52 protein-coding genes and 3 tRNA genes (1 of these 55 only partly in view) are annotated in these 55,683 nt (G+C 64.2%); 15 read left to right on the top strand and 40 right to left on the bottom strand.

The window, feature by feature from the left end; genetic code table 11:
* Positions 1 to 700: the 3' portion of a GGDEF domain-containing protein gene (locus tag IP89_RS16365; RefSeq protein ID WP_043310675.1), read on the top strand. The gene continues 515 nt to the left of window position 1, outside the view; 700 of the gene's 1,215 nt are visible here — the last part of the coding sequence; its start codon lies off the left edge, out of view; it ends in the stop codon at positions 698 to 700.
* Between the two features lie 170 nt (positions 701 to 870).
* On the opposite strand, the gene IP89_RS16360 is transcribed toward IP89_RS16365, so the two are convergent.
* The 4 genes from IP89_RS16360 to IP89_RS16345 form a co-directional block, all read right to left on the bottom strand.
* Positions 871 to 1,236, bottom strand: coding sequence for a response regulator (locus IP89_RS16360; RefSeq protein WP_043310674.1), 366 nt, complete (start codon positions 1,234 to 1,236; stop codon positions 871 to 873).
* An 82-nt stretch (positions 1,237 to 1,318) separates the two neighbouring features.
* The gene (locus IP89_RS16355) at positions 1,319 to 2,713 is read right to left on the bottom strand and encodes an ATPase domain-containing protein (RefSeq protein ID WP_052081119.1); all 1,395 of its coding nucleotides are present in this window, start codon (positions 2,711 to 2,713) and stop codon (positions 1,319 to 1,321) included.
* Positions 2,714 to 3,003: 290 nt separating this feature from the next.
* Positions 3,004 to 4,431, bottom strand: coding sequence for a mechanosensitive ion channel family protein (locus IP89_RS16350; protein ID WP_043310673.1), 1,428 nt, complete (start codon positions 4,429 to 4,431; stop codon positions 3,004 to 3,006).
* Positions 4,432 to 4,618: 187 nt separating this feature from the next.
* Positions 4,619 to 5,530, bottom strand: coding sequence for a LysR family transcriptional regulator (locus IP89_RS16345; RefSeq protein WP_043310672.1), 912 nt, complete (start codon positions 5,528 to 5,530; stop codon positions 4,619 to 4,621).
* Between the two features lie 128 nt (positions 5,531 to 5,658).
* Between IP89_RS16345 and IP89_RS16340 the strand changes: the two genes are divergently transcribed.
* Positions 5,659 to 6,048, top strand: a complete 390-nt coding sequence (locus tag IP89_RS16340) for a RidA family protein (protein WP_043310671.1) — start codon at positions 5,659 to 5,661, stop codon at positions 6,046 to 6,048.
* Between the two features lie 47 nt (positions 6,049 to 6,095).
* Here IP89_RS16340 and epsC read toward each other — a convergent pair whose 3' ends face one another.
* The 11 genes from epsC to IP89_RS16285 all read right to left on the bottom strand — a co-directional run bounded on the left by epsC (position 6,096) and on the right by IP89_RS16285 (position 16,995).
* Positions 6,096 to 7,082, bottom strand: coding sequence for a serine O-acetyltransferase EpsC (epsC, locus tag IP89_RS16335; RefSeq protein WP_081963278.1), 987 nt, complete (start codon positions 7,080 to 7,082; stop codon positions 6,096 to 6,098).
* Between the two features lie 60 nt (positions 7,083 to 7,142).
* On the bottom strand, positions 7,143 to 7,652 hold the full coding sequence (locus tag IP89_RS16330; protein WP_043310670.1) for a rhodanese-like domain-containing protein: 510 nt from the start codon (positions 7,650 to 7,652) through the stop codon (positions 7,143 to 7,145).
* Positions 7,653 to 7,782: 130 nt separating this feature from the next.
* On the bottom strand, positions 7,783 to 8,061 hold the full coding sequence (locus IP89_RS16325) for a gamma-butyrobetaine hydroxylase-like domain-containing protein (RefSeq protein ID WP_043310669.1): 279 nt from the start codon (positions 8,059 to 8,061) through the stop codon (positions 7,783 to 7,785).
* Positions 8,058 to 9,026, bottom strand: a complete 969-nt coding sequence (locus tag IP89_RS16320) for a HEAT repeat domain-containing protein (protein ID WP_043310668.1) — start codon at positions 9,024 to 9,026, stop codon at positions 8,058 to 8,060. The genes IP89_RS16325 and IP89_RS16320 overlap by 4 nt, the downstream gene beginning before the upstream one ends.
* Positions 9,023 to 9,880, bottom strand: coding sequence for an ABC transporter ATP-binding protein (locus IP89_RS16315; protein WP_043310667.1), 858 nt, complete (start codon positions 9,878 to 9,880; stop codon positions 9,023 to 9,025). Before IP89_RS16315 ends, IP89_RS16320 begins: the two co-directional genes overlap by 4 nt.
* Positions 9,877 to 10,656 (bottom strand): ABC transporter permease, encoded by a 780-nt coding sequence (locus IP89_RS16310; protein WP_043310666.1) that lies wholly within the window; start codon positions 10,654 to 10,656, stop codon positions 9,877 to 9,879. Before IP89_RS16310 ends, IP89_RS16315 begins: the two co-directional genes overlap by 4 nt.
* 135 nt (positions 10,657 to 10,791) lie before the next feature.
* A complete protein-coding gene (locus IP89_RS16305; RefSeq protein WP_043310665.1) occupies positions 10,792 to 12,198 on the bottom strand; it encodes an ABC transporter substrate-binding protein in 1,407 nt (468 codons plus the stop codon).
* 123 nt (positions 12,199 to 12,321) lie between these two features.
* Positions 12,322 to 12,567: a ferredoxin family protein gene (locus IP89_RS16300; RefSeq protein ID WP_043310664.1), complete on the bottom strand. Its 246-nt coding sequence runs from the start codon at positions 12,565 to 12,567 to the stop codon at positions 12,322 to 12,324.
* A 74-nt stretch (positions 12,568 to 12,641) separates the two neighbouring features.
* Positions 12,642 to 14,366 carry a fumarate reductase/succinate dehydrogenase flavoprotein subunit gene (locus IP89_RS16295; protein ID WP_043310663.1) on the bottom strand — a complete coding sequence of 575 codons (1,725 nt, stop codon included), beginning with the start codon at positions 14,364 to 14,366 and terminating at the stop codon, positions 12,642 to 12,644.
* Positions 14,363 to 15,112, bottom strand: a complete 750-nt coding sequence (locus IP89_RS16290) for a GntR family transcriptional regulator (protein WP_043310662.1) — start codon at positions 15,110 to 15,112, stop codon at positions 14,363 to 14,365. The genes IP89_RS16295 and IP89_RS16290 overlap by 4 nt, the downstream gene beginning before the upstream one ends.
* Before the next feature lie 110 nt (positions 15,113 to 15,222).
* A complete protein-coding gene (locus IP89_RS16285) occupies positions 15,223 to 16,995 on the bottom strand; it encodes a response regulator (RefSeq protein WP_043310661.1) in 1,773 nt (590 codons plus the stop codon).
* Between the two features lie 189 nt (positions 16,996 to 17,184).
* Between IP89_RS16285 and IP89_RS16280 the strand changes: the two genes are divergently transcribed.
* Positions 17,185 to 20,148, top strand: a complete 2,964-nt coding sequence (locus IP89_RS16280; RefSeq protein WP_156115071.1) for an autotransporter outer membrane beta-barrel domain-containing protein — start codon at positions 17,185 to 17,187, stop codon at positions 20,146 to 20,148.
* A gap of 57 nt (positions 20,149 to 20,205) precedes the next feature.
* Here the strand turns inward: IP89_RS16280 and IP89_RS16275 are convergent.
* The 10 genes from IP89_RS16275 to IP89_RS16230 all read right to left on the bottom strand — a co-directional run bounded on the left by IP89_RS16275 (position 20,206) and on the right by IP89_RS16230 (position 27,958).
* Positions 20,206 to 20,282, bottom strand: a tRNA-Pro gene (locus tag IP89_RS16275).
* 82 nt (positions 20,283 to 20,364) lie between these two features.
* On the bottom strand, positions 20,365 to 20,721 hold the full coding sequence (locus IP89_RS16270) for a MerR family transcriptional regulator (protein ID WP_043310659.1): 357 nt from the start codon (positions 20,719 to 20,721) through the stop codon (positions 20,365 to 20,367).
* Entirely contained in the window at positions 20,702 to 21,004 is a 303-nt protein-coding gene (ihfA, locus tag IP89_RS16265; protein WP_002553164.1) for an integration host factor subunit alpha, read from the bottom strand. The genes IP89_RS16270 and ihfA overlap by 20 nt, the downstream gene beginning before the upstream one ends.
* Positions 21,005 to 21,007: 3 nt before the next feature.
* Complete coding sequence (gene pheT / locus IP89_RS16260; protein WP_043310658.1) at positions 21,008 to 23,386, bottom strand: phenylalanine--tRNA ligase subunit beta; 2,379 nt, start codon at positions 23,384 to 23,386, stop codon at positions 21,008 to 21,010.
* A gap of 42 nt (positions 23,387 to 23,428) precedes the next feature.
* Positions 23,429 to 24,445: a phenylalanine--tRNA ligase subunit alpha gene (pheS, locus tag IP89_RS16255; protein WP_043310657.1), complete on the bottom strand. Its 1,017-nt coding sequence runs from the start codon at positions 24,443 to 24,445 to the stop codon at positions 23,429 to 23,431.
* A 95-nt stretch (positions 24,446 to 24,540) separates the two neighbouring features.
* Positions 24,541 to 24,897: a 50S ribosomal protein L20 gene (gene rplT, locus IP89_RS16250; RefSeq protein ID WP_003243409.1), complete on the bottom strand. Its 357-nt coding sequence runs from the start codon at positions 24,895 to 24,897 to the stop codon at positions 24,541 to 24,543.
* A gap of 31 nt (positions 24,898 to 24,928) precedes the next feature.
* Positions 24,929 to 25,123, bottom strand: a complete 195-nt coding sequence (gene rpmI, locus IP89_RS16245; protein ID WP_021701550.1) for a 50S ribosomal protein L35 — start codon at positions 25,121 to 25,123, stop codon at positions 24,929 to 24,931.
* 60 nt (positions 25,124 to 25,183) lie between these two features.
* Positions 25,184 to 25,735, bottom strand: coding sequence for a translation initiation factor IF-3 (gene infC, locus IP89_RS16240; protein WP_177326891.1), 552 nt, complete (start codon positions 25,733 to 25,735; stop codon positions 25,184 to 25,186).
* Positions 25,735 to 27,657 carry a threonine--tRNA ligase gene (gene thrS, locus IP89_RS16235; RefSeq protein WP_043310655.1) on the bottom strand — a complete coding sequence of 641 codons (1,923 nt, stop codon included), beginning with the start codon at positions 27,655 to 27,657 and terminating at the stop codon, positions 25,735 to 25,737. Before thrS ends, infC begins: the two co-directional genes overlap by 1 nt.
* A 224-nt stretch (positions 27,658 to 27,881) precedes the next feature.
* A tRNA-Val gene (locus IP89_RS16230) sits at positions 27,882 to 27,958 on the bottom strand.
* A 185-nt stretch (positions 27,959 to 28,143) separates the two neighbouring features.
* Here IP89_RS16230 and IP89_RS16225 point away from each other — a divergent pair.
* The gene (locus IP89_RS16225; protein WP_043310654.1) at positions 28,144 to 29,427 is read left to right on the top strand and encodes an FAD-binding oxidoreductase; all 1,284 of its coding nucleotides are present in this window, start codon (positions 28,144 to 28,146) and stop codon (positions 29,425 to 29,427) included.
* A 56-nt stretch (positions 29,428 to 29,483) separates the two neighbouring features.
* Here the strand turns inward: IP89_RS16225 and IP89_RS16220 are convergent, their stop codons facing one another.
* Positions 29,484 to 29,789 (bottom strand): DUF2388 domain-containing protein, encoded by a 306-nt coding sequence (locus IP89_RS16220; protein WP_043310653.1) that lies wholly within the window; start codon positions 29,787 to 29,789, stop codon positions 29,484 to 29,486.
* Between the two features lie 145 nt (positions 29,790 to 29,934).
* Between IP89_RS16220 and dusA the strand changes: the two genes are divergently transcribed.
* Together dusA and tal are read left to right on the top strand one after the other, a co-directional pair.
* Entirely contained in the window at positions 29,935 to 30,915 is a 981-nt protein-coding gene (gene dusA, locus IP89_RS16215; RefSeq protein WP_081963277.1) for a tRNA dihydrouridine(20/20a) synthase DusA, read from the top strand.
* Between the two features lie 74 nt (positions 30,916 to 30,989).
* Positions 30,990 to 31,913 (top strand): transaldolase, encoded by a 924-nt coding sequence (gene tal, locus IP89_RS16210; RefSeq protein WP_043310651.1) that lies wholly within the window; start codon positions 30,990 to 30,992, stop codon positions 31,911 to 31,913.
* Positions 31,914 to 31,979: 66 nt separating this feature from the next.
* On the opposite strand, the gene rssC is transcribed toward tal, so the two are convergent.
* Positions 31,980 to 32,474, bottom strand: coding sequence for an anti-sigma factor antagonist RssC (gene rssC, locus IP89_RS16205; RefSeq protein WP_043310650.1), 495 nt, complete (start codon positions 32,472 to 32,474; stop codon positions 31,980 to 31,982).
* Positions 32,471 to 33,655: a two-component system response regulator RssB gene (rssB, locus tag IP89_RS16200; protein WP_043310649.1), complete on the bottom strand. Its 1,185-nt coding sequence runs from the start codon at positions 33,653 to 33,655 to the stop codon at positions 32,471 to 32,473. Before rssB ends, rssC begins: the two co-directional genes overlap by 4 nt.
* 215 nt (positions 33,656 to 33,870) lie before the next feature.
* Between rssB and IP89_RS16195 the strand changes: the two genes are divergently transcribed.
* Positions 33,871 to 34,170, top strand: coding sequence for a PilZ domain-containing protein (locus IP89_RS16195; RefSeq protein ID WP_043310648.1), 300 nt, complete (start codon positions 33,871 to 33,873; stop codon positions 34,168 to 34,170).
* A gap of 50 nt (positions 34,171 to 34,220) precedes the next feature.
* Here the strand turns inward: IP89_RS16195 and IP89_RS16190 are convergent, their stop codons facing one another.
* Positions 34,221 to 34,889 carry a VacJ family lipoprotein gene (locus tag IP89_RS16190; RefSeq protein ID WP_371261959.1) on the bottom strand — a complete coding sequence of 223 codons (669 nt, stop codon included), beginning with the start codon at positions 34,887 to 34,889 and terminating at the stop codon, positions 34,221 to 34,223.
* A gap of 149 nt (positions 34,890 to 35,038) precedes the next feature.
* Here IP89_RS16190 and IP89_RS16185 point away from each other — a divergent pair, with 149 nt between their 5' ends.
* The 3 genes from IP89_RS16185 (at position 35,039) to IP89_RS16175 (ending at position 36,547) form a co-directional block, all read left to right on the top strand.
* Positions 35,039 to 35,449 carry a thioesterase family protein gene (locus IP89_RS16185; RefSeq protein ID WP_043310646.1) on the top strand — a complete coding sequence of 137 codons (411 nt, stop codon included), beginning with the start codon at positions 35,039 to 35,041 and terminating at the stop codon, positions 35,447 to 35,449.
* Positions 35,450 to 35,513: 64 nt separating this feature from the next.
* Positions 35,514 to 36,164: a phosphatase gene (locus IP89_RS16180; protein WP_043310645.1), complete on the top strand. Its 651-nt coding sequence runs from the start codon at positions 35,514 to 35,516 to the stop codon at positions 36,162 to 36,164.
* A gap of 119 nt (positions 36,165 to 36,283) precedes the next feature.
* Positions 36,284 to 36,547, top strand: a complete 264-nt coding sequence (locus IP89_RS16175; RefSeq protein WP_043310644.1) for a DUF4404 family protein — start codon at positions 36,284 to 36,286, stop codon at positions 36,545 to 36,547.
* 42 nt (positions 36,548 to 36,589) lie between these two features.
* On the opposite strand, the gene queF is transcribed toward IP89_RS16175, so the two are convergent.
* From queF to IP89_RS16155, 4 genes are read right to left on the bottom strand one after another with little or no spacing between them, the layout of a single operon-like run.
* Positions 36,590 to 37,417 carry an NADPH-dependent 7-cyano-7-deazaguanine reductase QueF gene (queF, locus tag IP89_RS16170; protein ID WP_043310710.1) on the bottom strand — a complete coding sequence of 276 codons (828 nt, stop codon included), beginning with the start codon at positions 37,415 to 37,417 and terminating at the stop codon, positions 36,590 to 36,592.
* Between the two features lie 58 nt (positions 37,418 to 37,475).
* Entirely contained in the window at positions 37,476 to 38,180 is a 705-nt protein-coding gene (locus IP89_RS16165; protein ID WP_043310643.1) for a copper resistance protein B, read from the bottom strand.
* Positions 38,167 to 39,831: a copper resistance system multicopper oxidase gene (locus IP89_RS16160; protein ID WP_052081114.1), complete on the bottom strand. Its 1,665-nt coding sequence runs from the start codon at positions 39,829 to 39,831 to the stop codon at positions 38,167 to 38,169. Before IP89_RS16160 ends, IP89_RS16165 begins: the two co-directional genes overlap by 14 nt.
* Positions 39,828 to 40,352 (bottom strand): plastocyanin/azurin family copper-binding protein, encoded by a 525-nt coding sequence (locus IP89_RS16155; protein ID WP_043310642.1) that lies wholly within the window; start codon positions 40,350 to 40,352, stop codon positions 39,828 to 39,830. The genes IP89_RS16160 and IP89_RS16155 overlap by 4 nt, the downstream gene beginning before the upstream one ends.
* 143 nt (positions 40,353 to 40,495) lie before the next feature.
* On the opposite strand from IP89_RS16155, the gene IP89_RS16150 reads away from it, so the two are divergent.
* Both IP89_RS16150 and IP89_RS16145 read left to right on the top strand, forming a co-directional pair.
* Entirely contained in the window at positions 40,496 to 41,173 is a 678-nt protein-coding gene (locus tag IP89_RS16150; protein WP_043310641.1) for a heavy metal response regulator transcription factor, read from the top strand.
* Positions 41,173 to 42,495, top strand: a complete 1,323-nt coding sequence (locus IP89_RS16145) for a heavy metal sensor histidine kinase (RefSeq protein ID WP_043310640.1) — start codon at positions 41,173 to 41,175, stop codon at positions 42,493 to 42,495. Before IP89_RS16150 ends, IP89_RS16145 begins: the two co-directional genes overlap by 1 nt.
* Positions 42,496 to 42,498: 3 nt before the next feature.
* Here the strand turns inward: IP89_RS16145 and IP89_RS16140 are convergent, their stop codons facing one another.
* The 6 genes from IP89_RS16140 to IP89_RS16115 form a co-directional block, all read right to left on the bottom strand.
* Positions 42,499 to 43,422 carry a hypothetical protein gene (locus tag IP89_RS16140; protein WP_043310639.1) on the bottom strand — a complete coding sequence of 308 codons (924 nt, stop codon included), beginning with the start codon at positions 43,420 to 43,422 and terminating at the stop codon, positions 42,499 to 42,501.
* 83 nt (positions 43,423 to 43,505) lie between these two features.
* The gene (locus IP89_RS16135; protein ID WP_043310638.1) at positions 43,506 to 46,574 is read right to left on the bottom strand and encodes an efflux RND transporter permease subunit; all 3,069 of its coding nucleotides are present in this window, start codon (positions 46,572 to 46,574) and stop codon (positions 43,506 to 43,508) included.
* On the bottom strand, positions 46,571 to 47,593 hold the full coding sequence (locus tag IP89_RS16130; protein ID WP_043310637.1) for an efflux RND transporter periplasmic adaptor subunit: 1,023 nt from the start codon (positions 47,591 to 47,593) through the stop codon (positions 46,571 to 46,573). The genes IP89_RS16135 and IP89_RS16130 overlap by 4 nt, the downstream gene beginning before the upstream one ends.
* 122 nt (positions 47,594 to 47,715) lie before the next feature.
* On the bottom strand, positions 47,716 to 48,495 hold the full coding sequence (locus IP89_RS16125; protein WP_043310636.1) for an ABC transporter permease: 780 nt from the start codon (positions 48,493 to 48,495) through the stop codon (positions 47,716 to 47,718).
* Positions 48,492 to 49,424, bottom strand: coding sequence for an ABC transporter ATP-binding protein (locus tag IP89_RS16120; RefSeq protein ID WP_043310635.1), 933 nt, complete (start codon positions 49,422 to 49,424; stop codon positions 48,492 to 48,494). Before IP89_RS16120 ends, IP89_RS16125 begins: the two co-directional genes overlap by 4 nt.
* A 70-nt stretch (positions 49,425 to 49,494) precedes the next feature.
* Positions 49,495 to 50,115, bottom strand: a complete 621-nt coding sequence (locus IP89_RS16115; RefSeq protein WP_043310634.1) for a glutathione S-transferase — start codon at positions 50,113 to 50,115, stop codon at positions 49,495 to 49,497.
* Positions 50,116 to 50,607: 492 nt separating this feature from the next.
* Between IP89_RS16115 and IP89_RS16110 the strand changes: the two genes are divergently transcribed.
* From IP89_RS16110 to IP89_RS16100, 3 genes are all read left to right on the top strand, one after another.
* Positions 50,608 to 52,284, top strand: a complete 1,677-nt coding sequence (locus IP89_RS16110) for an OmpP1/FadL family transporter (protein WP_043310633.1) — start codon at positions 50,608 to 50,610, stop codon at positions 52,282 to 52,284.
* 216 nt (positions 52,285 to 52,500) lie between these two features.
* Positions 52,501 to 54,945, top strand: coding sequence for an acyl-CoA dehydrogenase (locus IP89_RS16105; RefSeq protein WP_043310632.1), 2,445 nt, complete (start codon positions 52,501 to 52,503; stop codon positions 54,943 to 54,945).
* A gap of 72 nt (positions 54,946 to 55,017) precedes the next feature.
* Positions 55,018 to 55,428, top strand: coding sequence for a PA2817 family protein (locus tag IP89_RS16100; RefSeq protein WP_043310630.1), 411 nt, complete (start codon positions 55,018 to 55,020; stop codon positions 55,426 to 55,428).
* A 108-nt stretch (positions 55,429 to 55,536) separates the two neighbouring features.
* Here the strand turns inward: IP89_RS16100 and IP89_RS16095 are convergent.
* Positions 55,537 to 55,612, bottom strand: a tRNA-Gly gene (locus IP89_RS16095).
* Positions 55,613 to 55,683: the final 71 nt, after the last annotated feature.

Below are 55,683 nucleotides of genomic sequence, written 5' to 3'. Positions count from 1 at the left end.
TATCTGCCTGCTTACCGCCATTAGCGGATGGCTGTTGCTACAAGGCGAGGAGCTGGACGCCCAATTGGCGCTGAGCAGGATGCAGGTTCTCGCGACCGTGGTCGGAGCCGTTGGCGGGTATATCCGCGAGCACGCACAGCGTGAGCAGTTCCTGCTGCAGCAACTGCTGCGCTGGCAGGCCAATCACGACCCGCTCACCCAACTGCACAACCGCCGCAGCTTCGACAACCACCTGGATATGCTGCTGCACCAGGCCCAGCGTGACGGCACCACGCTGACTCTGGTGATCCTCGATATCGATTACTTCAAGCTTTATAACGACCGCTATGGCCACCAGGCTGGCGACGCGGCCTTGCAAGCAGTAGGTCAGGTGCTATCGAGCTTTCAGCGCAGACCATTGGACATGGCGGTGCGCTTGGGAGGGGAAGAGTTTGCCCTTCTGCTCTACTCGGCTACCCCGAGCTATGTCGCCGAACAAACCGAGGCCTTGTTGGCCGCTGTTGTCGCACTCAACATCGAGCATGCTGCATCCCCCGTAGCAACCCATCTGACCCTCAGCGTGGGCGCCACGATAAGCACGCCGACCGACACCAGCGAAAGCATTTATCAGCGTGCTGACGCGCTGCTTTATCAAGCCAAGCAAGCAGGCCGCAATCGGGTGGTACTGGGCATCGGTGATACTGAGGTCTCTTGCGCTTAGCAGGGCTACCCAACGCTTACCGCCCAGTTTCCCCTTCAGGTAGGGGCTGTTCTGTGCCGCAGCCTCAACCTGGAAGAACGCTGTTCCTCGAAGTAGGCGATGCAGTGGAGATTACGAGAGGAGCAAGAGCCACTGGGCTCAGTCACTCAAACTGTACAGCGCCGTCGCCGTTAGTTTTCGAGCTTGAGCAGTGCTTTGACTTTCTCGATCACGGTCTCGATACGAAATGGCTTATCGAGCACTTCGGCGAACAAGTCGGGACGAGTTGCACCCAGATGTGCTTGCGCGCCGCTCATCAGAATCATGGGGGTGTTCTTGTGATCGGGATGCGCTCTCACCGCCTCCGCGAACTCTATCCCCGTCATGCCCGGCATCATGAAGTCGGTGATGATCAGGTCCGGATGCTCTCTGTCCAGAATCTCCAAAGCCCGCTTGCCGCTACCCGCGGTAACGGTGAGAAGGCCTTCATCTTCCAGGGCGAAGCTCAGAATATTGGCGATCAGGTACTCGTCATCGAGTATCAGCACCGTCGTCATAAGCGATCCACGTCACGGACTGCTCTAGCGACAGTTACCTGCTGCATAGACTCTGGCTTCGAATGCTGCGCCCAGAACATCGTTAGACCTTCTTCACGGAGATTCCAGGGCCGCCCATGACCACCTCGAGCAAAGAGGGGTCATAAGCGCTGTCCCTGACTTTAAGGATTGAAAGCCGTCGTTGAAGTTCAGCTCCTGCGTCGCCGAACCGCATGAGCAACAGGTTATCCGCAATGCTGGAAATATCTGGCACGGGGGCATCAACTTGATGGCTGATCAGGCTCTGGATTTCCCACGTCGCCACCACGGTCACGCCCTGTGCGCGCAGCTCTCCCATCAGCGCAGAGAAAATATCCAGCACCCGGGTCTTGTCCGCCGCCACGCGAGCCATGCCGCCCAGGCTGTCCAGGAAGACGCGCTTAATGCTTTTGCGCTCGACGATCTCCAGCAGCTCATACCCCAACCGATCAATCAGCCCCTCGGTTGGAGAGTGCCAGGCGATAGTCAGTGCACCATCGTTCTCCATGGCTCGGAAATCGAAGCCCAACGCCGCCGCTTTCATGCGCAAGCGCTGTGGTGCTTCGTAGAAGCCGAAGAACAGGCCGGGCTCTTCTGGAGTGCATTCGCCGATGAACTGGATGCCGATAGATGTTTTGCCAGCACCGGAGGGGCCGGCGATCAAGGTCGTCGAGGTACGCGCCAGACCGCCGCCAATAACTGCATCCAGCGTCGGTATGCCACTGCTCAGGCGAGTGAGCTGTTCCTGGTCATCACTGGAGAGAGGGCTTAACAGGCTCTCTAGGCGCGGATAGACCACAATCCCGTTTTCGTTGATTTCGAACTCGTGCACACCCGAAATCGCCCCGCTGCCCCGGGTCTTACGCAGTTTGATCCGGCGTACGGTTTGCGGGCCGATGGCCTCTTCGCCCATCTCGATCACACCATCGACCATGGTGTGTTCCGGGCTTCCATCCTCGAGCTGCGAGCTGGTCAGGAACAGCACCGTGCAACCGGCAAAAGCGGCGTGGCCTTGCAGTTCGGAAATGAATTTTTTCGTGTCGATCGGCGACTCGGCCTTGGAGCGCGCATTGAGCAGGCCGTCCAGAATCATGACCGTCGCTTTCTGCCGGCTGATCTCGCGGCGCAGCAGCTTCACAACTTCGTCTAGCCCGTCATTTTCCAGGGTGTCGAACGCACTGACGAACTGGATCTTTTCGCCGATCTGCTCCTTGTCGAAGAAGCTCAGCGTCGAAAGAAACTGGAACAGCCGGTCATGGGGTTCAGCCAGCAGGGTGGCGAAAAGTACACGCCCGCCATTGCCGACATGGTTGAAGCCGAGCTGGTTGGCAAGGATGGTTTTCCCAGACCCTGGCCGACCTTGAATGATGTAGGAGGCGCCGGCAACAAAGCCGCCCTTCAATAGCGTATCCAGCCCTTTGATGCCGCTTTTAAGGCGCGCTAATTGATACAAATCCATGCCCTCCACTGACCGAGCCAGCATCTTAATAAATGCGCGCTACTGCTTCCGCGATGCCGAGCATTGTCACCTGATTTGCTCAAAGCTCCTACTGTCCGCCTGGTTTTCCTGAGACACGCCCATCGTTGGCGAGCCCACATGAACGAAACGCGATACGGAAGCCAGGTGTGAAAACCGAGCAGCCAATCCGGAATTACCTGTAGACCGCTGAAACCCTGCCGGTTTCAAGGAAAAGATGCCTGGACCGCAAAACGCCTGAGAGCCCGCTGAGCGGTATGCCGCAAATCAACTCAAGAGCGCTGCAGCCAGCCGAGGAATTTGCCCTTCTTGATCGTCACCGGCTTCTGCTCCAGCAGCGAGGCGCTGGCCTGCTGGCGGAAGCGTTGCAGCTTGGCCAGCGCGCTGCCGACTTCGCTGCGTTGCTCCAGGCAGGCCTGCAGCGACTCCTTGTCGAGACGGTAGAGCACCCCTGAACTGAGCGCGGTGAAGCGCGCCTCGGACGGTGTGCCGAAAGTGACGCCCTGCTCCCCCATGACCTCGCCAGGGCCCATGCGCCCGGCCTCGACGACTTCGCTGCCATTGGGCACTGATGCCGATATCACGCCGGTACCGATCAACAGCAGCTGCTCGCTGACTTCGCCGACCTCAAGAACCACCTGGCCGCTGCTGAAGGTCTGCGCCACGAGCAGCTCGGCCAGCCGGTCTTTCTCCTCGTCATTCAGCGTACGGAAGATCTTCACGTCATCGAGCAGGGCACGCTGGCGGCTGCGCTGAACATCGTGAAGCGCTGCGCCCCCCAGGATGCCAGCGGCTTGCAGGTGCCGGTAGGCGAGATCGAAAAGCAGATTGCTCACCTCGTTCGAGCTGCTGCCGGCGGCAATGAATGCACTCATCTCGTACTCCACCGCATTCAGGTCGGAGCTTTTTACCGACACCTTCGGCTTGGGCGTCTGCAGCAGCGAGCTCACCCCTTGCAGGGTGCGGTTGAGAGCGTCGAGCACCAGGCGTGGGCGTACCTGCGCCGGCACGCTGATGCTCAGCTTGAGGCTCTGCATATCGGTGGAGCGATTGAGGTTGAGCACCTTGGTCTTGGCGGCCACCGAGTTGGGAATCACCACGGTGCTGCCCTGGCTGGTGCGCAGATGCGTGGCGCGCCAGTCGATCTCGACCACCTTGCCTTCAATGCCGTCGATCGATACCCAGTCATCCAGGCGATAGGGCTTGGTGGTGTTCAGCACGATGCCGGAAAACACGTCGCCCAGGGTGTTCTGCAGGGCCAGACCGATAACGATGGCGACCACCCCGGAGGTGGCCAGCAGGCCCTTGACCGGCAGCTGCATGATGTACGCCGCCGCCGCGACTATGGCCGCGAGGAAAATCACCGCCCCCAGTACGTCCTGCAACAGGCGGCCCGTGTGGCCGCTGCGCGGAATCAGCAGCACGCCGAGCACCACCGTCAGGGTGCGGGCGCAGAGCAACCACCAGGCGATCCCCAGCACACAGCCAAGCATGTTCTGCGCAGGTTCGCTCCACGGCGGTGGCTGCAGCGGACTCATCCCGGCACTGATGATCACCAGGCTATAGGCAATGAAGATCCCAAGACGCAGCAACACCCGCAAGACCTTGGCCTCGGCGGGCAACAGGCGCCAGCACGCAAGGTCGGCGAGCAGCAGGCCGGTGCCGATGGTTAGAGGGTGCTGGGCTATCAGTGCAAGCATGGGCGGCTCTACGACAGAGAAGTACGGCAAGCATGACTGGATTGCCGGCAAAGATGAATGGATTGCATGGCATATGGTTCATGCTCTGGCATGCCATGCGCCAGAGTGAAGGCGCGCAACTCGTGGCGAGACGATGGAAGTCTTCAGCTCGGCTTTCGCTTAACAGCCAATAACTGCCTCTTACGGGCTACCTCGCCAACCGCGGCGCATGCTCGCTCAGCAACTCCGCCACCCACTCGATAAACACCCGCAGCTTGGCACTCACATGCCGATTGGGCGGGTACGCCAGGTAGAGCGGCATGCTGTCCAGCTGCCAGTCCTCGAAAAGTGGCAGCAGCGCCCCGCTCGCCCGGTGAGTCTTGGCCATGTATTCCGGTAACCAGAGGATGCCGAGGCCGACCAGGCCGGCCGTGAGGTAGGCGTTGCCATCGTCCACCGCCAGCGCCGGGCGGCCTTGCAGGGCGATGCGCTCATCACCGCGCTGCATCACCCCGCTGAAGGCCTTGCGCGAACGGGCGCCGAGGAAGCTGACGATCTGGTGCTCGGCCAGCTCGCCCGGATGCTTGGGCACGCCGGCGCGCGCCAGGTAGCCGGGCGCGGCGTAGATGCCGATGCGCAGGTCGCCCACGTGGCGGGCCACCAGCGACTGGTCGGTGATCTCGCCGCCGCGCACCACGCAATCCACGTTGTCGCCGATCAGGTCGACGTAACGGTCGCTGACGCCCAGGTCGAGCTGGATCTCCGGGTAGCGCGCATGGAAGGCCGGCAGTGCCGGGATCAGGATCATGCTGGCGAAGGGGCTGGGCACGTCCACCCGCAGGCGCCCGCGCGGCGAGGTGGAGGCATCGGACAGGCTGGTCTCGGCGTCGTCCATGTCGGCCAGCAGGCGAATCACCCGCTCGTAGTAGGCGGCGCCATCGGCAGTGACGTTGACCTTGCGCGTGGTGCGGTTGAGCAGCCGCACGCGCAGGCGCGCCTCCAGTTGCTGCACCAGTTGGGTGACGCTGGTCTTGCTCATGTGCAGAGTGTCGGCGGCCTTGGTGAAGCTGCCGGTTTCCACCACGCGGGCGAATGCCTGCATCGCATCGAAACGGTCCATCACGACTCCGGATTGGGCGGGATTGTTTGGATTCTACAAACAGTGATGGACAGTGTTGCTCGTTTATCGCCCCGGCGCCCGCGCCTAGAGTCACCTCCATCGCTAACCCACCAATGGAGGTGACCCCGATGACAACCCGCGACGTGATTTTCCCGCCTGACCGCCATGACCTCTACGAGCTGCACCGCTACTCGCCGGCGATTCGTTCCAATGGCTTTCTGTTCGTCTCCGGCCAGGTCGGCAGCCGCAAGGATGGCTCGGCCGAGCCGGACCTGGCAGCGCAGGTACGCCTGGCCTTCGCCAACCTCAATGCGATCCTGGCCGAGGCCGGCAGCAGCTTCGCCGATGTGGTCGACACCACCATCTTCATGGTCGACCCCGACTCGAAATTCGAGACCATCTGGGAGGTGGCAGCCGAATTCTGGGGCGAAGCCCCCTACCCGACGGCCACCGCTATCGGCGTCACCTGGCTGTCCGGCTTCGACTTCGAGATCAAGGTGATCGCCAAGCTGCCGTAACGGCGCCCTGCAAAAGCCCCGCCCCTGCGAGCGGGGTTTTTCTTTGATTACTCCGGGCTGCCGGCCTGGTGCTGCAAGCTCGCCTGGGTGACGTTGCTGCCGGGCGGCACGCTGCGGGTCAGCCAGACGTTGCCGCCGATGGTGGAGCCCTTGCCGATGGTGATGCGGCCGAGAATGGTGGCCCCGGCGTAGATCACCACATCGTCCTCGACGATGGGATGGCGGGCCTGGCCCTTGTGCAGCTGGCCCGTCTCGTCGGCGGTGAAGCGCTTGGCGCCGAGGGTCACCGCCTGATAGATGCGCACGCGGTTGCCGATCACCGCCGTCTCGCCGATCACCACGCCGGTGCCGTGGTCGATGAAGAAGCTGTGGCCGATCCGCGCGCCTGGATGGATGTCGATGCCGGTGGCGGAATGGGCGATCTCCGCGCCGATGCGCGCCAGCAGCGGCAGGCCGGCGCGGTACAGGTGATGGGCCAGACGGTGGTGGATCACGGCTAGGATGCCGGGATAACACAGCAGCACCTCGTCGACGCTGCGCGCGGCCGGGTCGCCGGCATAGGCGGCGATCACGTCGCTATCGAGCAGGCGACGCAGGCCCGGTAGTGCGTTGGCGAAGCCGCGGACAATCGGTACCGCGTCGGCATCGCTGCCCTCCTCCGACTCGCCGCGCTGGCGGGCGGCGTGGCGCAGCTCCAGGCGCACCTGGCCGAGCAGGCTGTTGAGCGCGCTGTCCAGGGTGTGGCCGACGTAGAAGTCCTCGCTCTCCTGGCGCAGGTCGCTGGGGCCGAGGCGCATGGGGAACAGCGCGCCGCAAAGGTCGGCGAAGATACCTTCCAGGGCCTGGCGCGACGGCAGCTCGCGGCTGCCCAGTTCGCGCGCACGGCCGGTGCTGCTGCGCCACTCGGCGCGGGCGGCACGCAGCTGTTCGACGATCTGATCAAGCTGCCAGTTGGCCGAGCGCGCCACGGCATCGCTCGGCGCCTGGGTCAGCGCGTCAGGGTTGGTGATATCAGCGGAAAGCTTGTTGGACATAGGCAATCCCGGCCGACCGCCAGCGCGGCCGGCCCGTGGGTCAAAGGGAGGTGGTCGAACTCAGTCCTGCTGCCATGGCAGGCCCCAGTGGCGCCAGCCGCCGGAGTCGCCACGCTGGCGCTGGGTATCCAGGTCGCCCTCGAAGCCTTCCAGCACGTTGAACACCTGGGTGAAGCCAGCCTCGGTGGCAGCCTTGGCGGCGGCCGCCGAGCGCTTGCCGCTGCGGCACAGCAGCACTAGCACCTGATCGCGGTTGGTGCGGTTCTCCAGCTCGCGCAGGAAGCGCGGGTTCTTGATCATCGCCGGGCCGGTCTGCCAGGCCACGTGAGCGCTGCCGGGCACCCGGCCGACGTACTTGAGCTCCTCGGAAGTGCGCACGTCCACCAGGGTCACCGCGCCAGCTTCGACCAGGGCCCAGGCCTCCGGCGGATACAGGCTGCCGGCATAGGCATTGCCCTGCTCCACGCCGCGGGCGCGGCCGCGCGCCAGCAGCTCGCCGCTGGAGACTTCCAGCACGCTGCGCAGGCCTTTGGGGCGGAGGGTATTGGGCGTTATCTCAACGGCCGGCATGGGCGAGTCCTCTAGTGAACTAGTCGGGGCGGGCAGAAGCTCTGCCCCGCCGCGTTGAGGGCTACTCTATGCCGGCACGCATATAACTAAAAAATAATTAATTATTTTATTTACCGAACATTATCGAATATCAGTGTTGCGCCAGCTCCTGCAGATAACTCCAGGGATAGATGCCCTTGTCGTGGCCATCGCTAAATACCAACTGCACACCGTAGCCCTGCTGGCTGATGGCGCGCAGGCGCACCTCGCTCGGCGCCGTATCGATGCGCCCGTGCAGGCGCGCCGCGCGGCACTGCGAGCAGGGACAGGCGGCGCGCAGGCGGGCGTGGCTGAGCTGGCTGACCTGGCCGTCCGGCCACTCCAGGCGCAGCTGGCCGGCAGCGCTGCGCAGGGCGCTGGGCGCGCTCATCGCGCCGCGCCCTGCAACTGGCCGAGGGCAATGCGCACAGCCTTGCGTACTTCGGGGTCGCCGTCGTTCTCCGCCGCCAGCAGGGCCGGCAGCGCGGCCGGGTCGGCCAGCTCGCCGAGGGCCAGGGCGGCCTCCTTGCGCAGGTTGCTGATGCTGTGGCCGAGCAGCTCGACCAGCGCATTCAGCGCACTGGCGAAACGCAGTTTGCCGAGGGCGCGGGCGGCGCGCAGGCGCACCTGCCAGTAGCCGTCGGCCAGGGCCTCGACCAGCGCCGGGCCGGCGTCGCTCTGGCCGACCTTGCCCAGGGTGGTGGCGGCCTCTTCACGCACCTGCCATTCGCGGTCGCGCAGGGCCGCGCGCAGGGCCGGCAACACGCTGGCGTCGCTGGCCAGGCCGAGGGCGCCGGTGGCGGCGCGGCGCACTTCGGTATCCGGGTCACGGCTGGCCAGGTTGGCCAGGGCCGGCAGCGCATCGGGCTGCTTCAGCCAACCGAGGATGCCGACCGCCTCGCGACGGACGAAGGCGTCGCTGTCGTGCAGCGCACCCAGGGCCAGCGGCGCGGCCTCGGCCAGGCGCAGCTCGCGCAGGGCACGCAGGGCGCTGGCACGGACGAAGGCATCGCCATGGGCGGCCCAGGGCAGGATCACCCTGCCCGCCTCGGCGCTCTTCAGCTCGGAGAGGCTCTGCGCGGCGGCAGCGCGCACTTCCTCGTCGGCATCGGCCAGCGCGGCGCACAGGGCAGCGACCACCTCGGGCTCCTCCCAGGCCTCCAGCAGGCGCGCGGCCTCGGCACGCACCTCGGCGGCGGGGTCATCGCCCAGGGCCTGGGTCAGCCAGGGCAAGGCGTCGGGGTCTTCCAGGTCGGCCAGCTCGATCAGGGCGATGCGGCGCACGCCGGCATCGACATCGGCCAGGCGCGGCTGCAGGTCGAGGATGTCCGGGTTGTCGGTAATAAGAGCAGTCATAGGGCGATTCGCAGTGGCGGATGTTCGGTGGTGGGCAGGCCCAGCGGAGTGAGGCGCGGCAGTTCGCGGCCGTCCTCGTGGCGCAGCAGTTCCAGGCAGTGGCGTTTGAGGTGGACGAAGCCGGGGCTGGTCAGCAGGCTGGCGTTGCGCGGCCGCGGGAAGTCCAGGCGCAGGTCTTCGATAAAGCGGCCCGGGCGCGGGCTCATCACCAGGATGCGGTCGGCGAGGAACAGCGCCTCGTCGATGTCGTGAGTGACGAATACGACTGTGGTGCGGATGCGCGTCCAGATATCCAGCAGCAGCTCTTGCATGCGCGCACGGGTCTGCGCATCCAGCGCGCCGAAGGGCTCGTCCATCAGCAGCAGGCGTGGGCGGTTGATCAGCACGCGGGCGATCTCGGCGCGCTGTTGCATGCCGCCGGACAGCTGGTTGGGCCAGCGCGTGGCGAAGTCCTGCAGGCCAACCAGACGCAGCATCTCGGCGGCCTGGCGACGGCGCTCGGCCTTGCCGATGCCCTGCATCTTCAGGCCGAAGGCGACGTTGTCCAGCACGCTGCGCCAGGGCAGCAGGGTGTGGTGCTGAAACACCATACCGCGCTCCGGCGACGGGCCGTCCACCGGCGCGTTATCCACCAGCAGGCTGCCGCCAGCCGGACGCAGGTGGCCGGCAAGGGCGCCGAGCAGGGTCGACTTGCCGCAGCCGGACGGGCCGAGGATGCAGACGAACTCGCCGGGCTCGACAGTGAAGTCCAGCGCCTGCACCGCCTCGAAGGCCTCGCGACCCTGGCCGAGACGGATGGACAGCTGGCGGCCGTCGATGCGGCCGGGCTCCGGGGCTTTCTGATAGACGCTCATCGCTGTGCTCCGCTGCGGTACCAGGGCGTGGCCAGGCCGCCGAGGCGCTTGACCAGGCCACTGCTGGCCATGCCGAGCAGACCGATCAGCAGCATGCCGACGACGATGTCCGGGTAGTTCTGGATGGTGTAGGACTCCCAGGTGTAGTAACCGATGCCGAACTGGCCGGAGATCATCTCAGCGGTGACCAGGCAGAACCACGAGGTGCCCATGCCGATGGCCAGGCCGGTGACGATGCTCGGTGCAGCGCCCGGCAGGATCACCTCGCGCAGGATGGCCAGGCGCCCTGCCCCGAGGCTGCACGCCGAGGCGATCAGGCGCGGATCGACGCCCTCCACGCCGTGGATGGTGTTGAGCAGGATGGGGAACAGCGCGCCGGTGAAGGTGATGAACACCATCGACAGCTCCGACGAGGGGAACATGAGGATGGCCAGGGGAATCCAGGCCACCGCGGGAATCGGCCGCAGCACTTCCAGTGGCGGCAGCAGGCTGTCCTCGGCCCATTTCGAGCGGCCAATGGCCAGGCCGAGCAGCACGCCGATCACGGCGGCGCTGAGGTAACCGGCGAACACCCGGCCCAGGCTGCTGCCGAGGTGCGCCAGCAACTGGCTGGAGTGCAACAGCTGCCAGGCCGCGCCAAGCACGGCGCTAGGCGTGGGCACATAGGTGAAGGTGAGCAGGCCCAGGTCCAGGCGCGTGGTGGCGGCCAGCTGCCAGAACAGCAGGCAGGCGGCCAGCGAGGCGAGGCGCAGGGGCCAGCGGTATAGATGATTCATGGGACTCTCCAGGTCATGGACCTCCCCTCTCCCCACGGGAGAGGGGCCGGGCGGGCCGCGTAGGCGTGAGGGTTTAGCTGGCAACACCGGCCCTCACCCCAACCCTCTCCCGGAGGGAGAGGGAGTCAATCAGCATCAAAGGCTGGCGACGGCCTGCTGGTTGGCGCTGACGAAGTCCAGCGCGGTGCCGCCGTGCTGCTGGGCGTAGGCCTCGGCCTGGTCCTTGAGCAGGAAGGCGGAGAGTTCACCCTTGCCGTTGCGCACGAACCAGGCCTGGTTGGCCAGCAGCTTGATGCCGCTGTCGGTGGCCTGGGCATAGATGGCGCGGATGTCCTTGCCCTCCTGTTCCAGCGCGGCCAGGGCCTTGAGCGCGGCTTCCGGCGAGCTGTAGTGGCGCACCTTGTCCTCGCCACGCACCCAGATCTGCGCCAGGCGCGAGACGTCGGTGATCGGTTTGCCGGTCAGCGCGTCATTGGCCTTGAGCGGCAGCGGCTGGTAGTCGGCCAGGGCCTTGTCGTAGTCGCGACCGGCCTGCTTGAAGGCGGCGCGGATGTACTGGTCGTCGACGAACTGGTCCACGTCCAGGCCGCGGTCGGTCTTCTTCAGCAGCTTGAGGGTGTCGATGGAGGTGGCCAGCGCCTTGCGGTACTCCGGCTTCCAGGTCAGGTCGCGGGTCTGCAGGCCGAGCGGACCGTGGAACAGGTAGTTCACCTCAGCCTCGATGCCGGTGACCTTCTCGATCAGCTCGCTGTACTTCTCCGGCGACTCGGCGAACAGGCGGTCGGCCTCGAGGCTGGCGCGCAGATAGGCGGTGACCACTTCCGGGTACTTCTTGGCGTACTCGGCGTCGACCAGCGCGCCATGGAAGGTCGGTGCATTGGCTTGCGAGCCGTCGTAGATCTTGCGGGCAAAGCCACGGTTGGGGAACAGCTCGGCGAACGGCACGAAGTCCGCATGCGCCTCGATGCGGTTACTACGCAGGGCCGAGCCGGCGATTTCTGGCGCCTGGGCGATGATGCGTACGTCCTTCTGCGGGTCCCAGCCTTGCGCGGCGACGGCGCGCAGCAGCATGCCGTGGGCGGTGGAGGCGAACGGCACGGAGATGGTCTTGCCCTTCAGCTCGGCCAGCGACTGCACGCTGGAGGCCGCCGGCACCACGATGCCGTTGCCGCTACCACGGGTGCTGCCGGACAGCACGCTGAGGAACAGGCTGCGCTTGCCGGCATCGAGGTGGGCGACGCCGTTGAACGAGCCGGGGAAGTCGGCCATGGCGCCGAAGTCCAGCTTGCCGGCGACCATCTCGTTGGTCAGGGGCGCGCCGCTGGTGAAGTTCTTCCACTCGATCTCGTACTTCACGTCCTGGTACTTGCCGTCCTTCGGCAGGTACTTGTCGAGCAGGCCCAGCTCGCGAATGAGCAGGCCGCCGGTGGCGCAGTTAATGGTGGTGTCCTGGGTGCCGATGGCGACGCGGATCGTCTCGGCATTGGCATGAACGGTGGCGATGGCCAGGGCGAGGCCGGCCAGGGTGGTACGCAAGCGCATGGGATTGTCCCCTCGAATCGTAGTTATGGAATCGTCTCCGCCAGTCGGTCGGCTGGTGGGAAACGAGGGGTGGGTGCATCAGGCGTCCGGCGGTGGGCCGGTGGCATTTCTTGCTCTTGTGGATCAGCGCAGCAGGTAGGGGATTTCCACCTTAACCGCGCCGGTCGGGCAGTCCTTCTCGCAGGGCATGCAGTACCAGCACTCGTCGAAGGCCATGTAGGCCTTCTGCGTCGCCGGGTTGATCGCCAGCAGGTCCATCGGGCAGACCTCGACGCACACGGTGCAGCCCTTGTGGGCGATGCACTTGTCCTCGTCGATGGTCACCGGCGCATTGCTGCGAAAGAAGATTTCCTGGGGCTGGTAGGCCATGTCACGGTTCCTCGGAGCCTGTGGCTCTCTCGTTTCTGCAGCCCTTGCTCGGGGCCTTGCACGCGGTGTTGTGGTCAGGCGGCGTCGCTACGTACACGCAGGCGCTCATAGGCGTGCTGCTCCTCGTCATCCAACGGGATCAGGTAGGGCTCCACCGGCTTCTTGAAACTGGTCATCTCGCCGTCATCACCCTTCTTCAGGTGGCAGTGGGCGAACCACTCGGCGTCGTTGCGCTGCGGGTGATCGACGCGGTGGTGATACAGCCCCCAGCGGCTCTCGGTGCGGAACAGCGAGGCGCGTGCGGCCATCTCGGCGCAGTCGCGGATCACGCTTACCTCCAGGGCGCGCATCAGCTCGTGCGGGTTGTTGGCCTTGAGCTGGTCGAGGTCACGCTGGATGTCGGCGAAACGGGTCAGGCCGATCTCCATCTTCTTGGTCACCTTGGGCGGCTGCAGGTAGTCGTTGACCATGCGCCGCAGCTTGTACTCGACCTGGGCCGGCGGCAGACCATGCTCGCGCTTGAGCGGCGCATAGACCCGCGCCTGCTCGCGCTCGACCTGCTGCGCGTCGACCTCGGTGAAGTCACGCCCGGCGATGTACTCGGCGGCGTTGACCCCGGCGAACCAACCGTAGGTGAAGGCGCCGAGCATGTAGTTGTGCGGCACGGCGGCCATGTCGCCGGCCGAGTACAGGCCCTTCACACTGGTCTCGGCCTTCTCGTTGACCCACACGCCCGAGGCGCTGTGGCCTGAGCAGAAGCCGATCTCGGAGATGTGCATCTCGACCATGCCGGTGCGGTAGTCGGTGCCGCGGTTGGCGTGGAACTGGCCACGGCTGGGCCGCTCGTTGCTATGCAGGATTTCCTCGATGTTCTGAATGGTCTCCTCGGCCAGGTGATCGAGCTTGAGGAACACCGGGCCGTTGCCGCCCTCCAGCTCCTGGTGGAACTCCCACATCATCTGCCCGGACCAGTAGTCGCACTCGATGAAACGCTCGCCCTTGTTGTTGGCGGTGTAGCCGCCGAGCGGGCCGGTGACGTAGGCGCAGGCCGGGCCGTTGTAGTCCTTGATCAGCGGGTTGATCTGGAAGCACTCCAGGTTCGCCAGCTCGGCGCCGGCGTGGTAGGCCATGGCGTAGCCGTCGCCGGCATTGGTCGGGTTCTCGTAGGTGCCCATCAGGTAGCCCGAGGCCGGCAAACCCAGGCGCCCGGCGGCGCCGCAGGCGAGCACCACGGCCTTGGCACGGATCAGGTGGAAGTCCGCGGTGCGGCAGTCGAAGCCCATCACCCCGTTCACCGCGCCCTCGGCGTCGGTCAGCAGGCGAGTAGCGATGACCCGGTTGGTGATCTCCACCCGCGCACGCTTGAGCTGGCGGTACAGCACCTTCTTGATGTCGTGCCCCTCGGGCATCGGCAGCACGTAGGCGCCCATGTGGTGGACCTTCTTCACCGCGTAGTCGCCGGTCTCGTCCTTCTCGAACTTCACGCCCCAACGGTCGAGCTGCTCGATGGTCTCGAAGCTCTTGGTGGCGTAGGCGTATACCGCCGCCTGGTTGACGATGCCGTCGTTGGCGATGGTGATTTCCTTGGTGTACTGCTCCGGCGTGGCGTGGCCGGGGATTACCGCGTTGTTCAGGCCGTCCATGCCCATGCTGATGGCGCCGCTGCGCTTGACGTTGGCCTTGTCCAGCAGCAGCACGCGCAGCTCGCGGTTGGCCTCCTTGGCCTTGATCGCGGCCATCGGGCCGGCGGTGCCGCCGCCGATCACCACCAGGTCGTATTCGCGTTCGATGGTGTTCATGCGTGGGAGCCCTTCTGGCGGTCGATGCGCAGGCGGTACTGGAAGGCGTCGCCGCGGTAATAGAGGTATTCGAAGTCCAGCGGCGTGCCATCGGCGGCGTGGGTCAGGCGCTCGATACGCATGATCGGCGCGCCCTCCTCCACGTTCAGCGCGCGAGTCAGGTCGGCATCGGCCAACACCGCGTCGATGGCGAGGTCGGCATGACCGAGGGCGATGCCGCAGTCGTTCTCGATGATCAGGAAGATGTCGCGGGCCACCAGGTCGGCCTTCTCCAGCTTCTCGCCGACGGCGCGCGGTACGTAGGTAACTTCCAGCGACACCGGCTCACGATTGACCAGGCGCACACGCTTGATCTCGGTCACCGGCGCGTCCTCTTCCAGCCCCAGGCGCTCGGCGACGCGAGCGCTGGCCGGCAGATGCTTGAGGCTGTGCAGGCGGTTGATCACCTCGTAGCCCATCTGCGACATGGACTCGGCCAGGCCCTGCAGGGTGCTGACGTTCTGGAACGCCTTGGGCTTGGCGACGAAGGTGCCCTTGCCATGGATCTTGAAGATCAGCCCTTCCTTCTGCAGATCCCCCAGCGCCTGGCGCACGGTGATGCGGCTGACACCGAACGCCTGGCCCAGCTCACTCTCGGAAGGCATGCGACTGTGCGGCGGATAGGTACCGTCAAGGATGCGCCCACGCAGCAGCTCCTTGAGCTGGCTGTACAGCGGCACGGGGGACAGGGGAAGCAGTTCGGCCATGTTCTCGTCTCTGATCTCTACTTGTCATAACAAGCTGTAACGAGAAGATAGCGAGCATAAGAGAAGACTTAAAAATACTTTTATCGCATAAGCATATGGCGCAACGCGGCTTAAGCCGGCTCCAGCAAGAGGTGCACGCTGAGCGTCACGCCACGCTCCGGCGGGCTGGCGGTGACCAGCTCACCCTGCAGCATCTCGACCAGGCGGCGAGCGATGGTCAGCCCCACCGGGCTGTTGCGCTCCATCTGCCGCGCTGTCTCCTCGGCCAGCTCTGCCAGCGAATAGATGCGCAGCGGATCGGCCTGCTCGCGCGGTGAACCGCTGATCTCCAGGCGCACGGCGATGCGCTCACCATCGGGCTGGGCCTGCACACCCAGGCGCACCCGGCCGGCAACGGTGTTGCGCAGCGCATGCAGCAGCAGATGACGCAGCGCCTCGCCCAGCCGCACCGGGTCGGTCAGCACCGGCTGCTGCGCCGACTCGGCGATGCGCAGCTGCAGCTCCAGCCCTCTGGACTCGGCTTCTGCGTGCAGGCCCTGCACAACAGCGCCGACCAACTCGTCCAGCCGGGTCGCCTGGCACTGCACCCGATCCTGGCCGTCCTCGACGCGGGCGATGCCCTGCAACTCGGCAACCAGCTGCAGCAAGTCACGCGCCGTACTGGCGGCGAAGTGCAGGGCCTCGTCGTCCGCCTCGTTCAGCTCGGCGCGGCCCAGCACCATGTCGAGCATGCCGCAGAGCGCCTGCAGCGGCAGACCGAACTCATGGCTGGCGCTGACCAGGAAATCCAGCTTCTTGCGGTTGCCCAGCTCGGCCTGCTCCTTGGCCGCACGCACCGCCTGCAGTTGGTCCTGGCGCTCGGTGATGTCGGCGCTGCCGCAGACCATGCCAAGCAGATTGCCGCTGGCATCACGATAGGGAGTTCCCCAGTGATGGAGGATGCGGCGCCGGCCGCGGATGCGCACTTCGATATCACGAGCGAAAGGCTTGGCCGCAGCGATGGCCTGCAGGAAGAAGCCCTGCAGGGTCGCGGCATCGGCCGGCGCGTACCAGTCCACGTCGATCGCACGAGTGCCGCGCACAGCCTCCAGCTCCACCTCGTACAAGCGCAGGAATGCAGCATTGGCGTACAGCAGGCGGCCGCCGGTATCGCGCACGTAGAGTGCGGCCGGCACGCCATCGATCATGGCCTGCAGCAGGGCATGCTGCTCATCGTCAACCGGCACGGCGGGGGTCGCTGGCTGCGCGCCCTGCCCCACGACCAACTGGTTGCGCCGGGCGAAATCGATCAGGTCCGGCAGGGTGTGCAGGTTGAGCTTCTGCTGCAGGCGGGTGCGGTATGTGCTGACCGTCTTCTCGCTGATGGTCAGCTCCTGGGCGATGGCATGGTTGTTCAGGCCACTGGCGAGGAAATACAGCACGCTCAGCTCGCGATTGGACAGATGCGCGACCCGCTGCGCCTCGCCCTCGCGCAGCTCCGGCAGGTTGACGCTGCCCAGCAGCTGGCTGGGAAAGTAGCTGCGCCCGCGCAACAGGGTGGATACGGCCAGGCTCAGCTCCTGCAGGTCGTCATGCTTGCTGACGAAGCCGGCTGCCCCCGCCTGCAAAAAGCGCCCGGCAATGTGCTCGGAATCCTGGGAGGAGAACCCCAGCATCGGCACCTTTACCCCGCGCGCATGCAGGCGGGCCATCACGTCCAGGCCGTTGAGGCGCGACAGTTCGATATCGAGGATCAGCAGGTCCGGCGCCAGCTCGAGCGCCAGGCGTACCGCGTCGCCGCCGTCCTGCGCCTCGCCCACTACCTGATGGCCCTGCCCCTCCAGCAACAGGCGCACGGCGTGACGAGTGACGGGATGTCCGTCGGCAATCAGTACTCGGCTCATGGGCCGCCCCCGGAGAAGTCCATTCCCGTTCTTACGCTAGAGCATCCACGGCTTGCCGGGTAATTCCTGTGGGAAATTTCCTACAGAAGACTCAAGGCTTTCCGATCTTCGCCCCCGGGCCACCCGAGAAAAATCCAGTCATCGCCAGGCAAAAAACGCCGGCCACGACCAGGACTCGAGGTGAACACCATGAACAAATCACCCTCGCAACAACATGCCAAGCACCCGCCGTTCCTTCCTACCCTGCTGGCGATGGTCATCACCGCCGTGAGCAGCGCGCCTGGCTTCGCCCAGGACTACAACAGCCCCGAAGTCTTCCAGCCCTGGGGCGACAACCCCACCAGCGAGCTGCACGATGCTCACTTCGAGGTGGACGCCGGCAACGCAGCCATTACCGTGCAGGGCATGGACTTCAGCATCGACCACAGCGATGTGCACAACGCCGGCAACGGCACCGGTGTGCAGTTGGACCTGTGGGACGCCAGCAAGCATGTCGACCTGGATACAGTACATATCGAAACCGACGGTAACGGTGCCGGCCTGCTGGAGAACGGCGGCCAGGCCAACATGAGCAACTCCAGCGTGATTACCCACGGCGCCGGTGCCGCGGGCCTGGATGTGCAAACTGGCGGGGCACTGAGCTACGACCACGGCAGCGTGGAAACCGAGGGCGACAACGCCGCGGCCCTGCATGCCCACAACAACGGCAGCGCGCAGCTGGAAGATGCCCAACTGAGCACCCACGGCGACCACAGCGCGGCCGTACAGATCGACAACGACGGCAGCCTGGTGCTGCACGGCGGCACACTGCACACCGAGGGTGCCGACAGTGCCGGCATCAATGCCAGCAACGGCGCGCAGCTGCAGGTCGACGGCGTGCAGATCGACACCCTGGGCGATGGCAGCCACGGCATCCATATCTCCAGCAATGGCGCCGACTATCACATCGACAACTCCAGCATTCACACCCAGGGCGCCGGCAGCATCGGCGTGATGGTCAACAACGCCAGCGGCGCGGCCGTACTCGACAACACCCAGGTCATCACCGATGGCGCCGGCAGCCACGGCCTGTATACCTCCCAAGGCACGCATATCGACCTCACCGCCGGCAGCAGCGTGCAAACCTCGGGCGACTCGGCCGACGGCGCCTGGACTGCAGAGGGCGGCAGCATCGACATCATCGACAGCAGCCTGAGCAGTACCGGCAAGGATTCCGCCGCCGCCCACGCGCTGGCCGCCGGCAGCCTAGTGATCGAACGTAGCTCACTAAACAGCTCGGGCGAACACGGCGCCGCGCTGCATCTGGATAACGGCGGACGTGCCACGGTCACCGATAGCCAGCTGAGCAGCAGCTCCGGCTCCGCCCTGCTGTTCAGCCAGGGCAGCCAGGCATACGGCTCCGCCGAAGTGGACCTGAGCGGCAGCCTGGTCGATAGCGACGGGGCGCTGGTCAGTGCCGAGAGTGGCAGTGTCGGCAATCTGCGCATCGACAACAGCGAGTTGCACAGCGGCAACGGTGTCGGCTTTGCCATCGCCCAGGGCGCCAACCTGCAGACCGTACTGACCGGCTCCAGCCTGGACACCGGCGCCAGCGGGCTGCTGGCCCAGGTAGTCGGCGACGGCAGCCTGAAGCTGAGCAGCTACTCCAGCGACCTGCGCGGCGATACCCAGCTGCAGGACGCCAGCAGCGGCACGCTCGACCTCGATCTACACAGCGCCACCTGGCGCATGAACGGCAACTCCAGCCTGAGCAACCTGGACCTGGAGAACGCCAACGTGGTCTTCAACGCCGCTAATGGCTTCCACACCCTGTCCATCGCCGGCGACCTCACCGGCTCCGGCAGCTTCCAGATGAATACCGACCTCTCCAGCGTGCAGGGCGACCTGATCAGCGTCGGCGGCCATGCCGAAGGCCAGCACACCCTGGTGATCGCCGATAGCGGCCGCGAAGCCGATGGCACTCAGTTGCTGGTGGTGGAAACCCATGGTGGCGCCGGCCAGTTCGACCTCTACGGCGACCATGTGGACGCCGGCGCCTACCGCTACAACCTGGAACAGAAAGGACAAGACTGGTACCTGGTCGGCGCCGACAACGGCACCGGTCCAGTGGACCCTGTAGACCCGGTTGATCCTACCGATCCGGGCACAGATCCAGGTACGACCGATCCAGATGGACCCGGCGGCAATACAGGCAAGCCAGGTGGATCCGGCAACGAAGGCAAACCGTCGCAACCGGACATCCTGTCGAAAGGCTCCAACGTCGCCTTGGGCATGCAAAGCGCCGCGGCCAACCTCTACTACAGCGAGCTCGGCACCCTCACCCAGCGCCTGGGCGAGCTGCGCCTCGGTCATGACCAGGGTGGCGTGTGGGTACGCGGCATCGGCAAGAGCCTGCACATGAACGAAAACCGCAGCCGCGCCTACGACCAGAATCTGAGTGGAGTGGAAATCGGCGCAGACCGTGCCATCGCCCTCGACCAAGCCACCCTCTACGTTGGCGGCATGGTCGGCGCCAGCCGCTCGGACATGGACTTCGGCGAGCGCAGCTCCGGCGACATCGAGAGCCGCATGCTGGGCGCCTACGCCACCTACCTGCGCGACGACGGCTGGTACGTCGACAACGTGATCAAGTACAACCGCCTGGACGGCGACACCAAGGTCATCAGCAACGTCGACGAAAGCGTGAAAGGCGACTATTCCGGCAACGCCGTCGGCGTGAGCGTGGAGGTCGGTAAACAAATCGACCTGGGCGATGGCTGGTTCGTCGAGCCCCAAGCCCAGCTCGCTGCCACTCACCTGGAAGGGCCGCAGTACACCAGCAGTGATGGCCTGAAGGTCAAGGCCAGTGACACCGACTCGGTACAAGGGCGCCTCGGCGTACGCGGCGGCCGCACCATGCGCCTCGACTCCGGCATGCAGCTGCAGAGCTACCTCATCACTTCCTACATCGACGAACTGTCCGGCGACCAGAGCGTGACCGTCAACGGCCACAAATTCGACAACGCCCTGCCCGGCTCCCGCACCGAGATCGGCATCGGTAACGCCCTGCAGATCAGCCCGCAACAGAAAGTCTCGCTGGAGGCCAACTACGCCAACGGCCACGACATGGAACAACCCTGGGCAGTGACTCTGGGCTATCGCTACCTCTGGTAAACGCGAGACAAACAAAAAGGCCAGTCATTCCTGACTGGCCTTTTTATTAGGGTTATTTGGTCGGGACGGAGTGATTCGAACACTCGACCCCTTGCACCCCATGCAAGTGCGCTACCGGGCTGCGCTACGCCCCGACGATGCTTCCGAGTTACCTGAAGCGGGGAGGACTTTACAATAAGCTGCTGAATTGTGGAAGTTTTTTTTACCGCCGGAGGCTTACTTGCGAAGCACCAGCAGAACATCCTCGAGTTCAGCAATCATCTGCCGGATCAGCTGCTTGTACTGGGTAGTGTCGTCCTTGGCTTCGTCGCCGGAGAGACGCTGACGCGCCCCGCCGATGGTGAAGCCCTGATCGTACAGGAGCGCTCGGATCTGGCGGATCATCAGCACGTCTTGGCGCTGATAATAGCGACGGTTGCCCCGCCGCTTCACCGGATTGAGCTGAGGAAACTCCTGCTCCCAGTAACGCAAAACATGAGGTTTGACGGCACAGAGGTCGCTGACTTCGCCAATGGTGAAGTAGCGTTTGCCAGGAATAGGCGGCAGCTCGTCGTTATGACTTGGTTCCAGCATATGCCTCTACTCTGGCCTTCAATTTCTGGCCCGGACGAAAGGTAACAACACGGCGAGCCGTGATCGGGATTTCTTCGCCTGTCTTGGGATTGCGGCCCGGGCGCTGACGCTTATCGCGCAGGTCGAAATTGCCGAAACCGGACAATTTGACCTGCTCGTTATCTTCCAGCGCGTGGCGGATTTCCTCGAAAAACAGCTCCACCAACTCCTTGGCTTCCCGCTTATTCAGGCCAAGCTCTTCATACAGACGTTCCGCCATCTCAGCTTTCGTCAGAGCCCCCATACGCTACTTCCTTAACGTGGCGTTGAACCTTTCTTCCAGCGAGGTGATGATGTTTTGCGTAGTTGTATTCACCTCATCGTCGTTAAGAGTGCGCGATGGATGTTGCCAGGTCAAGCCAACGGCTAGGCTTTTTCTATGTGGATCAATGCCTTTACCGTGATACACGTCAAACAGTCTGAGGTCCGTCAGCCACTCGCCAGCGGCCTCGCGGATGGTAGCCAGTACGGCTTCGGCCGGCTGCTCGCGGTCCACCAGCAGGGCCAGGTCGCGGCGCACCTCAGGGAAGCGTGACAGTTCGCTGAACGCCGGCATGCGTCCGGTAGCCACTTCGGCCAGTACCAGCTCGAAGAGGAATACCGGCTGATCCAGGCCCAGGGTCTTAGCCAGCTCCGGATGCATTGCACCGAGGAAGCCAACCAGGCGCCCTTCCCGCTCGATACGTGCGGTCTGGCCCGGATGCAGGGCCGGATGTTCGCCCGGCACGAAACTGAAGGCATCGGCAGCGCCGGCATAGCCCAGCAGTGCTTCGACATCGGCCTTGAGATCGTAGAAATCCACGTTCTCGCGGCCATTGGCCCAGGCTTCCGGCAGGCGGCTGCCACTGATCACGCCAGCCAGCATGGCTTCCTGCTTCAGACCTTCGAGCTGGCCGATGAAGCGCAGGCCGCTCTCGAACAGGCGCACGCGCGATTGCTGACGATTGAGGTTGTGCTCCAGCGCCTTGACCAGGCCTGGCCACAGCGAGGAACGCATGGCGGCCATGTCGGCGGAGATCGGGTTGGCCAGTTGCAGCGGCGCCACGCCCGGATTAAACAGCTCGAACAGCTTGGGATCGATGAAGCTGTAGGTGATGGCTTCCTGATAGCCGCGCGCGACCAGCAGGCGACGCAGGGCCGGCAGCTCGGCACGGGCCTCGGCCTTGGCCTGCGGAGCCAGGCGGGCCTGCGGGTAGCGCACCGGCAGGCGGTTGTAGCCGTACAGGCGGCCCAGCTCTTCGATCAAGTCCACTTCCAGGCTGATGTCGAAGCGGTGGCTCGGCACGCTGACCTGCCACTGACCGGCGCCCTGGGCGACGGTGCTCAGGCCCAGCGCATTGAGCAGGCGCTCGACCTCGGCGTCGTCCATGTCCATGCTCAGCATCTGGCTGATGCGCTCGGCACGCAGGGTGATCGGTGCGACGCTCGGCAGATCAGCAGCGCTGGCCGCTTCGATGATCGGGCCAGCTTCGCCGCCGACGATCTCCAGCAGCAGCGCGGTGGCGCGCTCCATGGCGCTGCGCGCCAGCTGCGAGTCCACACCGCGCTCGAAGCGGTGCGAGGAATCGGTGTGCAGGCCATAGGAACGAGCCTTGCCAGCCACCGAGATGGTGTCGAAGAAGGCGCTTTCCAGGAACAGGTCGCGAGTCTTGTCGCTGACGCCGCTGTGCTCGCCGCCCATCACGCCGGCGATGGCCAGGGCGCGGTTGTGGTCGGCGATCACCAGGGTATCAGCGCGCAGGCTGACTTCCTGGCCGTCCAGCAGGACCAGCTTCTCGCCCTCTTCCGCCATGCGCACGCGGATGCCGCCGTTGATCTCGGCGAGATCGAAGGCGTGCATCGGCTGGCCGAGTTCGAGCATCACGTAGTTGGTGATGTCGACGGCGGCGTCGATGCTGCGGATGTCGGAACGACGCAGACGCTCGATCATCCACAGCGGGGTCGGCTTGGACAGGTCGACACTGCGGACGACGCGGCCCAGGTAACGTGGGCAGGCCTTGGGGGCCAGCACCTCGACCGGACGCACCTCGTCATGGACGGCCGCAACCGGGGCAACGGAGACCGCCGTTACCGGGGCACCGTAAATCGCGCCGACTTCGCGAGCCAGACCGGCCAGCGACAGGCAGTCGCCACGGTTCGGGGTCAGGCCGATCTCGATGCTGGCATCGTCCAGACCGAGGTAGTCGCGCAGGCTCTGGCCGACCGGGGCGTCTGCCGCCAGCTCCATCAGGCCGTTGTTGTCGTCGCTGACTTGCAGCTCAGAGGCCGAGCAGAGCATGCCCTGGGACTCCACGCCGCGCAGTTTGGCCTGCTTGATCTTGAAGTCGCCCGGCAGCTCGGCGCCGATCATGGCGAAGGGAGTCTTGATGCCGGCGCGGGCATTGGGCGCGCCGCAGACCACCTGGAAGGTGGCGCTACCGTTGCTGACCTGGCACACGCGCAGTTTGTCGGCGTCCGGGTGTTGTTCGGCGCTGAGGATCTCGCCTACCACCACGCCGCTGAACTGGCCGGCGACGGGAATCACGGCGTCCACTTCCAGGCCGACCATGGACAGGCGGGCCACCAGCTCGTCGCGCGAAACTGCCGGGTTTACCCAGCTGCGCAGCCACTGTTCACTGAATTTCATGCTGTCTGTTCTCCTTAAGCGAATTCGATACGGGGCGTGCGGCTAGCGGAATTGCGCCAGGAACCGCAGGTCGTTATCGAAGAACAGGCGCAGGTCATTGACGCCGTAGCGCAGCATGGCCAGGCGCTCGACGCCCATGCCGAAGGCGAAGCCGGAGTACTTCTCCGGATCGATGCCGGACATGCGCAGAACGTTCGGATGCACCATGCCGCAGCCCATCACTTCCAGCCAGCCGGTCTGCTTGCACACGCGGCAACCCTTGCCGGAGCACATCACGCACTGCATGTCGACCTCGGCCGACGGCTCGGTGAAGGGGAAGAAGGACGGGCGGAAGCGCACGCCCAGCGGCTTCTCGAAGAACACGCGGAGGAACTCCTCGATGGTGCCCTTGAGGTCGGCAAAGCTGATGCCCTCGTCGATCAGCAGACCTTCGACCTGGTGGAACATCGGCGAGTGGGTGATATCGGAGTCGCAGCGGTACACGCGGCCGGGGCAGACGATGCGAATCGGCGGCTGCTGCGATTCCATGGTGCGCACCTGTACCGGCGAGGTGTGGGTGCGCAGCAGCATGTTCGCATTGAAATAGAAGGTGTCGTGCATCGCCCGCGCCGGGTGGTGGCCGGGGATATTGAGCGCTTCGAAGTTGTGGTAGTCGTCTTCGACTTCCGGCCCCTCGGCCACGCTGTAGCCGATATGGGTGAAGAACTGCTCGACGCGCTCGAGGGTGCGGGTGACCGGATGCAGGCCACCGGAGGCCTGGCCGCGGCCAGGCAGGGTCACGTCAATACGCTCGGACGCCAGCTTCTCGGCGAGCAGGGCCTGCTCAAGCACGGATTTGCGGGCGTTCAGGGCGTCCTGAACCTGATTCTTGGCAGCGTTGATCAAGGCGCCAGCCTGCGGGCGCTCTTCGGCCGACAGCTTGCCCAGGGTCTGCATCAGGGCGGTCAATTCGCCCTTCTTGCCGAGATACTGAACCCGGAGCTGTTCCAGGGTGTTCACGTCTGCGGTGTTTTGCACGGCCTCTAGCGCTTGCGAGACCAATGCATCCAGGTTTTCCATGTACGGACTCCAGATACGAAATAGGGGAAGAGCTTGAAGGCTCTTCCCCTATCTTTGACGTTGCCACCGGGCGAGCCCGGTGATTGTCGGGGGACTTAAGCCAGAACGGCCTTAGCTTTCTCGACAATCGCAGCAAACGCCGCTTTTTCGTTCACTGCCAGATCGGCCAGAACCTTGCGGTCGATTTCGATCGACGCTTTTTTCAGGCCAGCGATCAGACGGCTGTAGGACAGACCGTTGACGCGAGCACCAGCGTTGATACGAGCGATCCACAGAGCGCGGAACTGACGCTTACGCTGACGGCGGTCACGGTAGGCGTATTGGCCTGCCTTGATCACAGCCTGCTTGGCAACGCGGAACACGCGCGAACGCGCGCCGTAGTAGCCTTTGGCGAGTTTCAGGATTTTTTTGTGACGAGCACGAGCGATAACGCCACGCTTAACACGAGCCATGAGTAATTACCTCTAAAATATCTTGACCGAATTAACGAACGCGCAGCATGCGCTCGACTTTTGCCTTGTCCGACGGATGCATCAGTTCGCTACCGCGAAGTTGACGCTTACGCTTGGTGGACATTTTGGTCAGGATGTGGCTCTTGAAAGCGTGCTTGTGCTTGTAGCCGGCAGCAGTTTTCAGGAAACGCTTAGCCGCGCCGCTTTTGGTTTTCATCTTTGGCATGTTTAGTACTCCGCATTCATTAACAACTGATAACCATCAGGCCTGCCAGTGCCCGGGAGGTTATTTACGCTTCTTGGGAGCGATGACCATCATCAGCTGGCGTCCTTCCAGCTTAGGATGCTGTTCTACGGTGCCGATTTCGGCGAGGTCAGCTTCGACCCGCTTCAACAGCTCCATACCCAGCTCCTGGTGGGCCATCTCACGACCACGGAATCGCAAGGATACCTTGGCCTTGTCCCCTTCATTAAGGAAACGTACCAGGTTGCGTAGTTTTACCTGGTAATCCCCTTCTTCCGTCCCTGGACGAAACTTGATTTCTTTAATCTGCTGCTGGTGCTGGTTCTTCTTAGCGACCGCAGCCTGCTTCTTCTTCTCGAACAGGTGCTTGCCGTAATCCATGATCCGGCAAACCGGTGGCACCGCATCAGCGGAGATTTCCACCAGATCCAGCTTGGCTTCGTCGGCAGCGCGCAGCGCTTCATCGATCGATACCACACCAATCTGCTGACCGTCCGCACCAATCAGACGAACCTCACGCGCGGTGATGTTCTCGTTGATCGGCGCCTTCGGGACGGCCCGCTTATCCTGTCTCATTTCACGCTTAATAATGATTACTCCGAATCTTGGCGACCACGCCGGGAAACCGCTTGCTTGAGCTGCTCGGCGAACTGTTCCAGAGGCATCGAGCCCAGGTCTACACCTTCGCGGGTACGCACAGCAACGGATCGTGTCTCAACTTCCCTGTCGCCAATAACCAGGAGATAGGGAACCTTGAGCAAAGTATGCTCGCGGATTTTAAAGCCGATTTTTTCGTTTCTCAAGTCAGACTTGGCACGGAACCCGCTTTGGTTGAGAGTTTTCTCGACTTCCAGGGCGAAATCGGCCTGCTTGTCGGTGATATTCATGATCACTGCCTGAGTCGGCGCCAGCCAGCTCGGGAACGCACCAGCGTAGTGCTCGATGAGCATACCGATGAAGCGCTCGAAGGAACCAAGGATGGCGCGGTGCAGCATCACCGGACGCGTACGGCTGTTATCTTCGGCGATATAGTTGGCATCCAGACGCTCCGGCAGGTTCGGATCGTACTGCAGAGTGCCGCACTGCCAGTTACGCCCCAGGCAATCCTTCAGTGTGAACTCGATCTTCGGACCGTAGAAAGCTCCCTCGCCCGGCTGGTATTCCCAGGCCAGACCCGATTCATTCAGCGCATCAGCCAGGGCAGTTTCGGCGCGATCCCACAGCTCGTCGGAACCTACGCGCTTGGCCGGACGAGTGGACAGTTTCATGGCGATATCGGTGAAACCGAAGTCGGCATATACCTGCAGCGTCAGCTTGATGAAGTCGGAAGCCTCCTTCTTCACCTGCTCTTCGGTGCAGAAGATGTGCGCATCGTCCTGAGTAAAGCCACGCACACGCATGATGCCGTGCAGCGCCCCGGAAGCCTCGTTACGGTGGCAGGAGCCGAACTCAGCCATACGTAGCGGCAGATCACGGTAGGACTTCAGGCCCTGATTGAAGATCTGCACGTGGCACGGGCAGTTCATCGGCTTCACCGCGTAATCACGGTTTTCCGACGAAGTGGTGAACATGTTTTCGGCGTAGTTGGACCAATGACCCGAGCGCTCCCAGAGGATGCGATCGACAACCTGCGGCGTGCGCACCTCAACATAACCGTGCTCGCGCTGCACCTGGCGCATGTACTGCTCCAGCACCTGGTAGACAGTCCAGCCAGCCGGATGCCAGAACACCATGCCCGGCGCTTCTTCCTGCAGGTGGAACAGATCCAGCTGCTTGCCAATGCGACGGTGATCGCGCTTCTCGGCCTCTTCGATGCGCTGGATATAGGCGGCCAGCTGCTTCTTGTCCGCCCAGGCAGTGCCATAGATGCGCTGCAGCTGCTCGTTTTTCGAGTCGCCGCGCCAGTAGGCACCGGAAATCTTGGTCAGCTTGAACGACTTGAGGAAGCGCGTATTGGGCACGTGCGGACCACGGCACATGTCCACGTATTCCTCATGGAAGTACAAGCCCATGGCCTGCTCATCCGGCATGTCGTCGATCAGGCGCAGCTTGTATTCCTCGCCACGCGCCTTGAACAGCTCGATGACCTCGGCACGCGGAGTCATCTTCTTGATGACGTCGTAGTCCTTGTCGATCAGCTCCGCCATGCGCTTCTCGATGGCCGCCATGTCGTCAGGCGTGAAAGGGCGATCGATGGCGATATCGTAGTAGAAGCCTTCCTCGATCACCGGGCCGATCACCATCTTGGCATTCGGATAGAGCTGCTTGACCGCATGGCCAACCAGGTGAGCGCAGGAGTGGCGAATGATCTCCAACCCCTCCTCATCCTTCGACGTCAGAATCTGCAGAGTCGCGTCGCTCTCGATCAGATCACAGGCATCCACTTGCTTGCCGTTGACCTTGCCCGCCAGGGTGGCCTTGGCCAGACCGGCACCGATGGACTGAGCCACCTCGAGCACGGAAACAGGATGATCGAACGAACGCTGACTGCCGTCGGGAAGAGTAATGATGGGCATGGCGCCTCCTCTCCTAGTGGTGACCCCTACCAAAGGTCACATGGGTTGGGATGAGCCAGGAAGCGATCCGGCGGCGCACCTGCCAGACGATGGCAGGAGCCTTGCGGCAAACCGGAACAGACCGCAGTCACTGGAGGTAAACGAATCGCGGATGCTTTCAGAAAGCCGGAGGCCTGACAAGCAGCCAATAAAAAAGGGGTCGTATGAACGACCCCTTTCGGATTTGGTAGGCACAATTGGACTCGAACCAACGACCCCCACCATGTCAAGGTGGTGCTCTAACCAACTGAGCTATGTGCCTGCAATGGAGGCGCATTTTAGGGAGATTCGCTGAGGTGTCAACACCTTTTTTCGCTAAGCCTCTGAAAAAGTGGATTTTTTGCCGCACAGCGCTACGTTGAAAATTTTGCACAGAGGCTAGCCGGCGCATTTCGACTCGGGTAGCATCCGCTTAGTCCGTAAAAAATAAAGAACATAGGTTCCAATATGGCGCACACTCCCTACCCCCAGTCCTATTACGCCGCTTCGGCCAATCCGGTTCCGCAGCGTCCAGCTCTGCAGGGTGAGACCGAGACCGATGTCTGCATCATCGGCGCCGGCTACACCGGCCTCTCCACTGCCCTGTTCCTGCTGGAGAACGGCTTCAAGGTCACCATCGTCGAGGCTGCCAAGGTCGGCTTCGGCGCTTCGGGCCGCAATGGCGGCCAGATCGTCAACAGCTATAGCCGCGATATCGATGTGATCGAGCGCACCGTCGGCCCGAAACACGCCAAGCTGCTGGGCGATATGGCCTTCGAAGGCGGTCGCATCATCCGCGAGCGCATCGCCAAGTACGACATCAAGTGCGATCTGAAGGGCGGTGGCGTATTTGCCGCCAACACCCCGAAGCACATGAAACACCTGGAATCGCAGAAGAAGCTATGGGAACGCTACGGCCACACCCAGCTTGAATTGCTGGATGAGAAGCGCATCCGCGAAGTCGTGGATACCGACACCTATGTCGGCGGCATGCTGGACATGAGCGGCGGCCATATCCATCCGCTCAACCTGGCGCTGGGCGAAGCCGCTGCAGTGGAATCGCTGGGCGGCATCATCCATGAGCAGAGCCCGGCGATTCGCGTCGAGCGCGGCGCCAACCCGGTGGTGCACACCCCGGAAGGCCGCGTGAAGGCCAAGTTCGTAGTCGTTGCAGGTAACGCCTACCTGGGCAACCTGCTGCCGGAACTGGCCAGCAAGTCCATGCCGTGCGGCACCCAGGTGATCACCACCGAACCGCTGTCCGACGAGCTGGCCAAGAGCCTGTTGCCGCAGGACTACTGCGTCGAGGACTGCAACTACCTGCTCGACTACTATCGCCTGACCGGTGACAAGCGCCTGATCTTCGGTGGCGGCGTGGTCTACGGCGCCCGCGACCCGGCGAACATCGAGGCGATCATCCGTCCGAAGATGCTCAAGACCTTCCCGCAACTGAAGGACGTGAAGATCGACTTCGCCTGGACCGGCAACTTCCTGCTGACCCTGTCGCGCCTGCCGCAGGTCGGTCGCCTCGGCGACAACATCTATTACTCCCAGGGCTGCAGCGGCCACGGCGTGACCTACACCCACCTGGCCGGCAAGCTTCTGGCGGAAACCCTGCGCGGCCAGGCCGAGCGCTTCGACGCCTTCGCCAGCCTGCCGCACTACCCCTTCCCGGGTGGCCGCCTGTTCCAGGTACCGTTCAGCGCCATTGGCGCCTGGTACTACAGCCTGCGCGACAAGCTGGGCGTGTAATCGCGGCGAATACAAAAACGGCGCCCCAGGGCGCCGTTTTTCATTCTGAAAGAGCCTCAGATGGCCAGGATCGCCTGCGCCAGCTGCATGTCGCTTACCTGCAGGGTCGGCAGCTTGCCACGAATATGCTGCAGGGCCGCCTCCAGGTGTGCGCCGCGAATGGCACCGGCACTGGCGACAAAGCTGGCCGCATCGTCCTTGGCCTCGCGCACCACCTTGTCGTCGCCGAAGCTTGACGAGGTAACGTCGCTCGTCCCCTCCACCGAGTTGACGATGCCATCGGTGGTCACCACAAAGCTGGTAGCCCCGACCTGCAGGCTCAGCCCCATTGCCAGCACAGCCAGCCAGTGTTTGCTTTGCATGATGCGAACTCCCTCGAGTAAAGATGCAACCTGGGCAGCAGAGTACCCAGCGCCTGACTCAAGGTATAGCAGCCAACCTCCGCGCCGGGCGAGCGACTGGGGTAAAATGCGGGCCGTTTCCGTTTTGTAGTTATCGGCTCTTCCCATGCAAACAACCGCCCTCTCCCGCCGATTCTCCGTCGCTCCGATGATGGACTGGACCGATCGCCATTGCCGTTACTTCCTGCGGCAGCTGTCCGGCCAGGCCCTGCTCTATACCGAGATGGTCACCACCGGCGCGGTGCTGCATGGCGATACCCAGCGTTTCCTGCGTTATCACGACTGCGAGCACCCGCTGGCCCTGCAATTGGGCGGCAGCAACCCGACCGATCTTGCCGCCTGCGCACGCCTGGCCGAGGAGCATGGCTACGACGAGGTCAACCTGAACGTCGGCTGCCCCAGCGACCGGGTGCAGAACAACATGATCGGCGCCTGCCTGATGAGGCATCCGCAACTGGTCGCCGACTGCGTCAAGGCCATGCAGGACGCGGTGAGCATTCCGGTGACGGTCAAACACCGTATCGGCATCAATGGCCGCGACAGTTACGCCGAGCTGTGCGACTTCGTCGGCACGGTGCGTGACGCCGGCTGCACCAGCTTCACCGTGCACGCGCGTATCGCCATCCTCGAGGGGCTGTCGCCCAAGGAGAACCGCGAGATCCCGCCGCTGCGTTACGACGTAGCCGCGCAGCTCAAGCAGGACTTCCCCGAGCTGGAGATCATTCTCAACGGCGGCATCAAGACCCTGGAGGAATGTCAGGCTCACCTACAGACCTTCGATGGCGTGATGCTGGGTCGCGAGGCCTATCACAACCCGTACCTGCTGGCGCAGGTCGACCAGCAACTGTTCGGTCTGGATAAACCGGTGATCAGCCGCGCCGAGGCGCTGACGCTCATGCGCCCCTATATCGAACAACACATCGCCGAAGGCGGCGCCATGCACCATATCACCCGCCACGTACTGGGCCTGGCGCAGGGCTTCCCCGGCGCACGGCGCTTCCGCCAGCTGCTTTCGGTAGACGTACACAAGACCAAAGAGCCGTTGGCGCTACTGGACCAAGCCATCGAACTGCTCGCCGGCCACTGAAAAGCCCGCCGCAGACGTTGAAGCAGCCCGCGCGGCTCGGGTAAGGTCGAGGCATATAAAGACAGGGCCTCGTCATGACCTCCAAGCTGGACCAACTCAAACAATTCACCACCGTGGTCGCCGACACCGGCGACCTCGACGCCATCAGCCGCCTCAAGCCGGTAGACGCCACCACCAACCCCTCGCTGCTGCTCAAGGCCGCCGCGCTGCCCCGTTACGCGGATCTGCTGGACCAGGCTGTAAGCGGCTGTGGCGGCGATCTGGGCCTGGCCTGCGACCGATTTGGCGTCGCGGTCGGCCAGGAGATCCTCAAGGTGATTCCGGGGCGCATCTCCACCGAAGTGGACGCCCGCCTGTCCTTCGACACCCAGGCCACCCTGCGCCGCGCCGAGCGCATCATCGGTCTGTATGACCAGGCCGGCATCGGCCGCGAGCGCGTGCTGATCAAGATCGCCTCGACCTGGGAAGGCATTCGCGCCGCCGAACAGCTGGAGAAAGCAGGCATCCAGACCAACCTGACCCTACTGTTCTCTTTCGCCCAGGCCGCCGCCTGCGCCGACGCTGGCGTATTCCTCATCTCGCCCTTCGTCGGGCGCATCTACGACTGGCACAAGAAAGCCGAGGGCCGCGACTTCGTCGGCGCCGAGGACCCAGGCGTGAAATCGGTGGCGCGCATCTACCAGTACTACAAGGCCAACGACTACTCCACCGTGGTGATGGGCGCGAGCTTCCGTAACCTGGGCCAGATCGAGCAACTAGCCGGCTGTGACCGCCTGACCATCAGCCCTGAGCTGCTGCAGCAACTGGCCGATGACCAGGGCGCGCTGCCGCGCCTGCTCAACCCTGGCTCCGGAGAGCCACGCCAGGCGCTGGACGAGAGCGGCTTCCGTTGGGCATTGAACGAGGACGCCATGGCCACCGAGAAACTGGCCGAGGGCATTCGTCTGTTCGCCCGCGACCAGGAAAAACTGGAAGCGCTACTGGCCAACCGCCGCTGATCTACAGGCAAACAAAAAGGGCGATATCCGCAGGGATATCGCCCTTTTTCATGCTCATTTTCTCGGTCAGCTGCGCTCGAGCGCGCTCACCAGATCATGGAAAGCCTCACGATTGGACTCGTTGAGCCCCATGAGGATGCGGTGCGCTTCCAGCACCTTGGCCTTGACCACCTCTTCCGACTGATCCTGCGACGGCAGGTCACTCAGGCATTCCGGGCATGGAATCGGTCGATCGACGATGTTGAACACCTGATCGAAGCCCATGGACTGCAGCAGACGGGTGATGTCCTCGTGGGTGGTAACCACGGTGGGCAACAAACCGATTTTCTGCCTGGACAGGATCGAGAGCTTGGCCAGCAGGCCAAGTGTGGTGCTATCGATGCTGCGGGTTTCCGTCAGATCGATGACGATCGCCGAAAAATTCAGCGCCGAGAAGATTTTTTCAATCGTGGAATCCAGCGCCGAACACAACGTCAGGCGGACTTCGCCAATGAACTTCAGAACGAAAGTACCGTCCTGCTCGGCGAACTGGATCCTACCGGGGCTATTCCCAGGATTCATGCAAGGTTCCTGCTCAACACCAGCAAGGCAATATCATCCGGCATCTCGCCGAGATTGGCCAGTCCGAAGACCTGGCGCAACCCATCGAGGGTACCTCCAGCCTCGCTGACCAGTCTGGGCAGCGCGGCTTCTTTGTCTTTGAGCGTATCGCCGGGCAAAAGGTCCAGTATGCCGTCGGACATCAGGCTCAGGCTGAAAGATTGCGGCAGCTGCATGACCAGATCGTTGTACGTAGCCTCTTCGAACAGCCCGACCGGCAGGCCGCGGCCCTCCAGGTAACGGGCCTCACCCTCGCTGAACAGCACTGGCAACGGCAGATGACCACCGATGCTGTAGGTCAGCTGGCTGTTCTGCAGGTCGATTACACCACCTAGCATGGTCACGTGCTTGCCTAGCTTGCAGTTGATCAGGCCACGGTTGATGTGACCAAGCACATCGGAGGGCTTGAACTCGGGCAATACACCATTGCGCCGCCACTCGTAGAGCAGGCGCGTGGTCATGAACTTGAGCAGCACGGTGACGAAGGCCGAGGAGGCGCCGTGACCGGAAACGTCGGCCAGATAGAAGGCCACCCGGTGCTCATCCACGCGGAAGTAGTCGGCGAAATCGCCAGACAGGTACAGCGACGGGATGATCTGGTGGGCGAACTGCAGGCCGTCCGCCTCCCAGGGCGTGGTCGGCAGCATGTTCATCTGCACCTGGCGCCCAGCGTTCTGGTCTTCCTGCAGCAGGTGTAGGCTGGCCTGCAGCTCGCGATTGGCCGCCTCCAGCTTCTCGCGATAGCGCTGGTTCTCCAAGCGCAGGTGCGAGCGATCCAAGGCGCGGTGCACCGAGTGCTCCAGCACGGCCAGGTCTTCCAGAGGTTTGATCAGGTAGTCGGCGGCACCCAGGCGCAGGGCTTCTACCGCATCGTTCATCACTCCGGCGCCGGAGACGACGATGACCGGAACTTCGCTGTTGAGCACGTTGATCCGGCGGATCAGTTCGAGGCCGTCGATCTGCGGCATGCGCAGATCGCAGATGATCAGGTCAGGTTGCTCACGCTCGAACACCTCCAACCCCTGCGACCCGTTTCCGGCCTGCAGGACCTGGAAACCGCTGTCGTCTAGATAGGCGGCGAGGCTCGCTCGCACTACCTCGTCATCATCGATAAGCAGCAGCTTGGCGCTGGTTTTGTGCATGGGCCATCCAGGCAAACGACGCCGGAAAGAAGTTGAACGTGGCGCCGGAGGCAGACGAAACATCTACACCCGGTCGATTCAAGGCGCAGACGGTACTCCCATCCGCCAGGCGATTCAAGCAGCCTGCCGATTGTCGCCCAGCGCCTTTACACCTGAAATCGACGGGGGTTATAAAACCCGTGGGGAGCGCCCTTAAAAACAAGAGGATAGGGTCCATGAGCCAGAACGATCGTGCCTACAGCGAGAAACGTGACTTCATCCGCATGCGACTGGAAACCCCGGTCACCCTTCACCACGCCGGCAAGGAAATCCAGGCCCAGTGCCTCGATCTATCCAGCACCGGCATGCACGTGGAAGCCAGCTGCCAGCTGGCAATGGGCGACCAGGTGAAAGTACACATCCCTTCCGACCACAGCGAACTCAAGGGCCTAGAGGCCCAGACCGAAGTGGTACGCGTCACACCACTGGACAACGGCCGGACCTCTATAGGTCTGGCGATACTCTCGATGAGTTGAAAACAAGAAAGGCGGCCTAGGCCGCCTTTCTGCTTTTTCGGCTGGACGAATCAGAAGTCGTCCACGACCTCGCCGTCTCTGACGCGGAACTCGCGGTTCTGCAGGTATGCGTTGCGGATGAAGATGTACTTGTCGCCGGTGATCATCTTCTCCGCCGACAGCAGGCTGGCGCGGGTGTCGACGACATTGACCGCACGAGTCACGTTGCGCGTCGGCACGTGATCGATGTACGGGTACGGGCCGAGGAAGCTGTCCGGGATCTTGGCCGGCGCATCGCGCAGGCTGCTCGGGCCAAGGAGCGGGATCACCAGGTACGGGCCGCTGCCCACGCCCCAGGCACCCAGGGTCTGACCGAAGTCTTCGTCGCTGCGCTGCAGGCCCATCTCACTGGCTACATCGAAGAAGCCGAGCAGGCCGAAGGTGGTGTTGAAGATCAGGCGGCTGGTATCGACGCCGGCATCCTGCACCTTGCCCTGCAGCAGGTTGTTGGCCAGGTTGGTCACATCGCCGATGTTGCGGAACACGTTGTGCACGCCATCTTCGAAGAACTGCGGGGTGACGGCCTGGTAGCCCTTGGCCACAGGCTTCAGCGCGTAGGTATCGAGAGTGTCGTTGAAGCTGAAGATCGGCCGATTGAGGCCCTCCCAGGGGTCCTCCTCCGCAGCGTTCGCCGCCAGCGGCAACACGGCCAGCATGGCGCAAGCGCACAGACGGCTCATCCGACCGAGCCAGCTCGCTTCGATCATTCCCATTTGCAGTCTCCCCATCGCATCAGTAGTGTGGCGGCGCATGGCCAGCCGGAAATCCCTCTAGGCCGCGCAGTATAAACCTCGCCGCCGTCCATGACAGCAGCATAGCGGACTCCAGCATGTCGGAAAAATGCCTGCTCCACACCGCCCATATCCCCGTGCGCTGGGGCGATATGGACAACTATGGCCACGTCAACAACACCATCTACCTGGAGTACGTCCAGGAAGCGCGGGTTGCCTGGTTCGCCAGCGTGGGCATCGACATCGACCACGCGCCCGAAGGCCCGGTTGTACTGCAGACCCTGCACACCTACCTGAAGCCGGTGGTCCATCCGGCCATCGTGGTGATCGAGCTCTACGCCGGCGCCGTCGGGCGCAGCAGCCTGGTGGTGGAGCATCGCCTGACCACCCTGGAAGACCCGCACAACTGCTATGGCGAGGGCCATTGCAAACTGGTGTGGATCGACCACGCCAGCAACCTCTCCGTGCCGGTACCGGGCGACGTACGCAAGGTCATGGGCTGCGCCTGATCGTCACCGGATCGTCACAGGCGCTCGCTACCCTGCCCCGAACGCTTCGGGAAATCGAGTCGCCATGCCAGAGTCCCAGTTCACCGCCCTACTCTTCGGTCTCACCGGCTGCCTGGTCGACCACGGCGCCCGCACCCTGCCCATCGCCCTGCAGCACAGCGGCCTTAGCGACCCCGACGACCCGCGCCTGCTGCCCGCCCTGCAATCCAGCGCCGCCGAGCGCGCCGAAGCGCTGCCCGGCGTGGCCAAGCTGCTGCAAAAACTGCGTACTCAGCGCCTGCCGCATGCCTGGCTGGACGAGCTGCCAGAGGATGCAACCACGCACCTGATCGGCGCCCTGCCCGGCGCGGTAGCCAGTGCCCCACGTAACGGTGCACGCCCCTGGCCAGCGCCGGACAGCGTCTGGCAGACCCTGAGCGAGCTCGAAGTGAGCCGCCTGGACGGCTGCGTGCTAATTGCCAGCGAGCCACGCTTGCTGCAGGCTGGGCTTAACGCCGGGCTCTGGTGCATCGGCCTGGCCACCTGCGGCTCGCTGTGCGGCCTGGCCCTCGGCGACTGGCAGGCGCTGCCCGCACCAGAGCGAGAGAAACTGCGCGCCCAGGCCACCCTGGAGCTGTACCGCCTCGGCGCCCACTCGGTGATCGACCATCCCGGCGAGCTGGAGGCCTGCCTGCAGGACCTGGCCGTGCGCCGTAGCAAGGGTGAAAAACCCTGACACCATTTATTGCTGTGGATCAGGCAGCCGCAATCGACCTGGATTAACCTTCAGCGAAGAGGGAGCGAACCCGAGCGGTGCAGGCGGGTCCATTCCTGGGTAGTCAGAAGGAGAAGACCATGTCCCAACGCCTGAGCCAACACCTCCAGCAACTGCGCGACGAGATCGCCGCCGACACCCCGCTGGATACCGAAGACCGCGCCGCTCTGCTCGAGCTGATGCAGGAGATCGACCTGAAACTGGCCAAGGAGCTGGCCAGCGACCCCGATGCCACCCTGGTCGATGGCGTCAACCTGGCGGTGGAGCGCTTCGAGAGCCAGCACCCGACCCTTACCGGCACCCTGCGCAATATCCTGCAGAGCCTGGCCAATATGGGCATCTGATTCGCCCGCGCAGAAAAAAGCCCGCATTCGCGGGCTTTTTCGTTACTGGCGCACCAGCCGGCGATTGTCCGGGGCGATGGTCTCGGTGCTGCGATACGGATTGATGTCCAGCCCGCCGCGGCGCACATAGCGCGCATAGACGGTCAGCTTCTCCGGCTGCAGCAGGCGCTGCAGGTCGAGGAATATCCGCTCCACGCACTGTTCGTGGAAATCCTGGTGTTGGCGGAAGCTCACCACATAGGCCAGCAGGCTCGCCGCATCCAGGCGCGGGCCACGGTAGTCGACGACGAGAGTGCCCCAGTCTGGCTGGCCGGTGACCGGGCAGTTGGATTTCAGCAAGTGGCTGTAGAGAACCTCCTCTACCAGCTCGTCACCACGGCGCAGCAGCTCTGGGCGCGGATGGGCGTAGTCGCTGACCGCAATGTCCAGCTCGTCGACACAACGTCCCGCCAGCGCGGCCACACCCTCGGCGGCCACCTCGTCCAGGCCACGCACACGCACCGCCACCGGCGCACCAGCGCAGGCCGACAGGTCGCGCGCCAGCACCGCCTCGACCTCGGCACGGTTGGCGTAGGCGGTCTGGTTCAGCGAGTTGAGGTAGAGCTTGAACGACTTGGACTCGATGATGTTCGGCGAATCGGCCGGAATGGCGAACTCACCGATGGCCACCACCGGCTTGCCGCTCGGGGTCAGCCAGGACAGCTCGTAGCAGTTCCAGTAGTCCACGCCCTGATAGGGCAAGGTGCTGGCCGTCAGCCCCAGCTCGGCCCACTTGGTAGTGCGGGAGATAGGGAACAGCAGCTCGGGAGCGTACTGGGAAACGTATTCGCTGGACTTGCCCAGCGGCGAGTGTTCGGCGGGATGCTGCATGACGGCGGCCTGGAAAGCGAAAAAACGGCGGGCATTGTACCCCATGCCCGCCCCGCGCTCAGAGCCAGAAGCGCAGACCGACGACCCAGGCGCCCTCCTCGTCATGCTCACCTTCGGCACGTAGCCAGTCGCCGCTGCGGCCATAGCTCTTCTCCCAGGCATAGCCGACATAGGGCGAAAACTGCGGGCTGACTCGGTAATGCAGGCGCAGTCCGGCTTCCAGGGTGCTGCCACCAGCGCCGACACCCAGGTCGCGGTCGTCGTCCAGGGCCAGATCGTACTCCAGCTTGGGCTCCAGCACCCAGCGCTGGGTCAGCAGCAGCTCGTATTCGGCCTCGACGCGCAGCGAGGCGTCGCCACGCTCGCTGAGGAACAGGTTGGCGTCCAGCTCTATCCACTGCGGCGCCAAGCCCTTGAGGCCGAGCACCGCGTAGCTGCGCGCCGGCCCCGGCTGGTCGTCGTGGCGCAGGCCGGCCTGCCAGTCGAAGAACTCGCTGGCCATGCGCCGATACAGCAGCTGGGTCTCGCTGGAGTCGGTCGGCACGCCCTCGGCGCGCTCGCCGCTGCTCTTCAGTACCGCCTTGTGCAGGTCGTTGCCGTAGGTCGCCTCCAGCTCCCAGGCCAGGGCCTGGTCGTCGCCGTCGAAGCGCTGCTCCAGGTGGTCGACGGCCAGCTTGGCCACCGGCATGGCGTCCATATGCTGCTCCATGGCCAGGGCCGGAGTGGTCAGCAGCAGACCGAGCGCAATATTAGTGGTGCGCATGTTCGCTCTCCTTGGCGGCTGGCTGCGGCTCGTAGAACGGCTGGGTGCTGCCGTCCGCGGCCTCCACCACGATCTTGCGGAACATGCCGCTGGCCATGTGGTAAATCAGGTGGCAGTGGAAGGCCCACTCGCCCATGGCGTCCACCGGCACGTCCACCTCCAGGCTTTGCCCGGGCGCGACGTTGACCACGTGCTTGAGCGGGTTGAAGCGACCGTTACCCTTGTCCAGCTGCATCCACATGCCGTGCAGGTGCATGGGGTGGTTCATCATGGTCTGGTTGACGAAGCGAAAGCGCACCCGCTCGCCGTACTTGAGGCGGATCGGTTCGGCCTCGGAATACTTCACGCCGTCGAACGACCAGAAGTAGCGTTCCATATTGCCGGTCAGCTTCAGCTCGATGGTGCGGTCCGGCGCGCGATAACCGGCGGCCGGGCGCATGGCTTTGAGATCGCCGTAGACCAGTACGCGTCCGCCATCGACCGGCTCGGGGGCCACGCCGCTGCCGGCGGCGTAGTCCGGGTTGCCGGCAGGCGCCATGGCTGAGTGATCCATCCCGGCCATCTGCGAATGATCCATGCCCACCATCGCGCCATGGTCCATGCCGGCCATGTCGTGGCTCATGCCCATGTCACTCATGCTCAGCAGGCGCGGCGCCCGCAGCGGCGGCACCTCGGCGCGCATGCCGGCACGCGGCGCCAGAGTGGCCAGGGCCTGGCCGCGGCGGTCCATGGATTCGGCGACCAGGGCGTAGGCCTTGTCCTCCTTGGGTTGGACGATCACGTCATAGGTCTCGGCCACCGCCAGGCGTAGCTGGTCGACCACCACCGGTTGCACGTCGTTGCCGTCGGCCTGCACCACGGTCAGCGGCAGACCGGGGATGCGCAGGTCGAAGTAGCTCATGCCCGAGCCATTGATGATGCGCAGGCGCACCCGCTCTCCCGGCTTGAACAACGCCGTCCAGTTCTGCTCGGCGTCACGGCCGTTGACCAGGAAGCGGAATCCGCCAACATCGGCGATATCGGTCTTGGCCATGCGCATGTTGCCCCAGTCCCAGCGGTCCTTGACCGTGGCTCCCAGGCCATCGCGGGCCACGTCGCGGAAGAAGTCGCCGAGGGTCTGCTGCTGGTCGTTGTAGTAGTCGGCCTGCTTCTTCAGGTTGGCCAGGGTGCGCTCGGGCTTCTCGTCCTGCCAGTCGAAAAGCAGCACGGTGTACTCGCGGTCGTAGCGGTACGGCTCGCGACCCTTGGGCTCGATGATCAGCGGGCCGTACAGGCCCTCCTGCTCCTGGAAGTCGGCATGGGCGTGGTACCAGTAGGTGCCGGACTGGTTGAGGGTGAAGCGGTAGGTGAAGGTCTCGCCCGGCGCGATGCCGGGGAAGCTGATGCCCGGCACGCCGTCCTGGGTGTAGGGCAGGATGATCCCGTGCCAGTGCAGCGCGGTCATGCGCTCCAGCTTGTTGGTGACGGCGATCTCCACGTCCTCGCCCTCTTGGAAGCGCAGCTCCGGCGCCGGGCTCTGGCCATTGATGGTCAGCGCCGGGCGGCTGCCATCGCTGAAGCGCACCTCGCCCTCGTCGATCACCAACTCGTAGCGCCCGGCCTGGGCGCCCAGGCTCAGACCGAGCAGCGCACAGAACAGCAGGCGCCTCACGGCTGCACGTCCAGCTTGCCGACCATGCCGGCCTGGTAATGCCCCGGCAGGTTGCAGGCGAACTCCAGGCCGGTGGCCTTGGCGAAGGTCCAGGTCAGTTCGGCACTCTTGCCGGCGGGGATCATCACGGTATTGGGGTCGTTGTGGCTCATCTGGCCGTGGTCCATACCCGCCATGTCGTGGCCCATCTTCGAGTGATCCATGGCCTGGATGCCGTTCTCACCGAGCATGCCCATCTGCTGCATCATCAGCATCTGCTTCTGGTGCTCGGCATGCTGGGCGGCGTCGCCCAGGCTGAATTCGTGCAACAGACTGCCTTCGTTCTTCAGCACGAAGCGCACCGTCTCACCGGCCTTGACCTGCACAGACGCCGGCTCGTAGTACATGTCACCGAGGGTGATCTCGACGGTACGCTCGGCCTTGGCCGCATCAGCCGGCTGGCCGAAGGCGAAATGACCGCCATCGGCCAGGGCCGGCAGACTGAAGGCGCAGAGCAGCGGCAGGAACAAACGTGCGGACATGGGGCAACTCCATCGTGGTGATGTCGCCACTCTAGAGAGCCGCCGCTGGCGCTAAGCTGACGCGAAGATTACATCTCTGTCAGCTTCACCCTGCCCGCCCCCGGCTGGCGTATAAAGCCGACTGCCAATGTATGAGTCCCGCAATGAAGCTGCTGATAGTCGAAGACGAACCCAAGACTGGCCAGTACCTGCGCCAGGGCCTGGCCGAGGCCGGTTTCGCCGTGGAGCTGGCCCAGGACGGCCTGAGCGGCGAGCACCTGGCGCTGACCGGCGACTTCGACCTACTGATCCTCGACGTGATGCTGCCCGGCCGTGACGGCTGGCAGATCCTCGCCAACCTGCGCGCAGCGGGCCTGGGCGTGCCGGTGCTATTCCTCACCGCCCGGGATGCGGTGGAAGACCGGGTGCGCGGCCTGGAGGCCGGCGCCGACGATTACCTGGTCAAGCCCTTCGCCTTCACCGAGCTGCTGGCGCGAGTACGCACGCTGCTGCGCCGCGGCTCCAGCACGCCGCAGGAACACCAGCTGCAACTGGCCGACCTGTCCCTCGACCTGCTGCGCCGCCGCGCCGAGCGCGCCGGCCAACGCATCGAGCTGACCGCCAAGGAATTCGCCCTGCTCGAACTGCTGCTGCGCCGCCAGGGCGAGGTGCTGCCCAAGTCGCTGATCGCCTCGCAGGTGTGGGACATGAATTTCGACAGCGACACCAACGTCATCGAGGTGGCCATCCGCCGCCTGCGCGCCAAGGTCGACGAGGGCTTCGCCGCGCCGCTGATCCACACCGTGCGTGGCATGGGCTATGTGCTGGAGGCGCGCGCCTGATGTCCCTCGCCAATCGTCTGGCCCTGCTCTTCGCCGCCTGCGCCGCCGCCGTGGCACTGGTCGCCGGCGCCCTGTTCACCCGCGCCAGCGAGGCGCACTTCGTCGAACTGGACCAGCAACAGCTGCAGGGCAAGCTGGCGGTGTTCGCCGAGCTGCTGCAGGGCGTGACCAACACCGAGAGCCTGGCCACGCGGCGCCCGCAGCTGGAGCAGGAACTGCAACGCCACCCCGAGCTGGCCCTGCGCATCCAGGGCGCGGACGGCCAGCAATGGTTCACCAGCCAGCCGCTGCTCGCCCACCTGCCGCAAGGCGACGCACAGATCGGTCGCTGGCAGCACCAGGGCACCGATTTTCGTGTGGTCGAGGAACAACTGGACGGCGGCCTGCGCCTTAGCCTGCTGCTGGATATCACCCACCACCAGCATTTCCTGGCGCAGATGCAGCGCTTGATCTGGCTCTGCGTCGGCCTCTCGGCCCTCGCCACCGCCTTACTGGGAGCCTGGGTGGCGCGCCGCGGACTACGTCCGTTGCAGCAGATGACCGAGGTGGCGCGCCAGGTCTCGGCACAGTCGCTGACCGCACGCCTGCCGCTGGACGGTATCCCCAGCGAACTGCGCGAGCTGGGCGAGGCCTTCAACGCCATGCTGGCCCGCCTGGAAGACGCCTTCGCCCGGCTCTCGGCCTTCTCCGCCGATATTGCCCACGAGCTGCGCACACCGCTCTCCAACCTGCTGACCCAGACCCAGGTCACCCTCGGCCAGCCGCGCGAGCTGGCGGAGTACCGCGAGGCCCTGCACTCCAACCTGGAGGAGCTACAACACCTGGCGCAGATGGTCGTCGACATGCTTCTGCTGGCCAAGGCCGACAACGGCCTGCTGCAGACCCGCCGCGAGCCGCTGCTGCTGCAAACCGAGCTGACGGCCCTGGCCGACTACTTCGCACCGCTGGCCGAGGATGCCAGCGTGAGCATCCGCGTCGAATCCGAAGGCACGCTGACGGCGGACCGCCTGCTGCTGCGCCGCGCCCTGTCCAACCTGATCGACAACGCCCTGCGCTTCACCCCGGCCGGCGGCGAGCTGCGCCTGAGCGCCACGCCGACGCGCATCGAGGTGGCCAACCAGGGCGCGGAAATCCCCGTCGAGCTGCGCGAGCGTCTGTTCGACCGCTTCTACCGCGCCGACCCGGCACGCCGCGAAGGTGGTGCCGAGCACGCCGGACTGGGCCTGGCCATCGCCCGCTCCATCGTCCAGGCCCATGGCGGCAGTATCCGCTGCGAGTCGGCGAATGGCTGGACGCGCTTTATTCTGGAATTCCCGGCCTAGCTACTAGGGTGCCACGCAACCCGCCTTCAGCTGCAGCGGCGCGCTGGGCAGGCTGCCGCTGGTGTCGGTAGCCGTACAACGTACCGGCGGTAGGGTCCGCAGGAACGCGGCATCCGGTTGGGCCTGTATCGGCCCAAACAGCGGCAGATTCAGGCTGATGGTCTCGCGGGCCTCCAGGCGCAGCGGGTCGCCATTGAGATTGCCGACCACGGCGAACCCATTCGGATTGTGGATGCTGAGCAGATGCAGGTTGGGCGAGGCACCGAAATACAGATCCTCCAACCTTACTCCGGCCCAGTTGGGCGTCGTCCCACGGCATTCGAAGGCATTGGCGGCAGTGCGCCGCAGATCGGTCTGTATCACCTCGACCCGCGCATCCAGATCGATACGGCCGACGGCGCCGGCAACCCCGGCGCGTTGGCCCTCGGCATCTATCACTTCGCTGCGAAAGGCGATGGCACTGGTCTCCTGAATCACGAAGCTGCGCTCGCCGCGGTGCTGGGTGATATCGCTGGCATCGGCCAGCGGCGGGTCTGGTTCGGGAGTGACCTGGATGCGCACATTCAGGTTGGGCTCGCAGCCCTGAAAGCTCGGCGCCGCACATTCGGTTTGCCGCCGCTGCAGATTGGTGATGGCGTCGCAGTTGTTGCAGTAGCCATCCAGGCATTCCTCTTCGTCAGCACAGTCGGCACTGATGCGGCAACTCAGCAGCGCGGCGGTATTGCCATTGGCGAAGGCACAGAAAGCCTCGTTGCGGGGACGCCGGGTTTCCCAGGCGATATGCACGGTATCGCCGGGGCATGCCAGGAGCGGACCGACGACCAGACTGCCGCCGGGCATGGCGGCGATAACCGAGCGGTCGAGAGTGCAGCCGTGCAAGGCGAACAGCGCAACGGTGAGGAATGGAAGAAACGAGCGCGGCGCCATGGTCAGTGCCTCCCTGCGGGCTATGCCTACATCTAGGCATAGCCCCTTCCACCTGCCGCGCAAACCGGCGTGACCAGCGGCGCTCAGGCGATGCTGGCCTCGCCTGCTTCCGCATGAATCGGCCGCCAGCGGCGCAGCAGGGTATAGAGCGTCGGCACCACGAACAGGGTGAAGAAGGTGCCCACCAGCAGACCGCCGACGATGACCATACCGATCTGCTGGCGGCTCTCGGCGCCGGCCCCGGTGGCGATAGCCAGTGGCAGCGAGCCGAGGACCATGGCGCCAGTGGTCATCAGGATCGGCCGCAGGCGCTGCACCGAGGCCTCCAGCACCGCCTCGCCCAGCTCGCGGCCCTCGCGCAGCAGGTGGTTGGCGAACTCGACGATAAGGATGCCGTGCTTGGTGATCAGCCCGATCAGCGTCACCAAACCCACCTGCGAATAGATGTTGAGGGTGCCGCCGAACAGCTTGAGCGCCAGCAGCGCGCCGGCCATCGACAGCGGCACGCTGAACAGGATGATAAGCGGGTCGAAGAAGCTCTCGAACTGCGCCGCCAGCACCAGGAAGATGAACAGCAGAGCCAGTACGAAGATCAGCGCCACGCCGCTGCTGGAATCCTTGAAGTCGCGCGAGGTGCCGGTGTAGTCGAACTGGGTGTCCGGCGGGAAGATGCCGAGCGCCTTCTCCTCCAGATGGTCCAGCGCCTCGCCCAGGGTGTAGCCGGAGCCGACGTTGGCGGTGACCGTCACCGCGCGCAGCTGGTTGAAGTGGTTGAGCTCGCGCGGCGCCACTGTCTCGTGCACCTCGATCAGGTTGGAGAGCTGCACCATGTTGTCGTTGCGCCCGCGCACGTAGACGCGGTTGAGGTCCTCGGGGTTGCTGCGGTCGACGTCCTGCAGCTGCACCAGCACGTCGTACTGCTCGCCGTTCTGCTTGAAACGGGTGACCTGGCGGCTGCCGAACAGGCTCTCCATGCTGCGGCCAATGGTGGCCACGTCGGTGCCCACCGCCACCGCCTGCTCGCGGTTGACCGTGACCTTGAGCTGCGGCGTGTTGAGCTTGAGGTCGGTATCCAGGCTCTCCAGCCCCGGATAGTCGCGCACCTCGGCCAGTAGCTTCTCCACATAGGGCTGCAGCTCGGCGTATTCCAGCGACGAACGAATCACAAAGTTGACTGGCTGGTTGCGCGCGCTCTGCCCCAGCGGCGGGCGGTTGATCGGGAAGGCGCGCACGCCAGGGATGTCCTGCAGCTTGGGCAGCAGCTCGTCGCGGATCTCGAATTGGCTGCGCTCGCGCTTGTCCCAATCCTCCAGCTTCATGAACGACAGGCCCTGGGCCACCGTGGGGAAGCCGACGATGACCATGTAGCGATTGGTCTCCGGCACCGACTCGTAGGCCGCCTCGAGCTGCCGCGCGTAGCGGCTGGTATAGCCGACCGTGGCGCCGTCCGGGCCGTTGATCGAGCCGACGATGGTGCCGGTGTCCTCGGTCGGCGCCAGCTCGCTGCGCAGGCCGCTGAACAGCCAGGCGCAGAGCAGAAGGATGATCACCAGTAGCGCCACCACCGCCCACCAGGCGCGTAGCGTGCGCTCGAGCAAATGGCGGTAGTTGTAGGTCAGGCCGTTGAGGAAGCCTTCGATCAGGTTGTACACGCGGTTGTGCTTCTGCTGCGGCACGTGGGCCTTGAGCAGGTGGCCGCACATCATCGGCGACAGGGTCAGGGCGACGAAGCCGGACACCAGCACCGCGCCGGCCAGGGTCCAGGCGAACTCGGTAAAGAGTTTTCCGGAGGTGCCCTGCATAAAGCCGATCGGCGCGTATACCGCGGCCAGGGTCAGGGTCATGGCGATCACCGGGAAGGCAATCTCGCGGCTGCCGACGAAGGCCGCCTGCATCGGCTTCATGCCCTGTTCGATGTGGCGGTGGATGTTCTCCAGCACCACGATGGCGTCGTCCACCACCAGGCCGATGGCCAGGACCATGGCCAGCAGGGTCAGGGTGTTGACCGTGAAGCCCATGAGCGCCATCAGCGCGCAGGCGCCGATCAGCGACACCGGGATGGTCACCAGCGGAATCAGGGTGGCGCGCAGCGAGCGCAGGAACAGGAAGATGATCAGGATGACCAGTATCACCGCTTCCCAGATGGTGGCCTGGACGTTCTTGATCGACTCGCGGATGAACAACGAGTTGTCGTTGGCAACCGCCATCTCCATGCCCTCGGGCAGCAGCTTGCGGATTTCCGGCAGCGCCTCCTCCAGACCATCGGAGATTTCCAGCGGGTTGGCCGTGGCCTGCTTGATCATGCCCACCGCCACCGCCGGGCGGCCCTTGAAGCGCACCACGGTGCGCTCGTCGGCGGCGCCGATCTCGGCATGGCCGACGTCGGACAGGCGCAGCAGGTAGCCGCGCGAGTCGTCGAGAATCAGTTGGTTGAATTCCTCCGGGGTCTTCAGGTCAGTCTCCGACAGCACGGAGAACTCGCGCTGCACCGACTCGATGCGCCCGGCGGGAATCTCCACGTTCTGCCGGCGCAGGGCGTCCTCCACGTCCTGCACGGTGAGGTCATGAGCGGCGAGCTTCTCCGGATCGAGCCAGATGCGCATGGCGTAAGTACGCGCGCCGCGTATCTGCACCTCGGACACGCCGGGGATGATCTGCAGGCGGTCCTGCACCACCCGCTCGATCACGTCGGTGATCTCCATGGCGGAGAAGCGCTCGCTGTAGAAGGCCAGCCAGATTACCGGCTGGGCGTCGGCCTCGACCTTCTGCACCATCGGCTCGTCGATTTCGTCCGGCAGCAGGCTACGCACCCGGCCCAAGCGATCGCGCACATCGTTGGCCGCCTCGTCGGAGTTGGTGCCGAGGCGGAACTGCGCAGTGATCTGGGTGTTCTCCGAACGGCTGATCGAGCTGACGAAGTCCAGCCCTTCGATGCCCGAGAGCACGTCCTCGATCGGCTGGGCGACCTGCGACTCCATGATCTCCGGGCTGGCGCCGGGGTAGATGACGTTGACCGTGACGATCGGCACGTCGATGTTCGGGTACTCGCGCACCGCCAGGCGCTGGTAGGCCAACAGGCCGAGCAGCACGATGATCAGCGACAGCACGGTGGCGAACACCGGCCGGCGGATACAGATGTCGGATAGGGTCATGCGCCTTCACCACGCAGAACGGTGCGCACCTCACGCCCTGGAGCGACCTTCTGCCAGCCGGCGCTGATCACCGTCTCGCTGCCCTGCAGCCCTTCGATAACCTCGGCGCGGCCGCGCAGGCGCTGGCCGATGCGGATCTGCCGGCGCTCGACCTTGCCATCCACCACCAGGTTGACGAACAGCAGCTGGCCCATAGGCATCACCGCTTCCTCGGGAATCACCAGGGCCTTGGGGCGCTCGGCGAGGATCACCGAAACCTTGACGAACTGGCCGGGCTTGAGCCGCCGGTCAGCATTGGCCACCTGGGCGCGGATGGCCTGACTACGGCCGACCTCATCCAGGCGCGGGTTGAGGGCGATGATCTGGCCGATGAATCTCTCGCCGACATAGGCATCCAGCGACAGCTCCACGCTCTGCTCGACATGCACCTGGCTGGCCGCCTTCTGCGGCACTCGGAAGTCGACCTTGAGCGGGTCGAGTACTTCCAGGTTGACGATGTCGTCGCCGGCATTGAGGTAGTCGCCGACGCTGACCTGGCGCAGGCCGAGGACGCCGTCGAAAGGCGCGCGAATCTGCGTCTTGTCCAGGCGCGCCTGGGCTAGGGCCAGGCTGGCAAGTGCCGCCTGCTGCTGGGACTGTGATTCGTCGAGGGTCTGGGCGTTGCTGGCGCCGCGTTTGAACAGCAACTGGTTGCGCGCGAAGCTCTTCTCCGCCAGCCCCAGGTTAGCCTGGGCCTGGGCCAGTTCGGCGCGGGCGATGGCGTCATCCAGGCTGACCAGCAAGGTGCCGGCCTTGACCGCCTCGCCCTCACGGAAATGCAGGCTGGCCACTCGGCCCTCGACCTCCGGGCGGATGGTCGCCGACTCGTCCGAGCGCAGCGAACCGAAGGTCACCAGCTCATCGCGCACCAGCGTCCGCTCCGGTGTGACCACCTCGACCAGCGGCGCCTGTTCGGCCATCACCAGGCCATTTCCGAGCAGGCCCAGGAGCAGCGGCCACAGCATGCGACGGACAATCATCCAAACTGCCTCATGGAATCTTACTGAGCGGGAAGTCTAGCGATTCTGCTCCCGGCAAATCGTCAGCGACATGTAAAAACGGCGCCACCCTGTGACGCCATGTTTCCCGCCAGTGCCTGAGCTTACTGGCGCATGCCCCTGCCGCTCTTCAGCAGGTGGATGCAGACGATGTAGAGCAGGCTGCTGGCCAGCAGCATCATGCCGATGGCGATGCCGATATTGATGTCGGACACGCCGAGGATGCCGTAGCGGAAGGCGTTGACCATGTGCAGGATCGGGTTGACCAGCGACACGGTCTGCCAGAACTGCGGCAGCAGGCTGATCGAGTAGAACACCCCGCCCAGGTAGGTCAGCGGCGTCAGCACGAAGGTCGGCACGATCGAGATGTCGTCGAAGTTGCGCGCGTACACCGCGTTGATGAAGCCGCCCAGGGAGAAGGTGATCGCGGTGAGCAGGATCACCAGCACCGTCACGCCCAGGTGATGTACCTGCAGATGGGTGAAGAACAGCGACAGCAGGGTGACGATGAAGGCCACCGCCAGGCCGCGCAGGGCGCCGCCGATGGTGTAGCCGATCAGAACGGTGTGCGGCGATACCGGCGACACCAGCAGCTCCTCGACATTGCGCTGGAACTTGCTGCTGAAGAAGCTCGATACCACGTTGCTGTAGGAGTTGGTGATCACCGACATCATGATCAGCCCGGGCACGATGAACTCCATGTAGCTGAACTGGCCGACACCGCCGACCTGACTGCCGATCAGGCGACCGAAGATCACGAAGTACAGGGCCATGGTGATGGCCGGCGGCACCAGGGTCTGCGGCCAGATGCGCATGAAGCGCCGCACTTCGCGGCGCACGATGGTCTGCAGGGCGACCCAGTTGGAGGCGAGTTCCGGGCTCATTGCGCCACCTTCGCCAGGTTCTTCTCGACCAGGGACACGAACAGCTCCTCGAGACGGTTGCTCTTGTTACGCAGGCTGAGCACTTCGACCTTCTGCGCCGCCAGCTGGCGGAACAGCTCGTTGACGCCCTGGCTCTTCTCCACCTGCACCTCCAGGGTATGGTCATCGACCATCCGCGCCGGGTAGCCGACCAGTTGCGGCATGACCAGGGTCGACTCCTTGAGGTCGAGCAGGAAGGTCTCGACGTGCAGAGTCTTGAGCAGGTCCTTCATGCTGGAGCGCTCGACGATGCGCCCGTGGTCGATGATGCCGATATGCCGGCAGAGCTGCTCGGCCTCCTCCAGGTAATGGGTGGTGAGGATGATGGTGATGCCTTGCTGGTTCAGCTCGGTGAGGAAGCTCCACATCGAGCGGCGCAGCTCGATGTCCACGCCGGCGGTGGGCTCGTCGAGGATCAGCAGGCGCGGCTGGTGGATCAGCGCACGGGCGATCATCAGCCGGCGCTTCATGCCACCGGACAGCTCGCGCGAGGCGCTGTCGCGCTTGTCCCACAGGCCGAGCTGGGTCAGGTACTGCTCGGCACGCTCCTTGGCCAGCTTCAGCGGAATACCGTAGTAGCCGGCCTGGGTGGTGAGGATGTCGAAGCACTTCTCGAACTGGTTGAAGTTGAACTCCTGCGGCACCACGCCCAGGCAGCGCTTGAGGCCGGAGGGATCGCGGTCGAGGTCGTGGCCGAACACTTCGACCGAGCCGCCGCTCTTGTTCACCAGGGTGGAGAGAATGCCGATGGTGGTCGACTTGCCGGCGCCATTGGGGCCCAGCAGAGCGAAGAAATCGCCTTCGGCGACATCGAGGTCGATGCCCTTGAGGGCCTGGAAGCCGTTGGCGTAGGTCTTGGTGAGCTGTCGAATGGACAGAGCGGTACTCATGAACGGTCAGGGCCTTGAAAAAGAGGGTCGTTAGATAACGTGTCGGTGACGACGAATGCAACCATATGTTTCAGGTTAGCGGCGTCATCACCGCCGTGCGAAAGGCCGGACGCTCACACAGCTGCGCATACCATTGCTCCAGATACGGCAGCGGTGGGCGCTCGATAGGCATCTCGAACCAGGCATAGGCGAAACTACCCAACGGGATGTCGCCCATGGCGAAGCGCTCTCCAGACAACCACGGCCGCTTCGCCAACTCAGCATCGGCAATTGCCAGGAGCTCGGCACAACGAGTCCGTGCTCGCTCTATGACAGCAGTATCGCGTTGCTCCAGTGGCGTGCGTACGAGCCCCCAGAACAGATCACGGAACACTGGAGCAAAGGCGCTGGTGGTCCAGTCCATCCATTTGTCGCCGGCGGAGCGCTGACGCGGATCTGTCAGCCAGAGCGACTCCTCGGCATAGGCGGCAGACAAGTATCGGACGATGGCATTCGACTCCCAGAGTATGAGGTCACCATCTTCGATCATCGGTACCAGGCCATTGGGGTTCTTCAGCCGATACGCAGGCTCGTCGACGAGCCCGAAAGCACCTCCGGCATCCAGAGCCTGGTAGGCGATGCCAGCCTCCTCGGCACACCAGAGCACCTTGCGTACGTTGGTGGAGTTTCTGCGCCCCCAGATCGTCAGCATGTCATTCCTTGGTTCGGTCATTTGGCAGCTCGCACCCTAGCATGGCTGCCGGCCAGAGCACGGTGGTGAATATCGATGGTGATCATCGACGGCAGGCATGGTTTACCTGCCACCGCTTATGACCGTTCATCCGATCAAATCCGGCCATCTTCGCTGCGATGGTGGCCATTTGACGTGATTAACCCCATCGCTCGAATGTTCGTGCCAGCGCTTGGACGGAATGCTGAAACCGCTCTAGCAGTTGCCCCTCTCACACCAGAACATGCCCTTCGGACATCGCGATGAGCCCGTACTGGCTTGCTCGATCGGCAGATGGCCGGATTTGACCTGGCCTCCAGCCCCCCTTCGTTTCGCTGGAACAGCCGCGCGAAACAAATTGTCACTTTTCCTGAAGCGTCCTCTGCCAGGCGCGATCAGGGAACTCGATCGCTCCAACCAGGCGCTTTGGTGGGGCCGCAAAAGCCCTTCTTCGGTTAGTTGGAGTCGAGAATAATGACAAGAACTCGTACTGCATGCTGGCTGGGCGCCCTTTGTGGCGGCAGTCTGGCCCTTGCCTCGCCTTACGGCCTGGCGTCCGGATACCACTTCGGTTCGCAATCGGTTTCAGCCCAGGGCACCGCCCACGCCAACGGCGCGGAGGCCGCCGATCCATCGACCATTTTCTACAACCCGGCCGGCCTGGCCCGCCTCAAGGGCACCCAGGTGACTGGTGGTCTGACCACCCTCTTCCCCGACGGTGAATACGAGGACAAGGGCACCACGGACATGTTCGGTAACCCCACCGGTGAAGGCGATGGCGACGCCGGCTCCTTCCTGCCGGATGCAGCGGCGGCCCCCAACTTCTACGCCTCGAAACAACTCAACGACCAGTTCACCATCGGCTTCGGCATGTTCACGCCGTTCGGTGCCAAGTTGGACTATGAGGAAGACTGGAGTGGCCGCTATGGCATCCAGTCGGCCAGCCTGGAGACGGTCAATCTCAACCCCAGCCTGGCCTTCCGCCTCAACGAGCACCATAGCTTCGGCTTGGGCGTGTCGGCCCAGTACATCAAGTCCATCCAGCGCGGTGCGGCCGACGTGAAAGGCGCGTCCCGGCAGCTGGCAGGCCAGTTCGTCGATGCCAATTACAGCAATACCTTCCTGGCTTCGGTGCTCGGACAGTTCGACCCGTTCGGCCTGGTCATTCCAAGCGAAATCAGCAGCTGCAGCCCCGGCCTGGCACGCGATGAATTCGTCGACTGCGTGGCCAGCAACTTCGCCGACAACGTGCAGGGCGATGGCTATTTCCGCGCCAAGGGCGACGACTGGGGCTTTGGCTGGAACGTCGGCTATCTGTGGGAACCTACCGAAAGTACCCGCTTCGGCGTTGCCTATCGTTCGCGCATCAAACACACCCTGAAGGGCGAGACCAAGTGGAGCTTCGCCGACGTGCAGGGCACCGTACCCGACCCATCCACGGACCTGACCGGCGTATTGCCCGGCATCCCCGACCTGGCTGCACTAGGTCAGGTGCTCAACCGTGACAACTGGATCAACCCCGGCTCGTTCGCCGCCGCTCGCCTGCACCCCAACTCCGACGGTAGCAGCTCCATCGAGACGCCAGAATCGCTGTCGTTCAACGCCTTCCATCAGCTGAATTCCAAGATCGCACTGATGGCCGATGTCACTTTTACCCGCCACTCACGGCTAGACACCATCGGCGTGGCCATCGATCAGGTCCCCGGTTACCCCTATTTCAACGGGGTGACCGAGGGCGATCTCAACGTCAAACAGGACTGGAACGACACCTACAAGATCGCCGTCGGCATGAATTACCAATACTCCGACCGGCTCCTGCTGAGGACCGGTATGGCCTACGACAAGACCCCTGTACCGAGCTCGAGCTATCGCCACCCAGGCTTCCCCGATGCCGATCGCTACTGGCTCTCTTTCGGCGCCAACTACCAGCTGTACGAAGACACCGCCCTAGACTTCGCCTACAGCTTCGTGCAGTTCGATAGTGGCGAAATGGACTACACCGATGGCTGCTCCCCGGCCGGCTGGGCGCCGGGCAGCGGCGGCCCGTATGTCGACAGCGGCGTGCGCTGCACCGGTAACGGCGGCAACTTCAAAGGCGAATACAAGACCCGTATTCACTTCCTGGGCCTGGCGCTCACCCACACCTTCTGACTCGCGGCATTGCGCGGCGCAGGTGTCCTGGCCGCGCGGACCGGCACGCATTGCAAGCCATACCGGGCAAAAAGCCGAACTCACTCCCGGCCCAGGCGGTCACTATCAACGAAGCGGCCGGCGCGCTGGCGCCGCCCAGCACGTTCTCCGCCCTGCCCGATGCAGGGCATGCCTATGCTCAGACGTGGCCCGCCCCGTCATCATGGAGGATCGTTCATGCTTGCTGTCTGGCTGTTACTACTCATCATCGGCGTTGCCTATCTCGCCTATTCCCGCATGGCCGCCCTGCCCGCTCTGGGCATAGTCGCCGGTTACCTGATCCTGCTCGGCCTGTTCGGCGATGCGCCGGACTGGCTGGAACTGGTGCTCTGGTTGCTGTGGCTGGGCGTGGCCGTCCCCATCGCGCTGCCGGAGTTGCGCCGCAAGCTGATCACCGGCCCCTTGTTCGGTTGGTTCCAGAAAGTGCTGCCGCCGATGTCCGCCACCGAGCGCGATGCCATCGAGGCCGGCACGGTGTGGTGGGATGGCCAGCTATTCAGCGGCCGCCCAGACTGGCAGGTGCTGCTCGACTACCCCGCCGCCAAACTCAGCGAGGAGGAACAGGCCTTTATCGACGGCCCGGTGGAAGAGCTGTGCGGCATGGTCAGCGACTGGGAGATCGGCCAGCAGCTGGACCTGCCGGAGAAGGCCTGGCAGCACATCAAGGGCAACGGCTTCTTCGGCCTGATCATTCCCAAGGAGTACGGCGGCAAGGGCTTCTCCGCCTACGCCCACTCGCAGGTTGTGATGAAGCTGTCGACCCGCTCCGGCGACCTCGCCTCCACTGTGATGGTGCCCAACTCGCTCGGCCCGGCCGAGCTGCTGCTGCACTACGGCACCGATGAACAACGCCAGCATTACCTGCCGCGCCTGGCCCGCGGCGAGGAAATTCCCTGCTTCGCCCTCACCGGCCCGCTGGCCGGTTCCGACGCCGGCGCCATGCCGGATACCGGCATCATCTGCAAGGGCCAGTGGAACGGCGAGGAAGTGCTCGGCCTGCGCCTGAACTGGGAGAAGCGCTACATCACCCTCGGCCCGGTAGCCACCCTCCTCGGCCTGGCCTTCAAGGCCTATGACCCGGACCATCTGCTCGGTGACCAGGAAGAACTCGGCATCAGCCTGGCGCTGATCCCGACCGATACCCCCGGCGTGGAGATCGGTCGCCGCCACCTGCCCTCGGGCGCCGCCTTCATGAACGGCCCCAATGCCGGCAAGGACGTGTTCGTGCCGCTGAGCTGCCTGATCGGCGGCCAGGAGTACCTTGGCAAGGGCTGGATGATGCTGATGAACTGCCTGTCCGTGGGCCGCTCCATCTCCCTGCCCGCCGGCGGTACTGGCGCGGCGAAGATGTCGGGCCTGGTCAGTGGCCAGTACTGCCGCGTGCGCGAGCAGTTCGGCGTACCGCTGGCCGCCTTCGAGGGCATCCAGGAAGCGCTGGCGCGTATCGCCGGCAACGCCTGGATGATGGACGCGGCGCGCACCCTCACCGCCAGCGCGGTGGACCTGGGCGAGAAGCCCTCGGTGCTGTCGGCCATCCTCAAGTACCACCTGACCGAGCGCGGCCGTGAATGCATCGGCCACGCCATGGACGTGCACGGCGGCAAGGCCATCATCATGGGTCCCAACAACTACCTGGCGCGCGCCTGGCAGGGCGTGCCGGTGTCGATCACGGTCGAGGGCGCCAACATCCTCTCGCGCAATCTGATGATCTTCGGCCAGGGCGCCATCCGCTGCCATCCGTTCGTACTGGATGAAATGGCCCTGGCGGGCCGCGAAGATCACGAACAGGCACTGCTGGAGTTCGACCGGCTATTGATGAAGCATGTCGGCTTCGCTGTCGGCAATGCTGCCGGCGCCCTGCTCCACGGCCTGAGCTTCAGCCGTTTCGGCAACGTGCCGGGCGACAACCTCAGCCGTCCCTACTTCCGCGCCCTCAACCGCCTGGCCGCCGCCTTCGCCCTGCTGGCCGACAGCACCATGATGCTGCTGGGTGGCGAGCTGAAACGCCGCGAACGGCTGTCCGCGCGCCTCGGCGACGTGCTCAGCCATCTCTACCTGGCCAGCGCCGCACTCAAGCGCTATCACGACCTGGGCAACCCCGAAGCACTGCAACCGCTGCTGCGCTGGGCCTTGGAGGAAAACCTCGGCCTGGCCGAACAGGCACTGGAGGAGCTGCTCGGCAACTTCCCCAACCGCGCCTTCGGCTACCTGCTGCGGGCGCTGGTCTTCCCCCTCGGCCGCCGCCACCGCGGGCCGAGCGACGAGCTGGATGCGGAAGTCGCGGCGATTCTCGGGCGCACGCGTGGCGACCATGCCCTGGAGAGCCTGCTCGACGGCTGCTACCGCCCGCGCGGCGCGAATGACCCGGTCGCAGCCCTGCAGCAGGCGGTCGAGCTGCTCGATGGCACGGCCGAGACCCAGCGCAAGCTGCACAAGGCGCTCAAGTCTGGCCTGCTGCCGCGTCCCGGCGAGCACGAGATCGATGCTGCGCTGCGCGAGCAGCACCTGAGCAGTGAGGAGGCAGCGCAACTGCACCAAGCAGACGCGGCGCGGCGCCGGGTCATCGATGTCGACGACTTCGCCAAGGAGGATCTCAAACTGAGCCGCGGCAAGGTGCGCTGAGCGGCGGTTGGGGACAGCACGGGCGCGGAGACTTATACTCCGCGCCCGTTTTCGTTTTACAGGACACCCGCCATGGCCACTGCCTACCTCGACCACCACCTCGCCCTGCTTGCCCACCTGCGCGGAATCCTGGTCGCCCTGGGCGAAGCCGAACAGGTGGAGGACGACACCCACGCGCTGTTCCTCGAGCGCTTCGACGAGCTGCTGGCACAACTGCCGGTCGACCCGGAGAGCAGCCAGTACCTGGGCCAGGACATCATCAGCCAGGTCTTCCATCGCTACCCGCAGATCGCCCACCTGGTACCACGAGACCTGCTGTGGTTCTTCGGCGGCGACTGCCTGCACTTCATGCCGGATGCCGAGATCGACATGTACCAGCGCCTGGACGAGCGCCGCTTCGAAGCCGAAGAGAACGACGAGCCGTTCGACTGGAACCGCGAAAAGCAGCTGCTGGCTCTGCCCGACGACAGCGCCAAGCACTAAGGCTACGCACACCAAAAGGCCCGCTCGGCATCGCCGGCGGGCCTTTTTACATGGTCTAAATCGCGCACAAACGAAAACGCCACCCGATTGGGTGGCGTTTCGTGAATTTGGAGCGGGAAACGAGACTCGAACTCGCGACCCCGACCTTGGCAAGGTCGTGCTCTACCAACTGAGCTATTCCCGCATGAAACTTGGTAAAAATGGCGTCCCCTAGGGGACTCGAACCCCTGTTACCGCCGTGAAAGGGCGGTGTCC

The sequence above is a fragment of the Pseudomonas sp. ML96 genome, assembly GCF_000761545.1.
In the GTDB taxonomy this organism is placed as follows: Bacteria; Pseudomonadota; Gammaproteobacteria; order Pseudomonadales; family Pseudomonadaceae; genus Aquipseudomonas.
This window is presented reverse-complemented; position numbering and strand designations above follow the sequence as displayed.

What these genes read in the sequence shown, in the direction of transcription:
- IP89_RS16130 (WP_043310637.1), bottom strand. Translation starts at nt 47,593, where the DNA reads ATGATTGTCCGTCGCATGCTGTGGCCGCTGCTCCTGGGCCTGCTCGGA.
- IP89_RS16355 (WP_052081119.1), bottom strand. Translation starts at nt 2,713, where the DNA reads ATGGATTTGTATCAATTAGCGCGCCTTAAAAGCGGCATCAAAGGGCTG.
- IP89_RS16140 (WP_043310639.1), bottom strand. Translation starts at nt 43,422, where the DNA reads ATGGCGCCGCGCTCGTTTCTTCCATTCCTCACCGTTGCGCTGTTCGCC.
- IP89_RS16185 (WP_043310646.1), top strand. Translation starts at nt 35,039, where the DNA reads ATGTCGGAAAAATGCCTGCTCCACACCGCCCATATCCCCGTGCGCTGG.
- IP89_RS16125 (WP_043310636.1), bottom strand. Translation starts at nt 48,495, where the DNA reads ATGAGCCCGGAACTCGCCTCCAACTGGGTCGCCCTGCAGACCATCGTG.
- IP89_RS16290 (WP_043310662.1), bottom strand. Translation starts at nt 15,112, where the DNA reads ATGGCCGAACTGCTTCCCCTGTCCCCCGTGCCGCTGTACAGCCAGCTC.
- IP89_RS16305 (WP_043310665.1), bottom strand. Translation starts at nt 12,198, where the DNA reads ATGCGCTTGCGTACCACCCTGGCCGGCCTCGCCCTGGCCATCGCCACC.
- ihfA (WP_002553164.1), bottom strand. Translation starts at nt 21,004, where the DNA reads ATGGGGGCTCTGACGAAAGCTGAGATGGCGGAACGTCTGTATGAAGAG.
- IP89_RS16115 (WP_043310634.1), bottom strand. Translation starts at nt 50,115, where the DNA reads ATGCTGACGATCTGGGGGCGCAGAAACTCCACCAACGTACGCAAGGTG.
- IP89_RS16155 (WP_043310642.1), bottom strand. Translation starts at nt 40,352, where the DNA reads ATGTCCGCACGTTTGTTCCTGCCGCTGCTCTGCGCCTTCAGTCTGCCG.
- IP89_RS16105 (WP_043310632.1), top strand. Translation starts at nt 52,501, where the DNA reads ATGCTTGCTGTCTGGCTGTTACTACTCATCATCGGCGTTGCCTATCTC.
- IP89_RS16135 (WP_043310638.1), bottom strand. Translation starts at nt 46,574, where the DNA reads ATGACCCTATCCGACATCTGTATCCGCCGGCCGGTGTTCGCCACCGTG.
- IP89_RS16225 (WP_043310654.1), top strand. Translation starts at nt 28,144, where the DNA reads ATGGCGCACACTCCCTACCCCCAGTCCTATTACGCCGCTTCGGCCAAT.
- IP89_RS16320 (WP_043310668.1), bottom strand. Translation starts at nt 9,026, where the DNA reads ATGACTGCTCTTATTACCGACAACCCGGACATCCTCGACCTGCAGCCG.
- IP89_RS16120 (WP_043310635.1), bottom strand. Translation starts at nt 49,424, where the DNA reads ATGAGTACCGCTCTGTCCATTCGACAGCTCACCAAGACCTACGCCAAC.
- IP89_RS16220 (WP_043310653.1), bottom strand. Translation starts at nt 29,789, where the DNA reads ATGCAAAGCAAACACTGGCTGGCTGTGCTGGCAATGGGGCTGAGCCTG.
- IP89_RS16180 (WP_043310645.1), top strand. Translation starts at nt 35,514, where the DNA reads ATGCCAGAGTCCCAGTTCACCGCCCTACTCTTCGGTCTCACCGGCTGC.
- rssC (WP_043310650.1), bottom strand. Translation starts at nt 32,474, where the DNA reads ATGAATCCTGGGAATAGCCCCGGTAGGATCCAGTTCGCCGAGCAGGAC.
- queF (WP_043310710.1), bottom strand. Translation starts at nt 37,417, where the DNA reads ATGCAGCATCCCGCCGAACACTCGCCGCTGGGCAAGTCCAGCGAATAC.
- epsC (WP_081963278.1), bottom strand. Translation starts at nt 7,082, where the DNA reads ATGTCCAACAAGCTTTCCGCTGATATCACCAACCCTGACGCGCTGACC.
- IP89_RS16360 (WP_043310674.1), bottom strand. Translation starts at nt 1,236, where the DNA reads ATGACGACGGTGCTGATACTCGATGACGAGTACCTGATCGCCAATATT.
- IP89_RS16165 (WP_043310643.1), bottom strand. Translation starts at nt 38,180, where the DNA reads ATGCGCACCACTAATATTGCGCTCGGTCTGCTGCTGACCACTCCGGCC.
- IP89_RS16110 (WP_043310633.1), top strand. Translation starts at nt 50,608, where the DNA reads ATGACAAGAACTCGTACTGCATGCTGGCTGGGCGCCCTTTGTGGCGGC.
- IP89_RS16345 (WP_043310672.1), bottom strand. Translation starts at nt 5,530, where the DNA reads ATGGACCGTTTCGATGCGATGCAGGCATTCGCCCGCGTGGTGGAAACC.
- IP89_RS16300 (WP_043310664.1), bottom strand. Translation starts at nt 12,567, where the DNA reads ATGGCCTACCAGCCCCAGGAAATCTTCTTTCGCAGCAATGCGCCGGTG.
- IP89_RS16295 (WP_043310663.1), bottom strand. Translation starts at nt 14,366, where the DNA reads ATGAACACCATCGAACGCGAATACGACCTGGTGGTGATCGGCGGCGGC.
- thrS (WP_043310655.1), bottom strand. Translation starts at nt 27,657, where the DNA reads ATGCCCATCATTACTCTTCCCGACGGCAGTCAGCGTTCGTTCGATCAT.
- IP89_RS16150 (WP_043310641.1), top strand. Translation starts at nt 40,496, where the DNA reads ATGAAGCTGCTGATAGTCGAAGACGAACCCAAGACTGGCCAGTACCTG.
- tal (WP_043310651.1), top strand. Translation starts at nt 30,990, where the DNA reads ATGACCTCCAAGCTGGACCAACTCAAACAATTCACCACCGTGGTCGCC.
- IP89_RS16350 (WP_043310673.1), bottom strand. Translation starts at nt 4,431, where the DNA reads ATGCTTGCACTGATAGCCCAGCACCCTCTAACCATCGGCACCGGCCTG.
- IP89_RS16325 (WP_043310669.1), bottom strand. Translation starts at nt 8,061, where the DNA reads ATGAGCGCGCCCAGCGCCCTGCGCAGCGCTGCCGGCCAGCTGCGCCTG.
- IP89_RS16340 (WP_043310671.1), top strand. Translation starts at nt 5,659, where the DNA reads ATGACAACCCGCGACGTGATTTTCCCGCCTGACCGCCATGACCTCTAC.
- IP89_RS16280 (WP_156115071.1), top strand. Translation starts at nt 17,185, where the DNA reads ATGAACAAATCACCCTCGCAACAACATGCCAAGCACCCGCCGTTCCTT.
- rpmI (WP_021701550.1), bottom strand. Translation starts at nt 25,123, where the DNA reads ATGCCAAAGATGAAAACCAAAAGCGGCGCGGCTAAGCGTTTCCTGAAA.
- IP89_RS16315 (WP_043310667.1), bottom strand. Translation starts at nt 9,880, where the DNA reads ATGAGCGTCTATCAGAAAGCCCCGGAGCCCGGCCGCATCGACGGCCGC.
- rssB (WP_043310649.1), bottom strand. Translation starts at nt 33,655, where the DNA reads ATGCACAAAACCAGCGCCAAGCTGCTGCTTATCGATGATGACGAGGTA.
- IP89_RS16195 (WP_043310648.1), top strand. Translation starts at nt 33,871, where the DNA reads ATGAGCCAGAACGATCGTGCCTACAGCGAGAAACGTGACTTCATCCGC.
- pheS (WP_043310657.1), bottom strand. Translation starts at nt 24,445, where the DNA reads ATGGAAAACCTGGATGCATTGGTCTCGCAAGCGCTAGAGGCCGTGCAA.
- pheT (WP_043310658.1), bottom strand. Translation starts at nt 23,386, where the DNA reads ATGAAATTCAGTGAACAGTGGCTGCGCAGCTGGGTAAACCCGGCAGTT.
- IP89_RS16100 (WP_043310630.1), top strand. Translation starts at nt 55,018, where the DNA reads ATGGCCACTGCCTACCTCGACCACCACCTCGCCCTGCTTGCCCACCTG.
- dusA (WP_081963277.1), top strand. Translation starts at nt 29,935, where the DNA reads ATGCAAACAACCGCCCTCTCCCGCCGATTCTCCGTCGCTCCGATGATG.
- IP89_RS16330 (WP_043310670.1), bottom strand. Translation starts at nt 7,652, where the DNA reads ATGCCGGCCGTTGAGATAACGCCCAATACCCTCCGCCCCAAAGGCCTG.
- IP89_RS16145 (WP_043310640.1), top strand. Translation starts at nt 41,173, where the DNA reads ATGTCCCTCGCCAATCGTCTGGCCCTGCTCTTCGCCGCCTGCGCCGCC.
- IP89_RS16285 (WP_043310661.1), bottom strand. Translation starts at nt 16,995, where the DNA reads ATGAGCCGAGTACTGATTGCCGACGGACATCCCGTCACTCGTCACGCC.
- IP89_RS16310 (WP_043310666.1), bottom strand. Translation starts at nt 10,656, where the DNA reads ATGAATCATCTATACCGCTGGCCCCTGCGCCTCGCCTCGCTGGCCGCC.
- IP89_RS16270 (WP_043310659.1), bottom strand. Translation starts at nt 20,721, where the DNA reads ATGCTGGAACCAAGTCATAACGACGAGCTGCCGCCTATTCCTGGCAAA.
- rplT (WP_003243409.1), bottom strand. Translation starts at nt 24,897, where the DNA reads ATGGCTCGTGTTAAGCGTGGCGTTATCGCTCGTGCTCGTCACAAAAAA.
- IP89_RS16175 (WP_043310644.1), top strand. Translation starts at nt 36,284, where the DNA reads ATGTCCCAACGCCTGAGCCAACACCTCCAGCAACTGCGCGACGAGATC.
- IP89_RS16190 (WP_371261959.1), bottom strand. Translation starts at nt 34,889, where the DNA reads ATGAGCCGTCTGTGCGCTTGCGCCATGCTGGCCGTGTTGCCGCTGGCG.